Origin of the sequence: Denitrificimonas halotolerans, assembly GCF_034259425.1 — a bacterium.
GTDB lineage: Bacteria > Pseudomonadota > Gammaproteobacteria > Pseudomonadales > Pseudomonadaceae > Denitrificimonas > Denitrificimonas halotolerans.
On the sequence record NZ_JAXIVU010000018.1, the window covers coordinates 1 to 48,556 of the forward strand.

General features: G+C 45.5%; 47 protein-coding genes. 18 read left to right on the forward strand and 29 right to left on the reverse strand.

The features are described 5' to 3' along the window. The first annotated feature begins 218 nt into the window (after positions 1 to 218). Positions 219 to 485: a GNAT family N-acetyltransferase gene (locus tag TOI97_RS10980; protein WP_321554173.1), complete on the forward strand. Its 267-nt coding sequence runs from the start codon at positions 219 to 221 to the stop codon at positions 483 to 485. Between the two features lie 68 nt (positions 486 to 553). On the opposite strand, the gene TOI97_RS10985 is transcribed toward TOI97_RS10980, so the two are convergent. From TOI97_RS10985 to minC, 11 genes are all read right to left on the reverse strand, one after another. Next, positions 554 to 1,630 (reverse strand): 3-deoxy-7-phosphoheptulonate synthase, encoded by a 1,077-nt coding sequence (locus tag TOI97_RS10985; RefSeq protein ID WP_321554174.1) that lies wholly within the window; start codon positions 1,628 to 1,630, stop codon positions 554 to 556. A gap of 160 nt (positions 1,631 to 1,790) precedes the next feature. Continuing rightward, positions 1,791 to 3,443, reverse strand: a complete 1,653-nt coding sequence (locus TOI97_RS10990; RefSeq protein ID WP_321554175.1) for a BatD family protein — start codon at positions 3,441 to 3,443, stop codon at positions 1,791 to 1,793. Beyond that, complete coding sequence (locus tag TOI97_RS10995; protein ID WP_321554176.1) at positions 3,440 to 5,143, reverse strand: VWA domain-containing protein; 1,704 nt, start codon at positions 5,141 to 5,143, stop codon at positions 3,440 to 3,442. The genes TOI97_RS10990 and TOI97_RS10995 overlap by 4 nt, the downstream gene beginning before the upstream one ends. Next, positions 5,143 to 6,153, reverse strand: coding sequence for a VWA domain-containing protein (locus TOI97_RS11000; protein WP_321554177.1), 1,011 nt, complete (start codon positions 6,151 to 6,153; stop codon positions 5,143 to 5,145). Before TOI97_RS11000 ends, TOI97_RS10995 begins: the two co-directional genes overlap by 1 nt. Beyond that, positions 6,146 to 6,628, reverse strand: a complete 483-nt coding sequence (locus TOI97_RS11005) for a DUF4381 domain-containing protein (RefSeq protein WP_321554178.1) — start codon at positions 6,626 to 6,628, stop codon at positions 6,146 to 6,148. The genes TOI97_RS11000 and TOI97_RS11005 overlap by 8 nt, the downstream gene beginning before the upstream one ends. Further along, positions 6,625 to 7,566: a DUF58 domain-containing protein gene (locus tag TOI97_RS11010; protein WP_321554179.1), complete on the reverse strand. Its 942-nt coding sequence runs from the start codon at positions 7,564 to 7,566 to the stop codon at positions 6,625 to 6,627. Before TOI97_RS11010 ends, TOI97_RS11005 begins: the two co-directional genes overlap by 4 nt. Further along, complete coding sequence (locus TOI97_RS11015; protein ID WP_321554215.1) at positions 7,566 to 8,525, reverse strand: AAA family ATPase; 960 nt, start codon at positions 8,523 to 8,525, stop codon at positions 7,566 to 7,568. Before TOI97_RS11015 ends, TOI97_RS11010 begins: the two co-directional genes overlap by 1 nt. A 91-nt stretch (positions 8,526 to 8,616) precedes the next feature. After that, positions 8,617 to 9,252 (reverse strand): RluA family pseudouridine synthase, encoded by a 636-nt coding sequence (locus TOI97_RS11020; protein ID WP_321554180.1) that lies wholly within the window; start codon positions 9,250 to 9,252, stop codon positions 8,617 to 8,619. Between the two features lie 74 nt (positions 9,253 to 9,326). Next, on the reverse strand, positions 9,327 to 9,581 hold the full coding sequence (gene minE, locus TOI97_RS11025; RefSeq protein ID WP_321554181.1) for a cell division topological specificity factor MinE: 255 nt from the start codon (positions 9,579 to 9,581) through the stop codon (positions 9,327 to 9,329). Then, positions 9,578 to 10,393 carry a septum site-determining protein MinD gene (gene minD / locus TOI97_RS11030; protein WP_321554182.1) on the reverse strand — a complete coding sequence of 272 codons (816 nt, stop codon included), beginning with the start codon at positions 10,391 to 10,393 and terminating at the stop codon, positions 9,578 to 9,580. Before minD ends, minE begins: the two co-directional genes overlap by 4 nt. Positions 10,394 to 10,471: 78 nt before the next feature. Then, a complete protein-coding gene (minC, locus tag TOI97_RS11035) occupies positions 10,472 to 11,206 on the reverse strand; it encodes a septum site-determining protein MinC (RefSeq protein ID WP_321554183.1) in 735 nt (244 codons plus the stop codon). Between the two features lie 114 nt (positions 11,207 to 11,320). On the opposite strand from minC, the gene TOI97_RS11040 reads away from it, so the two are divergent. Both TOI97_RS11040 and TOI97_RS11045 read left to right on the forward strand, forming a co-directional pair. Then, positions 11,321 to 12,241 carry a lipid A biosynthesis lauroyl acyltransferase gene (locus tag TOI97_RS11040; RefSeq protein ID WP_321554184.1) on the forward strand — a complete coding sequence of 307 codons (921 nt, stop codon included), beginning with the start codon at positions 11,321 to 11,323 and terminating at the stop codon, positions 12,239 to 12,241. Then, positions 12,238 to 13,428, forward strand: coding sequence for a patatin-like phospholipase family protein (locus tag TOI97_RS11045; RefSeq protein ID WP_321554185.1), 1,191 nt, complete (start codon positions 12,238 to 12,240; stop codon positions 13,426 to 13,428). Before TOI97_RS11040 ends, TOI97_RS11045 begins: the two co-directional genes overlap by 4 nt. 51 nt (positions 13,429 to 13,479) lie before the next feature. On the opposite strand, the gene TOI97_RS11050 is transcribed toward TOI97_RS11045, so the two are convergent. Then, a complete protein-coding gene (locus TOI97_RS11050) occupies positions 13,480 to 14,199 on the reverse strand; it encodes a murein L,D-transpeptidase catalytic domain family protein (protein ID WP_321554186.1) in 720 nt (239 codons plus the stop codon). A 178-nt stretch (positions 14,200 to 14,377) separates the two neighbouring features. On the opposite strand from TOI97_RS11050, the gene TOI97_RS11055 reads away from it, so the two are divergent. After that, entirely contained in the window at positions 14,378 to 16,030 is a 1,653-nt protein-coding gene (locus TOI97_RS11055) for a L,D-transpeptidase family protein (protein ID WP_321554187.1), read from the forward strand. A gap of 79 nt (positions 16,031 to 16,109) precedes the next feature. Here the strand turns inward: TOI97_RS11055 and cydX are convergent, their stop codons facing one another. The 15 genes from cydX to ccoN all read right to left on the reverse strand — a co-directional run bounded on the left by cydX (position 16,110) and on the right by ccoN (position 30,904). Then, positions 16,110 to 16,217: a cytochrome bd-I oxidase subunit CydX gene (gene cydX, locus TOI97_RS11060; RefSeq protein ID WP_321554188.1), complete on the reverse strand. Its 108-nt coding sequence runs from the start codon at positions 16,215 to 16,217 to the stop codon at positions 16,110 to 16,112. Positions 16,218 to 16,348: 131 nt separating this feature from the next. Continuing rightward, a complete protein-coding gene (cydB, locus tag TOI97_RS11065) occupies positions 16,349 to 17,488 on the reverse strand; it encodes a cytochrome d ubiquinol oxidase subunit II (RefSeq protein ID WP_321554189.1) in 1,140 nt (379 codons plus the stop codon). A gap of 11 nt (positions 17,489 to 17,499) precedes the next feature. Then, on the reverse strand, positions 17,500 to 19,065 hold the full coding sequence (locus TOI97_RS11070; protein WP_321554190.1) for a cytochrome ubiquinol oxidase subunit I: 1,566 nt from the start codon (positions 19,063 to 19,065) through the stop codon (positions 17,500 to 17,502). 322 nt (positions 19,066 to 19,387) lie between these two features. Beyond that, entirely contained in the window at positions 19,388 to 19,936 is a 549-nt protein-coding gene (locus tag TOI97_RS11075; RefSeq protein WP_321554191.1) for an adenine phosphoribosyltransferase, read from the reverse strand. A gap of 23 nt (positions 19,937 to 19,959) precedes the next feature. Next, positions 19,960 to 20,694 carry a fumarate/nitrate reduction transcriptional regulator Fnr gene (gene fnr, locus TOI97_RS11080; protein ID WP_321554192.1) on the reverse strand — a complete coding sequence of 245 codons (735 nt, stop codon included), beginning with the start codon at positions 20,692 to 20,694 and terminating at the stop codon, positions 19,960 to 19,962. A 157-nt stretch (positions 20,695 to 20,851) separates the two neighbouring features. Then, complete coding sequence (gene hemN / locus TOI97_RS11085; protein WP_321554216.1) at positions 20,852 to 22,231, reverse strand: oxygen-independent coproporphyrinogen III oxidase; 1,380 nt, start codon at positions 22,229 to 22,231, stop codon at positions 20,852 to 20,854. 95 nt (positions 22,232 to 22,326) lie between these two features. Continuing rightward, positions 22,327 to 23,010: a sulfite exporter TauE/SafE family protein gene (locus TOI97_RS11090; protein ID WP_321554193.1), complete on the reverse strand. Its 684-nt coding sequence runs from the start codon at positions 23,008 to 23,010 to the stop codon at positions 22,327 to 22,329. Continuing rightward, positions 23,003 to 23,197: a cbb3-type cytochrome oxidase assembly protein CcoS gene (ccoS, locus tag TOI97_RS11095; protein ID WP_321554194.1), complete on the reverse strand. Its 195-nt coding sequence runs from the start codon at positions 23,195 to 23,197 to the stop codon at positions 23,003 to 23,005. Before ccoS ends, TOI97_RS11090 begins: the two co-directional genes overlap by 8 nt. Before the next feature lie 21 nt (positions 23,198 to 23,218). After that, positions 23,219 to 25,630, reverse strand: coding sequence for a heavy metal translocating P-type ATPase (locus TOI97_RS11100; protein WP_321554195.1), 2,412 nt, complete (start codon positions 25,628 to 25,630; stop codon positions 23,219 to 23,221). 66 nt (positions 25,631 to 25,696) lie between these two features. Continuing rightward, the gene (locus tag TOI97_RS11105) at positions 25,697 to 26,197 is read right to left on the reverse strand and encodes a FixH family protein (protein ID WP_321554196.1); all 501 of its coding nucleotides are present in this window, start codon (positions 26,195 to 26,197) and stop codon (positions 25,697 to 25,699) included. A 15-nt stretch (positions 26,198 to 26,212) separates the two neighbouring features. Then, on the reverse strand, positions 26,213 to 27,616 hold the full coding sequence (gene ccoG / locus TOI97_RS11110; protein WP_321554197.1) for a cytochrome c oxidase accessory protein CcoG: 1,404 nt from the start codon (positions 27,614 to 27,616) through the stop codon (positions 26,213 to 26,215). Positions 27,617 to 27,745: 129 nt separating this feature from the next. Then, the gene (gene ccoP, locus TOI97_RS11115; protein ID WP_321554198.1) at positions 27,746 to 28,660 is read right to left on the reverse strand and encodes a cytochrome-c oxidase, cbb3-type subunit III; all 915 of its coding nucleotides are present in this window, start codon (positions 28,658 to 28,660) and stop codon (positions 27,746 to 27,748) included. Further along, the gene (locus TOI97_RS11120) at positions 28,657 to 28,845 is read right to left on the reverse strand and encodes a cbb3-type cytochrome oxidase subunit 3 (RefSeq protein WP_321554199.1); all 189 of its coding nucleotides are present in this window, start codon (positions 28,843 to 28,845) and stop codon (positions 28,657 to 28,659) included. The genes ccoP and TOI97_RS11120 overlap by 4 nt, the downstream gene beginning before the upstream one ends. Before the next feature lie 5 nt (positions 28,846 to 28,850). Next, on the reverse strand, positions 28,851 to 29,462 hold the full coding sequence (ccoO, locus tag TOI97_RS11125; RefSeq protein ID WP_321554200.1) for a cytochrome-c oxidase, cbb3-type subunit II: 612 nt from the start codon (positions 29,460 to 29,462) through the stop codon (positions 28,851 to 28,853). After that, positions 29,462 to 30,904 (reverse strand): cytochrome-c oxidase, cbb3-type subunit I, encoded by a 1,443-nt coding sequence (gene ccoN / locus TOI97_RS11130; protein ID WP_321554201.1) that lies wholly within the window; start codon positions 30,902 to 30,904, stop codon positions 29,462 to 29,464. Before ccoN ends, ccoO begins: the two co-directional genes overlap by 1 nt. Positions 30,905 to 31,424: 520 nt before the next feature. On the opposite strand from ccoN, the gene TOI97_RS11135 reads away from it, so the two are divergent. The 3 genes from TOI97_RS11135 (at position 31,425) to TOI97_RS11145 (ending at position 33,967) form a co-directional block, all read left to right on the forward strand. Next, a complete protein-coding gene (locus tag TOI97_RS11135; RefSeq protein WP_321554202.1) occupies positions 31,425 to 32,051 on the forward strand; it encodes an alpha/beta family hydrolase in 627 nt (208 codons plus the stop codon). 755 nt (positions 32,052 to 32,806) lie between these two features. Continuing rightward, entirely contained in the window at positions 32,807 to 33,679 is an 873-nt protein-coding gene (locus TOI97_RS11140) for an NAD(P)-dependent oxidoreductase (RefSeq protein WP_321554203.1), read from the forward strand. A 36-nt stretch (positions 33,680 to 33,715) separates the two neighbouring features. Beyond that, a complete protein-coding gene (locus tag TOI97_RS11145) occupies positions 33,716 to 33,967 on the forward strand; it encodes a YkgJ family cysteine cluster protein (RefSeq protein WP_321554204.1) in 252 nt (83 codons plus the stop codon). An 81-nt stretch (positions 33,968 to 34,048) separates the two neighbouring features. Here TOI97_RS11145 and gltA read toward each other — a convergent pair whose 3' ends face one another. Next, positions 34,049 to 35,332 carry a citrate synthase gene (gltA, locus tag TOI97_RS11150; protein ID WP_321554205.1) on the reverse strand — a complete coding sequence of 428 codons (1,284 nt, stop codon included), beginning with the start codon at positions 35,330 to 35,332 and terminating at the stop codon, positions 34,049 to 34,051. A 368-nt stretch (positions 35,333 to 35,700) separates the two neighbouring features. Here gltA and sdhC point away from each other — a divergent pair, with 368 nt between their 5' ends. The 9 genes from sdhC (at position 35,701) to sucD (ending at position 47,382) form a co-directional block, all read left to right on the forward strand. After that, on the forward strand, positions 35,701 to 36,075 hold the full coding sequence (gene sdhC, locus TOI97_RS11155; protein ID WP_321554206.1) for a succinate dehydrogenase, cytochrome b556 subunit: 375 nt from the start codon (positions 35,701 to 35,703) through the stop codon (positions 36,073 to 36,075). Further along, the gene (gene sdhD, locus TOI97_RS11160) at positions 36,069 to 36,437 is read left to right on the forward strand and encodes a succinate dehydrogenase, hydrophobic membrane anchor protein (protein ID WP_321554207.1); all 369 of its coding nucleotides are present in this window, start codon (positions 36,069 to 36,071) and stop codon (positions 36,435 to 36,437) included. The genes sdhC and sdhD overlap by 7 nt, the downstream gene beginning before the upstream one ends. A 3-nt stretch (positions 36,438 to 36,440) precedes the next feature. Then, complete coding sequence (gene sdhA / locus TOI97_RS11165) at positions 36,441 to 38,228, forward strand: succinate dehydrogenase flavoprotein subunit (protein ID WP_321554208.1); 1,788 nt, start codon at positions 36,441 to 36,443, stop codon at positions 38,226 to 38,228. A 26-nt stretch (positions 38,229 to 38,254) separates the two neighbouring features. Further along, positions 38,255 to 38,959: a succinate dehydrogenase iron-sulfur subunit gene (locus tag TOI97_RS11170; protein ID WP_321554217.1), complete on the forward strand. Its 705-nt coding sequence runs from the start codon at positions 38,255 to 38,257 to the stop codon at positions 38,957 to 38,959. Positions 38,960 to 39,213: 254 nt separating this feature from the next. After that, positions 39,214 to 42,045 carry a 2-oxoglutarate dehydrogenase E1 component gene (locus tag TOI97_RS11175; RefSeq protein WP_321554209.1) on the forward strand — a complete coding sequence of 944 codons (2,832 nt, stop codon included), beginning with the start codon at positions 39,214 to 39,216 and terminating at the stop codon, positions 42,043 to 42,045. Between the two features lie 72 nt (positions 42,046 to 42,117). Continuing rightward, on the forward strand, positions 42,118 to 43,320 hold the full coding sequence (sucB, locus tag TOI97_RS11180; RefSeq protein WP_321554210.1) for a dihydrolipoyllysine-residue succinyltransferase: 1,203 nt from the start codon (positions 42,118 to 42,120) through the stop codon (positions 43,318 to 43,320). A gap of 70 nt (positions 43,321 to 43,390) precedes the next feature. Continuing rightward, the gene (gene lpdA / locus TOI97_RS11185) at positions 43,391 to 44,827 is read left to right on the forward strand and encodes a dihydrolipoyl dehydrogenase (protein WP_321554211.1); all 1,437 of its coding nucleotides are present in this window, start codon (positions 43,391 to 43,393) and stop codon (positions 44,825 to 44,827) included. Positions 44,828 to 45,331: 504 nt separating this feature from the next. Beyond that, positions 45,332 to 46,498 carry an ADP-forming succinate--CoA ligase subunit beta gene (gene sucC / locus TOI97_RS11190; RefSeq protein ID WP_321554212.1) on the forward strand — a complete coding sequence of 389 codons (1,167 nt, stop codon included), beginning with the start codon at positions 45,332 to 45,334 and terminating at the stop codon, positions 46,496 to 46,498. Positions 46,499 to 46,500: 2 nt separating this feature from the next. After that, positions 46,501 to 47,382 carry a succinate--CoA ligase subunit alpha gene (sucD, locus tag TOI97_RS11195; protein ID WP_321554213.1) on the forward strand — a complete coding sequence of 294 codons (882 nt, stop codon included), beginning with the start codon at positions 46,501 to 46,503 and terminating at the stop codon, positions 47,380 to 47,382. Between the two features lie 327 nt (positions 47,383 to 47,709). On the opposite strand, the gene TOI97_RS11200 is transcribed toward sucD, so the two are convergent. Then, positions 47,710 to 48,039 carry an RNA-guided endonuclease InsQ/TnpB family protein gene (locus TOI97_RS11200; protein WP_321554214.1) on the reverse strand — a complete coding sequence of 110 codons (330 nt, stop codon included), beginning with the start codon at positions 48,037 to 48,039 and terminating at the stop codon, positions 47,710 to 47,712. Between the two features lie 22 nt (positions 48,040 to 48,061). Between TOI97_RS11200 and TOI97_RS11205 the strand changes: the two genes are divergently transcribed. After that, complete coding sequence (locus TOI97_RS11205; protein WP_321554218.1) at positions 48,062 to 48,238, forward strand: DUF805 domain-containing protein; 177 nt, start codon at positions 48,062 to 48,064, stop codon at positions 48,236 to 48,238. A 152-nt stretch (positions 48,239 to 48,390) separates the two neighbouring features. Continuing rightward, positions 48,391 to 48,556, forward strand: a 166-nt coding sequence (locus TOI97_RS11210; protein WP_321554012.1) for a transposase, incomplete at its 3' end; no start/stop codon positions are given.

Below are 48,556 nucleotides of genomic sequence, written 5' to 3' on the forward strand. Positions count from 1 at the left end.
CATGCTGTATACAATACCAGTACCAATCTATACTGCAAAGACTTCAGCAACCTGTTAAGAGGTTAAGAGGCTACTTACACAGCCCTGGCTATCCATCCCCGCACTAAAAGTACGAGGTCTTACGCGATTTTGATAAGTTACTGCTGACTATTAACCAACATATTTAATAGATGGTGTATGCTGCATTGACTGTTTAATGGTTGAGTTTGGAGATTGAAATGAGCGAGTCAACTCAGGTTGTGCATCATGCTGAACGACAGTGTTTTTTGGCAGATATTGATGGTTATGAGGCTGTACTAGAATATCGCTTAGTCGGTGAGGATGCGATTGATATCCACCATACTTTTGTACCTAATGAACTGCGTGGTAAGGGGATTGCAGGTTTATTAGCTAAAGCAGCGTTAGATTACGCAAAAGCGCAGCAGTTGAGTGTGATTCCGAGCTGTTCTTATATTGAAGTCTACTTACAGCGTCATCCACAATAAATTACTTGGTTTAAAGCATATTTTAAGCTAGTGCGCCCAGTAATGCTGGGCGCACTTGTTAAACTGCATCAGCTGCGTTTGCGTGTAGGCAAAACATCTTTGAGTTTATCACGCATTTGAAGAATACTCTTTTCAGTGGTTTCCCAGTCAATACAAGCATCTGTAATGGATACACCGTATTGTAACTGGCTGAGATCATCTCCAACAGGTTGATTACCCCAACCTAAATGGCTTTCGACCATTAAACTGCTAATGGATTGGTTACCGTCAACAATTTGATTGGTAATATTTTCCAAGACTAAAGGTTGGAGGGCTGGGTCTTTATTGGAGTTGGCATGGCTGCAGTCGATCATAATGTTTTGTTTGATCTTAGCTTTATTCAGCTCTTGTTCACATAATGCGACACTGACAGAGTCATAGTTAGGCTTGCCATTTCCTCCGCGTAAGACCACGTGGCCATAGCTATTCCCCTTAGTAGTTACGATAGAAACACCACCTTGCTGGTTAATACCTAAGAAACGGTGCGGGTTAGACACAGATTGTAGGGCATTAATGGCTACGGTTAAGCCACCATCGGTACCGTTTTTAAAACCAACAGCAGAAGATAAACCAGAAGCCATTTCACGGTGAGTTTGCGACTCGGTAGTACGTGCACCAATGGCGGACCAGCTGATCAGGTCTTGAAGGTATTGAGGTGAAATAGGGTCCAGTGCTTCGGTTGCCGTTGGCAAACCTTTTTCAGCAAGGTCAAGTAAGAGTTGACGTCCAATGTGTAGGCCATCTTCAATTTTGAAAGAATCATCGAGGTAAGGGTCGTTAATCAAACCTTTCCAACCTACTGTAGTACGCGGTTTTTCAAAGTACACACGCATGACTAAAAACAAGGTGTCGGATACTTTTTCTGCTAAAGCTTTTAGACGGTCAGCATATTCGTGCGCAGCTTTAACATCGTGAATTGAGCAAGGCCCAATTACTACAAATAAGCGATGATCTTTACCGTCTAAAATATCGCGAACAACTTGGCGACCTTGGGCAACGGTATTCTGCGCACGCTCGCTCAGCGGCATTTTTTCTTTGAGCTGCTCTGGAGTGATTAAAGTCACGTTAGAAGCAATATTTAAATCATCGATCGGTAAATCAGCCATCGTTGTTGGTATCTCACTCACGGATTAGAAAAAAATGCTGAGCGGTACTGCTCAGCGCAATAAATTTAGCATAAAAGCTATAAACCATACCGCTTTACCAGCAGTAACGAAAGACTCATGTCAGCATAAGTATATGCTACAGCGCTTTGATACGGGTGCTTTAGGGAGGATAAAGCGGTGGTAGTTGTTCGTTATCATCGGTTTGAGAAGATTGAGCAAAGGATAATTGCAAAATGGCTTGCCACAGATCTTTACCCTGCCATGGAACGGTACTTTCACTGTAGAGTGCACTGTTTAATTGTTCTAGGGCTGTACTCAGGTTGGTATCACGGGCAGCCATATCAGCCAGTGTTTCAGTATGTTGGCGAGCCCAAGCATCCAGTGCTTGACGGGTGCTGTGTGGGTCATTGGCTAAGCATGCGCGTTTTAAGTCTTCCTGTAAGCTACGAGCACTTGGGGCATTGTGACTAACAGGCGCAATAACAGCAGGTTGGTGTCGCGCTCGCCACCATAGCGCCAAAGCAAATACACTAAGCAGCATAAAGCATAGACTGAGCAATTGCCAAAAGAGGAGCTGCTGAGGATGAAGTAAAGCCCGGTTGTAATAAAGAGGGGAGGTGTCATTTGTTAAGGGGGCGGCTCTTGGAGCATCACTTTGAGCTGTAATGGAGAGATTCAAAGCATCAAGTTGAGCATACTCTAATTGGTCTGTAATAGTGTTCCACCAAGGAAGCTTAACCGCTGCAATTTTTTGCTGGCCGGATTGATGAAATACCAGTGCATGTCGTTCGCTGCGGCTACTGAATAAGCCATTTTCAGAAAATTTATGACTTAATAAAGGCTGATCAATATAAGTCTTGTAGTTATGGGTAGGGTTAGGGGCAAGAGAGGGTAACTGCGAGCTAGGTAGACCTTGAGCAGTTAGGGTTAGCAAGCGTGTTGCAGCGCTCCCTGTGGTAAGGATTGTGTCGAGTGAGGGCGTCCATTGTTGCTTGAGATCTAGTTGTTGTGCAGGTAACCAGACAGCATCTTTAGGGTAGATGTCGGGAATGGGTTTAACCTGCAGTGGAATTTGTGCAGACTTTACTGTAATGCGTTGACCCGCTTGGGAGGCGAAGGGAGCTGTGGTGTTTGATCCAGATCCAGCAAAGGAAGCTGAGAATGTCTGAGATGGAATAGTAAAATCACCACTTTGCTGCGGGAAAATAGCATAGTTAAATTCAATAACACCATGACGCACTCCGTTGATATGTTGCTCAAAAGCATGGGGTTTGCCCAGTTGTTCAACTCGGGCGTTATCAATCAGTAACGGTGTGAGATTACCATCAGCAAATAAAGGAACAGCATGGTAGACCCTTAAAGTGAGTAACAGTTGTGCTTGGACATAAACTGATTCATGTTGAAGCTGTGAGTCAATATATACGGGTTCTAGGGTAGGCAAACCTGCGTCTTTAGCCTCTCGGATGGTTAAGTTGATCGGAGCGCTATTAAGTTCACCTAAACTGATTGGTGGAATGACGACAAAACCGGTTTGTTTGGGCAGTAGGGTTAAGATCCATTGAGTAACAGGGGGTTGTGGATCGGTAAAGCGGTTTACTTGTTTGCTAGATAATAAAGTAAAGTGAGATTGTAAAGGGGTGAGATCCGGAGTTAAAAATTGTGCAGTATCATCTGACTCTAAAACTAGCTCAAAGCTTTCGCCAGCGTTGAGTTGAGTGCGGTCAACGCTGGCGGTAAAGCTTGCAGCATATACCGACGAGGCGCTTATAAAAAAAAGCAACAAGATATAAATATAGCTGCAACGTGGGATCAAGGCGCATTCTCCTGCAAGCTTTGTTCGTACCAGAACTTGCGTTTTAATAACTCACTAGGATTGTCTGGGATTTGTTCAAGCCAACGTTCTAAGTGTAATTGAGATGGTGCTGATTCTGATTCGTTTGGGCTGTTTTTAATGTGTGGCACTGGCGTAGGACTACCCAAGGAATCAGTAACGCTATTCTGTGTAGGGGTAGAATTTTTATGGTCCATGGCCTGTGATGTGGTAGGGGCTGTTATGCTGCCTGCTGCATTTTCAGTAGGTAAACTAGGATTAGTGGCGGTTTTCTCGTTCTTGGTTTGTCTTTTCTGTGCTTTTAAGTGTTTATCAACCAAATTCAAATTGTATTGCGCAGCAAGTAACTCAGGGTTTTGTCGAAGTGCCTGTTCGTAGGCGATGGCAGCTTCTTGTAGCAAACCGGCTAAAGCTAAGGCGTTGCCGCGGTTATAATGAGCTTGCGGGGTGTTGATTTGTTCATATAAATTTGCGGCAGCTATATAGTCTTCAGCTAAGTAGAGTGCTGTAGCGCGCCATTGTAGATCGTTAAAATATTCTGCAGCCTGCTTAGGGGTATGTTCAAGCAGTTTGGCAGCTTGTTGGTCTGATCGTAACCAGAGTTCATTTAGGCTTAAAGCAAAGACTTGCGTTGGCGGTGCAAAGCAGAGCAGCAGTACCAGTAAGCTCCCACGACGGGCAAATAGTAGGGTAAGTAACAATACAGGCAGGACTAGCCAATATCCTTGATCTTGCAGGGTTGGTTTTTGTTCTTTTAAGGTAGTGGTAAAGTTGTTTTGAGTCGAGTTAAATAATCCCAACTCATTAAGGTCACTGGCATCATATCTAAGTTGGGTGTAAGGACTATTTGTCCGCTGGCTAAGTAGCTGTAAAGAAACTTCATTGAGACGACTGAGGACAATTGCCCCGTCATTATCAGTCATGAAATGCCCCTGCTGTGCATTAGAAGTGGAATCAGGCTCAATGATAGGTGCACCTGCAGTACTGCCCACGCCTATAATTTTCAATGCGATGGGCTGACGTTTAAGTAACTTTTCTATGGTATTTAGTTCGAGAGAAGTAATCCCAGTACTGAACAGTAACACTTGTCCCTTGCCTTGAGCGCCATGCCGTAATAGTTCGATCGCCCGCTGAATAGCAAGGTCTGCGCGTTGGCCTGGCTTAGGCATTAGGTCGGGACGTAGTGCCTGTAAGAGGTTCTGGCTGGTAACTAGGTCATTACTCAGTGGAACTAAAGTGTGAGGGCTACCAGCATAAACGACAATACTGCTATAGGCGCTCTGTCGCAGCCGGAGTAGTTCCATAACCTTGCTTTGTACATGATGCAAACGGCTAGGAGGTAAGTCATTGGCGAGCAGATCTGGGGTGAGCTGAATTACTATGATGAGTGGTGCAAAGTATTGCTCTTGTGAAGTTTGTTTAGTGTATGTATGCCAGTTTGGGCCTAATAGAGCCAAGAGACTTATAAACCAAGCAGTGCCTAATAACCAGTAACGGCGTTTACTTTTTTTTTCATTGTATTGAGTGAGTAAGGCCGAATGGAAGGCCTTAGGTAGAAAAAAATGCCAGTTGCTCTGAATTTTATGTGCTTTGTAGAACGCGATAATCAAGAGGAGTATTACGGGAAAACCCGCAAGCCAATATAAACGTGTCCACTGAGGCCAGTAATCAAATAATTCCATTATGATTGCTCCTGCGGACCACGTTGAGTGCGTAGTGTATGTAAAATATGTAACAGGACCAAGATCATACTTAATATCAAGGCTATCGCTAAAGGCCAATGGTAAAGCTCAAGCGTGTTATGTTGAGTGGAGTGAGTGTAAGTGTGAGGTTCTAATTGACTGAGTTTAAATTGTAAATCAGTAAAGTCCTCGCTACTGGTGATATGAAAATATTGTCCTGCAGTATGCAGAGCAATATTTTTTAAGGTTTTCTCGTCGAGCTCTAAACTCGAACTGTTCATGAGGGGGTCTAGACTGCTGTCGTATCGACTGCCGATGCCTACGGTATAAATTTTAATTTGATAATCAGCAGCTAGTTGTGCTGCCGCATTTGGAGACATCACCCCGCTGTTGTTGGCACCGTCAGTAATCAGCAATAAGACGCGTTGATCGGCAGGGTGTTGGCGCAAGCGTTTAATGGCCAAACCGAGAGCATCTCCAATGGCTGTAGTGTTACCAGCAATGCCAGCTTGTGCTTCTTGTATCCAAGTGAGTAAGCTCTGATGGTCATAGGTGAGCGGCGCTTGTAAGTAGGCTTGGCTACCAAACAAAATTAAGCCTAAGCGGTCACCATCGCGTTGTTGAATAAAGTTTTTCAGCCATTGTTTGACAAAATCTATACGAGAAATACTGTGGCCATTTAAGGTTAAATCGCTGTAGAGCATGGAGTTTGAAACGTCCATTGCAATCAGTAAATCACGTCCAGAAGTAGGGCGCGACTCGTGTTCATCGTTCCACTGCGGACGCGCAGCTGCACTGATCAGTAATAACCAAAGAACTAGATAAATAATGTTAGAGGTTTTTAAATGTGCGAATTTGTTGCGCTTATTGCTACGCTGTAAAAGTTCTAATTCATTATAAAAGGGCACATGCAAAGCGGTACTTTGTTGCGGTACTGGCGGTGTGAAGGTGCGGATGAACCAAGGTAATGGTAGTAGTAAAAATAACCAAGGCCAAGCAAACTCAAACATACTTACGAATCCAGGTTTCGATGGCCTGTTGCAGTTGAGTGATAGATTTATCGTCCAAGCGGCAATCAGGTTGATACGCACCGTGCACTAAAATCATCCAGCGAGTGAGTCCTGCCGCAGGGCAGCGGCTGTCTAAAAAAGCAAGCCACTCACGACCACTTAAAGTGTGACTGGCATAGTCGGGGTAGTGTGTAGCGCAAATGCGTTTTAATAGTTGGTTCAGTTGCTGCAACCAAGGACCTGCTTGTTGGCCGCCGAAGGGCTTATCAAGGGCATAGAGTTCTTGCAACGCGCTGGCACGTAGGGGGTCGATCAAATTGCCTTGACATTTCAATGTGCGTCGACGTAACAGATAATGCCAACCAATTAAGAGGGCAACCAAGAGCAGGGTGAGTAACCACCAGCCGATAGCAGGTGGCCACCAACTCACAGGGGGCGGCAGTATAATAGGCTGTAACTGCTCAAGAGTAATCATGACGTATTCCTCGCAGGAGGCGTAGGTACTGTGCTGAAAGTTTGTAGCTGTTTAAGTAGCGGGTACTGTGTACTCAAAGGGAGTAAAGGTGAGTTTAGTTGTAAGGCTAGTTCTTGCCAAACAGCTTGGTAGTGTGCACCTATTGCTTGCCATTTATGACGTAATTCAGGATTTTCTGTGCGCATATTTAGGCTGCGCACTCCCATTGCGAAGCGGCTTTGCCGCAACTCGGGCAGGGCGTGCTCGAGAGGATCGGACAGAGGGAGTAGAATAAGTTCAGCATGTTTTGCAAGGCGTTTCAATAACTGTGCAGTATCTTCATTTAAATGTCGTTCATTGCAAATTAATATAATCAACCCGCCAGGTCGAGTGAGCCGTTGAGCCTGTTGTAAAGCATGCGGTAACGGGTTATTCAATTGTTTTACCATGGGTTGCTGCAAAGCTTGGTTGGCTTCGCTTATAGCTTGCAATAAATGCAAAACACTTTGCCGGCTTCGTTGTGGGGGGATATGTTGTACGTTATTTTCATCGAAGACTAAGCCGCCAACGCGATCATTGTTCTTTAAGCTGGCCCAAGCAAATAAAGCAGCTACTTGTGCTGCTAAAACAGACTTAAAACAACCAGTGCTGGCAAAAAAAAGGTGTAAGCTTTGTTCGACCAAAATATAGGTTGGACGCTCTCGTTCCTCATGAAACACCTTGGTATGCACTTCACCTGTGCGTGCGGTGACACGCCAGTCAATACTGCGGGCGTCATCACCTGTTTGGTAGGCACGAACCTGGTCAAAATCCATACCGCGACCACGTAAGCGTGAGCGGTGTATGCCTAGTAGTGCACTATGTTGTAAAGGCGGATTGAAAATCGCGATTTTATCTAAATAATGTCGCACCTCCAACAAGTGTTGTAGGTTAATATGGATACGCCCTTGCACGTCCATTAAGCAACCGCAACTACATTTAACAAATGTTGTAGCACTTGATCTTGGTCCATGCCGGATGCTTCTGCTTCAAAAGATAAAATAATGCGGTGGCGTAAGCAGTCAAAGAGCACCGCTTGTATATCCTCAGGGCTTACAAAATCTCGTCCTGCTAGCCAAGCATGTGCACGGGCACAGGTATCAATGGCAATGGAGCCGCGAGGACTGGCTCCAAAACGTATCCATTTGGCTAGGTCGACATCAAATTTGGCTGGAGTACGGGTGGCAATGACTAATTGGACTAAGTACTCTTCCATTGCATCGGCCATATATAAGTTAAGGATTTCTGTTCGGGCGGCGTTGATAGCTTCTTGACTAAGCTTGTCTGGCGGTTGTGGTGTACCCTGTAATGCTGTACCGCGTGCTTGTTGTAGAATTTTACGTTCGATGTGTGCGTCAGGAAAACCGATTTTAATATGCATTAAAAAACGATCGAGTTGAGCTTCAGGTAAGGGGTATGTGCCTTCTTGCTCGATTGGATTTTGTGTTGCCATCACTAAAAATAAATCAGGTAGATTATAGGTATGGTTGCCTATGCTGACCTGGTGTTCAGCCATGGCTTCCAGTAGTGCTGATTGTACTTTGGCGGGCGCGCGGTTGATTTCATCGGCTAAAATTAAATTATGAAAAACCGGTCCTTGCTGAAACTCAAATAAACCGCTTTCGGGACGGTAAATATCAGTTCCTGTGATATCTGAAGGCAGTAAGTCAGGGGTGAATTGAATGCGCTGAAAGCTGGCTTCTAACCCTTCGGCTAGGTGTTTAATGGCTTTGGTTTTAGCCAGACCGGGCGCACCTTCTACCAAAAGATGGCCGTCTGCCAGTAGAGCAATAAGTAAGCGATCCACTAAGCGTTCTTGGCCAAGGACTTGGCTAGTCAAATAATTACGCAAAGCAAGTAAGGCTTTATGAGCTGACATAGGTTGCCGTTCCATACAGAATTCTAGTATGCAGTGTAATGCATATGTTTAATTTTTGGGTATGTACTTATGCATTGACTCATGCGTCAGGTTAAAAGGTTGCAGGGCATTTAAAATTTAAGCGTCGTTTGTTAGTAGGGTGAGTAATGCTGAGCTCACTGGCATGCAAACAGAGACGAGGGGCAGCAGTGAAGGCTAGCCTATGCGCGTACAGCGGGTCACCTAGTAAAGGGTGTCCGATAGCTTGCATGTGCACGCGTAGCTGATGGGAGCGCCCAGTGTAGGGCATGAGTTTGATGCGGCTGTAGGTTGGGTGACACTCTAACTTCTCCCAGTAAGTGAGAGCGTATTTACCTTGTATGTGGTCAATAATTTGTCGTGGTTTATTGGGTGGATCGTAACGCATTGGGAGTTCGATTTGCCCCTTATTAGCGCTGGGCTCTCCCCAACATAAGGCCGTGTAACCTTTTTTTACTTCACGGTCTTGAAATTGGCGGGATAATTCACGATGGGCCTCAGGGTTTCTAGCAAGTATCATGAGCCCTGTAGTTTCCCAATCTAAGCGATGTACAATTAAAGCGTCAGGGTAGCCATTTTCTTGTAAGCGGGTGATGAGGCAGTCTTTATTGTCTTCAGCTCTGCCTGGAACTGAGAGTAATAAAGTGGGCTTATTGACCACCAGGATTTGTGAATCTATATAGATAATTTCAATGCTGGACAGCGGCATAATTAATCCTGTGAATCAATTCGGCGGCCCGAAAGCCGCCAAATATGAACTGCAATATTGAGCCTGTAGATTGGTTAACGATCAGGAAGGGTGATGTTTAGCTCTAAAATAGAGCAGCTTCCTTGACTGTCCAGTGCAACTTGAACTTGCTCTTGGTCGATATTTACATATTTACGAATAACGTCGACCAGCTCTTTTTGCAAGGCTGGTAAGTAGTCGGGTTCATCACGTTGACCGCGTTCGTGGGCAACAATGATTTGTAATCGCTCTTTGGCAACAGATGCGGTTGGGGCTTTTTTGCGGGCTCTGAAAAAATCTATAATGCTCACTCTTTACCTCCGAACATGCGCTTTAGGAAGCCTTTTTTGGGGACATCTAAAAAGCGGTGTGGGACGTCCTTGCCTAAAAGGCGCTCAACAGCATCACTGTACGCTTGCCCCGCATCACTGTCTTCATCCAGAATAACAGGGACACCTTGGTTAGAGGCTTTAAGTACAGCTTGAGACTCTGGGATGACTCCGATCATTTGAATAGACAGAATTTCTTCAACGTCTTCAACGCTTAGCATTTCGCCCCGCTCAACACGTTCAGGACTATAACGAGTTAAAAGCAAGTGTTCTGTAATAGGTTCACGGCCTTCTTCGGCACGTTTAGATTTGCTGGATAAGAGGCCAAGCATGCGGTCAGAGTCGCGCACAGAAGAGACTTCAGGGTTTGTGACAACAATGGCCGCATCGGCCAAGTACATGGCTAAGTGAGCGCCTTTTTCGATACCAGCAGGTGAGTCACAAATGACGTACTCAAATTGCTCAGCAAGTTCAGTCAGAACTTTTTCTACACCTTCTTGGGTCAGTGCATCTTTGTCACGTGTTTGGCTGGCGGCTAGAATATAAAGATTTTCTAAGCGCTTATCTTTAATCAGCGCTTGGTTGAGCGTGGCGTCACCATTGATGACGTTGACAAAGTCATAAACGACACGGCGCTCACAACCCATAATTAAATCAAGATTACGCAAACCCACATCAAAGTCGACAATAACAGTACGATGTCCGCGTAATGCGAGGCCTGTGCCAATGGCTGCGCTGGTGGTGGTTTTGCCAACACCGCCTTTACCTGAAGTTACAACAAGAATCTTAGACAAACGGGTCACCTTATAAATATAGAGTAAAGGGTTGTTGATGAATTGATTATAAAGTGTTCATCAGCACAAAGGTATAGCTTAAAGAGCAGAGAGTTCTAACTGTTCTTTAACTAAGCATATTTGTGTCGCTTTCCCCCATAAAGGATCGCGACGTAAGTCTTCAGCAACTTTGTAATGCCCTGCGATAGAGAGCATTTCTGCTCCCATATATTGGCAAAATATACGGGCTTCAGTGTTGCCATTAATGCCGGCTAACGCGCGGCCGCGCAAAGGGCCATATACATGGATATGGCCATCAGCTAATAGTTCCGCACCTGCGCTGACGGCAGCCATAACAATTAAATCTGTACCTTTAGCATAAATTTGCTGACCGCTACGAATGGGGTGGGTGATGATTTTAGCAGGTATATAACTAGGCTCAGCTGCAGGTGGCGGCACTACTGTATCCTTTGGATGTAAGGCTACAGGACGCTCGCGAGCGCCGGTTGGTGGAATTACGGCTAAATCTAAGGCTTTTGCAGCCTGAATATGTTCTGGACTTACAGCGCGTAAAGCAAGCGGTAACATGCCATGTTTACGGCAGATGCTTAATAGACGTTGCAAGTCGAGAGGATTGTCATTTTCAGCGCATTTGTCGATGGCTAAAATAATTGGAGCGTCTTGAAAAAACTGTGGGGCTTGCTCAACTTTATCAGCCAGTTGAATATCTAAATGTTCAAGGTCAATGGTTGTAAGCTCTAAAATGGTTAAGGCGAGCATGCTGCCTTTAAGTTGAAAAACAGGTGCTTGCTCAAGATTATTTACTTGATTCATTGATAGCTCTATGTGTAGTTAACAATAAAAATGAGTTATAGCGACAAGCATGGCAGGCTCTAATTCAATAAGCCATGTAGAATACGCACTTTTACGCTATTTGGTATATAGAGTATGAAGCATTCTGGGTTTGATATCGCCTTTTTGCATCCACGCTATTGGTTGTTATGGTTGGGGTTGGGGCTTTTATGGTTATTAACGCAGCTACCTTATCGAGCGCTCTTAGTGTTGGGCCGAGCTTTAGGTTTGCTTATGTTTTGTGGTGCTGCGAAGCGTCGTCATATTGTGACGCGGAATTTAGAATTGTGTTTTCCTGAGCTGACTTCAGCTCAGCGTAAAGCATTGGTACGCGACAACTTTATATCAATGGGTATTGCTTTCTTTGAAATGGCAATGAGTTGGTGGTGGCCTCAAAAACGCTTACGTCGTTTGCTTAAGGTTAAGGGGTTAGAGCATTTACAGGCTGCTCAAGAGCAAGGGCAAGGCGTGATTTTAATGGCGATTCATTTTACTACATTAGAAATAGGAGCAGCTTTGCTAGGGCAGCGCCATACGATTGATGGGATGTATAGAGCTCATAAAAACCCAGTATTTGACTATGTACAGCGTCGTGGTCGTGAGCGTCATAATACTGACTCCCAAGCGATTGAACGAGAGGATGTGCGTGGTATGTTGAAAGTACTGCGTCAAGGTCGCGCCATCTGGTACGCGCCTGATCAAGACTATGGTCCTAAATTGAGCCTCTTTGTGCCCTTATTTGGTATACCAGCTGCTACAGTAACGGCTACTAGTAAATTTGCTAAATTAGGTCGTGCGCAGGTTATACCGATGAAGCAAACGCGTTTACCCAAAGGACAAGGCTATTTAATTGAGTTGGAGCCACCCTTGATCGATTTTCCTGGTGAGTCTGATGAAGCAGACTGTTTGCGCCTCAATCAATGGATTGAGCAAGCGATTCGTGAACAGCCTGAGCAATACTTATGGGCACATCGTCGTTTTAAAACGCGGCCAGAAGGCGAGGCAAAGCTGTATTGAAAACACAGGAACAAGTTGATGTGGTTGATAGAGGGGCAAGCATCCAACACGATTCAATTACAGGTTTGATTTTGTCGGGGGGTGGTGCGCGAGCTGCTTATCAAGTGGGCGTATTGTCGGCTATTGCAGATTTATTGCCAGATGCATCAGACAACCCGTTTGAAGTGATTGTTGGAACCTCCGCGGGTGCTATTAATGCGGTTAGCTTGGCATGTGGTGCGCTAGACTTTCAGCAATCGATTCAAAAGCTTAGCGCAGTATGGCGAAGCTTTCGAACAGAGCTAGTCTACCGTACTGATTGGATCGGGGTGTTGCGCCAGGCCAGTCGATTTATGGTGCAAAATGTCTTAGGTTTTGGCCGGGGTGCGGTCCCTGTTGCTTTGCTTGATAACTCGCCTTTACGTCAGTTATTACTTAAAGAGTTGGACTTTTCAGGAATTAATTTAGCAGTGGCACGCCGTAAGTTGCGTGCAGTTGCTGTGACAGCCTTTGCTTATCAATCAGGGCAGGCTGTGACCTTTTATCAAGGTCGATCTAAGATAGAACCTTGGACTCGGCATCGGCGTAACGGGCTGCCTGCACGGTTACGCATTGAGCACTTGATGGCCAGCTCGGCGATTCCTTTAGTATTTCCACCTGAGCGTTTAAACAATGAATACTTCGGTGATGGTGCAGTGCGTCAAGCTGCGCCTATCAGTCCAGCATTGCACTTAGGGGCTAACCGTATTCTTGTGATTGGGGTGAGTACTCATGAGCAAGAAGAGCAGGGTGTGACTATGACTGCACGACCACCGAGCCTAGCGCAAATTGGTGGGCACTTACTTAATAGTACTTTTACCGATAATTTAGAGTCCGATCTCGAGTTGTTGAAACGTTTAAATGAGCTAGGGGCTATGCTCCCAGAGCGAGAGCGTCAAAAGGACGTAGGCTTGTCTCCGGTAGAGGTATTAGTGATTTCGCCCAGCAAAAAAATTGATGATATTGCTGCTCGCCACCGGCACCAGTTACCTGCGTCGTTGCGTTTATTTTTACGTGGACCTGGGGCAATGCGTGCCAGTGGTGGCGGCGTGTTAAGTTACTTACTATTTGAGCGTAGTTATTGTAATGAGCTGATTGAATTAGGTTATCAAGATGCAATGAGCAAAAAAGCGGAACTGTTATCCTTTTTTGGTCTCATACCCGCTTAATTGTCACAGGTCGGTAGCTGTAGGAGCCTCTGTCTGTTAGGGCGAGAGGGTTTAAATGTTTTTCAGACCACGGATAGAAGCTGTGCCGGCTACTTGTTGAGTACGGCAGTTTAAATAGATAGAGCTCTGTAACCACTCTTGGTCAGGGTACCAAGAAAACATAAACTGACCACCTTTTAGATTATCCACAACAGTGCGGCCAATTTCCGGGCGTACTGCAGGGCAACCTTGACTTCGACCAATACGTCCCTGAGTTTGAATCCAGTCAGGGTTCACATAGTTGGCTGAATGAATAACAATGGCTCGTTCGCGAGCTCGATCATTAAAACCAGGTTCTAAACCGTCCATACGTAATGAGTAACCATGTTTACCATGGTAACTTTCGGCTGTGCGGAATAAGCCTATACTGGATTGGTGACTGCCATAAGTGTTAGAGAAGCGAGTAGCAAAGTTATTGCCTGAACGGTTACCGTGGGCGACAAAGTCATGTAATACCAACTCTTTATTTTCCAAATCGAAAATCCACATACGTTTTTTGCTAGAAGGCAGAGAGTAGTCAATGACAGCTAAGCGTTCAGCTGGGTCGGCACCATGATTTAAGGCGCACTGCATTGCGCTCAGAGCGCTAGATAAAACTTTATTATTTAAATTGGGGGCCGCTAATGATAGTTCGGCTACCAACTGTTGAGGAATAGTAGCGGCATGAGCGCCAAAAGCAAAAAGACTTGATACAGTTACGAATAAGGAGCGAATTAAAAAAGGACGAATCATACGAGTGCTCTCGTGTATGGCACAAATAGTGCTCTGTGAAAATAGGGCCGATGTTTTTAAGTTGCGCGAGTGTCGATGCTCTCTAAATGTGTGATACATCGATCCGAACAGGCGTCTTATCAATACAGTGCGCACGTAAGCGCCATATATTAACAGCTCATTGAAGGGATCCAAACCTATGCTTAAAAAATATACATGGTTAGCATTAGTAATAGGAATGTCCCATGGTGCAGTTGGCTGGGCTCAACAATCTGGCGAGCCTGCGTCAGTGTTGGCAGAGACACTGAGTTCATGGTCAAAAAACTGTGCAGTGACAAGCAATCACCGTTTGTCGGATCAGTCATTAAAGCAGCTAAATATACTGTATCAGGCTGTGGACTATAGGTCGCTGTGGCGTGATGTCACTCTGCGCCAGCAACTTGCAGATGCGCTCAAGGAAACGCGATATGACGGTTTAGAGCCGAGTATGTATCAACTGGATCGCTTGCTTGCTTTACAAGAAAATCCTGTTCAGTCGATGAGTGCTTGTGATGAAGTTTTGTTAACTCAAGGATATTTGCAGGCATTAACACATTTGCGCGATGGTGTGCTTAACCCAGAAAAAGTAGAACCTTACTGGTTTGAGGAGGTAATTAAGCCAAGTGCGCCAACTTCTATAGTGCCAGACGCTCTTGCTGGTTTGGATAATTTGCCGAATATTTTTGCTCAAGTGCGGCCACAGCAAGCTGCTTATAGAAAGCTGCGCGAAGTATTGAAAACTACGTATTTATTAGAGCAAACTGACTGGGGTATTGTGCCAGCGGGTAAAGTATTACGTAAGGGTTCGCTTGATGTTCGTGTGCCACGATTAAAAGAGCGACTTATGCTAGCAGGTTATGAGATTGAGAAAGATCTTGCAGCACAAAAATTGCTTTTTATTGACGATACGGTAGTGCCTGCAGAAACGGTTAATCCAGAGCTTTATACGCCAGAGTTGGCAGCTGCGGTCAAAGCTTTTCAGCGTGATCATTATCTCGAGAGTGATGGCGTTGTAGGACCGGCTACATTGCGTGAGCTAAATATCAGCCCAGAGCAACGTTTAATGCAAGTTAAAGTCAATTTGGAGCGCTTGCGCTGGTTAGAAAAGTGGTATGAGCCTACGATGCTTGTGGTTGATATTGCGGGTGCTCGTTTGCTGTATTTCCGCGATGGTGACGTTGTGTGGCGTACACGGACTCAAGTGGGTACCCAGAGACGACAAACACCATTGTTGAAGTCACGTATAACGCATTTGACTATAAACCCTACTTGGACGGTTCCACCAACTATTTTACGTGAAGATAAATTACCGGCTATCCGACGTGATATTGGTTACTTGGCGCGCAGCAATATGCAAGTGCTCGATTATCAAGGTAATGTTTTAAATCCTTATCATGTTAATTGGCAGTCCCCAGCTGGCATTATGTTACGTCAAGGGCCTGGGCCAAATAATGCGTTAGGATTGGTTGCTATACGTTTTGCTAACCCTTTCACTGTGTATTTGCACGACACCCCAAGTAAACATATATTTGGCCGTGCTACGCGGACTGTGAGTTCAGGTTGCGTACGAGTAGAGGATGCTGACAAACTCGTGGATCATTTATTGTTTACTGCGGCAGCCAGTGAACGTCAGCGTATCGAACGGATTCAAGCGAGCGGTAGAACACGTAATGTGAATCTGCCAGAGCCTATTCCTGTGTTGTTGGCGTACTGGACCGTTGAGGTGGATATGGATAACCGACTACGCTTTCGCAGTGATAGTTATAATCATGATGAAAAAGTGATTGCGGCCTTAAAAGCAGCGCAGCGTTAAAGCTTTGCAAGGACGAATACAGCCACAAAAAAGCCGTTACAGTGATGTAACGGCTTTTTTGTTATGGTTAGTAATTGCTTTATTCGTCTTTGGCATCCATATCATATGATCTTTCTAACCATAGAGCGTTAATAATAGCCATGCTGCAAGCTAACAGCACACCTAGAATCCAAGTGAAATACCACATATAAAACCTCTCCAGTCATTTTGCAGCCTTGCACTGCTTCCGTTGAGCCGTGTTACGTATATTGTTTGCTTAGGCTGAGTAGTGTTGCAGCTGCTCGGTCATGTGCTGTAGCAGCTGCATTGGTTTTTTATTTAGTATAAGCCGTGCGGGTCACTGTCAATGTCTGTAACTTTCACGGTGCCCCACATTTTAATATAGCTCCAGAGTGTATAAGTCAAAATAATAGGGACAAAGATGATTGCTGCAATAAACATAATGCCTAAAGTTTTATGGCTAGACACAGCATCCCACATGGTGAGGCTTGATGATAAGTCAATGCTTGATGGCATGAGGAATGGAAACAATGCAAAACCAGCAGTGCAAATGCTACCAGCAATCATTAGTGATGAGCCAAGGAAGGCAAAACCTGAGCGGTTCGAGCTTGCTGCTACAAAAGTAATAATACCACCGAGAATACCAATCACGGGAGCACTTAACATTACAGGGTGCAGCGCATAGTTTGCTAACCAGCCTGGATTGTTTTGTTCAACGGTTTTACTTAATGGATCGATTGCAGCGTTCGGGTCAATAATGGAGGTCACACTATAACCATCAATGCCTAACCATAACCAGATACCGGCACCAATAAAGGTCACCAAGTAAGCAATAGCGAAGTTCTTGGCTGCTGTACGTGAGCGATGGAACACTTGTTCATCAGTGCGCATCATCAGCCATGCCGCGCCGTGTGTTGTGAGCATCGTTACACTGACCAGTCCAACTAAAATGCCAAAAGGATTTAGTAGGCCCCAAAAGCTACCTGTGTAGCTGATCCGCATGGTTTCATCTAGCGTGAAGGGCACGCCAAGGAATAGATTACCAAAGGCAACACCGAAGACTAAGGACGGCACAAAACTGCCCACCCACATGGCCCAATCCCAGCGTACACGCCAGTTTGGGTTTTCTAGCTTACTACGGTAATCAAAACCTAGAGGGCGAGTAAACAAGGCAAAGAGTACCAATAGCATGGCCCAGTAAAAGCCAGAGAAAGAGGCAGCATATACAACAGGCCAAGCAGCGAATAGAGCACCGGCAGCTGTAACTAGCCAAACTTGGTTACCCTCCCAGTGTGGACCAATGGTATTTAATACAACACGGCGCTCACTATCTGTTTTGCCTACAAAAGGCATCAGAATTACAGCACCTAAGTCAAAACCATCGGTTAAAGCAAAGCCAATCAGTAAAATACCGACTAATACCCACCAGATCAGTTTTAGAGTTTCGTAATCAAACATTTCGCCACTCCTTATAGGTTCTTAATACTGTTTTGTTCAAAGTGGTAGCGGCCTGTTTTCAAACTGCTTGGACCTTTGCGAGCAAAACGAATCATTAAGTACATTTCAATCGAAATTAACACGATATAAATTACGGCGATGGTAATGATTGAGGCCATTACATCGCTAATAGACAAGGATGAGACGGAATAGAAAGTGGGTAATACCTCGCCAATGGACCAAGGTTGACGCCCCATTTCCGCAACATACCAACCAGTTTGTACGCCAATCCAAGGCAATGGAAGGCTGAATAAGGCAAAGCGTAATAGCCAAGGTTTGTGCTCTTGATTATGTCGGGTTGAAGCCCAGAATGACAAAGCAAATAGTAAGAGCATTAAGAAACCTGCTGCCACCATAAGGCGAAATGCCCAGAAGAGACTCGGTACGTGAGGGATTGTATCGATAACTGCTTGCTGAATTTGTTCTTCGGTTGCTTCAGCGATGTTTTCTGTATAACGCTTTAACAATAAACCATAGCCGAGATCGGCTTTCACCTCGTCAAATGCTGCAATGTTTTCTTCAGAGCGGTCACCGTTACGTAAGACTTGCAAACGTTCATAGGCAATCATACCGTTGCGGATACGTGCTTCGTGTTGTTTGCTGAGGTCTTGAATGCCAGTGACTTCTTTATCTAAAGAGCGTGTTGCAATGATACCCATAGCGTATGGGATTTTTATGGCATAGTCGGTTGTATGTGTTTCCATATTAGGCAAGCCGAATAGAGTAAAAGCGGCTGGCGCTTTTTCTGTATGCCATTCTGCCTCAATAGCGGCGAGTTTGGTTTTCTGTACGTCCCCCAATTCGTAGCCTGACTCGTCACCTAAAACGATGACGGAAAGGATGGAGGCCATACCAAAAGCAGAAGCAATAGCGAATGAGCGGCGCGCAAACCCAAGATCGCGCTTCTTCAATAAGTACCAACTTGAAATTGCTAAAACGAAGATTGAACCTGTTACATAGCCAGCTGCTACAGTGTGAACAAACTTTACCTGTGCCACAGGGTTAAAAATTAAGGCAGCAAAGTCGACCACTTCCATGCGCATGGTTTCATAATTAAATTCTGCCCCTACTGGATTTTGCATCCAACCGTTAGCGACCAGAATCCACAGAGCTGATAAGTTTGAACCAATAGCAACCAACCAGGTCACAGCCAAGTGCTGACGCTTGCTTAGTCGCTCCCAACCAAAGAAGAATAAACCAATAAAAGTCGATTCTAAGAAGAAGGCCATTAAGCCTTCAATGGCTAAGGGCGCACCAAAGACGTCACCAACATAATGGCTGTAGTAGGACCAGTTGGTACCAAATTGGAATTCCATAGTGAGACCGGTAGCAACCCCAATGGCAAAGTTAATACCAAAGAGCTTACCCCAGAATTTCACCATGTCTTTGTAGACCTCTTTGCCGGTTAAGACATATACCGACTCCATAATGGCTAACAAAAATGCAAGCCCCATGGTGAGTGGAACAAAGATGAAGTGATACATTGCCGTCATCGCAAACTGGAGGCGAGACAGGTCAACAAGTGTTTCCGAGATCATAGTGCATACTCCCCGGGAGTGAGTGTTACTGATAGTGCACTTTCTAGATATGTATTGGGTAAAGCCATTACATACTGCAAAGTACAGGGACAATAAAAATTGCAAAGCATTGTTACAGCTCTTTCTACATATACGGCATTTGTATTGTGTCACCAAGTATATAGGTAAAAGCAAGAAAACAGTGGTGACCTGTTGTCGCACTGTTAAGGTGCCGGTATTTGATTTATACGTAGGGACGTCACAGGACGTATGTAAGTGTAGGTTGGATAAGGGTTAGGGGAAAAACCCGCAGAATAGAAGTTTTCTGCGGGTGGAATGGAGTTTAATGTTCGTTATGAGTAAATGCAGTTAAAGTAAAGGTCGGAATGCCGATGTCTTGCATTAAGCGTGAGCCGTTTAAATCAGGTAGGTCAATAATAGCGGCCACTTCGTAGATGCTTGCTCCCATGCGCTTAATTAAGCGTGCAGCAGCGATGAAAGTTCCACCACTGGCAATGATGTCATCTATGAGCAAAACTTTATCGCCTTCCTTAAGGCTATCTTCATGCACTTCAAGCATAGACTGTTCGTAGTCAGTATCGTAGGGCTCGCTTAATACATTGGCGGGTAATTTACCTTGCTTTCGGAACAAGACTAAAGGTTTATTGAGCTCGTAGGCAATGGTTGAGCCGATCAAGAAACCTCGAGAATCGATAGCACCAACGTGAGTAAAATCACTACCGACATAGCGTTGAACGAAGCTGTCAATGACCATGCGCATGGCGCGTGGTGATTGATACAGTGGGGTAATATCGCGGAAAATACATCCTTTTTTCGGAAAGTCAGGAATAGGGCGTATTAAAGACTTAATTGCGAACTCATCAAAAATCATATGTTAGTCCCCTTATTAAGAGATCAATTGTCCAAGTTGCCGCCAGCCAATGCGCAGAGCTCAATTAGATTGATCAAATTGATTTCTTTGCCCTCTGCTGTGAGCAGCTCATTGTGCTGAAAGCGAGTAAACACCCGTGACACTGTTTCTACAGCAAGGCCTAAGTAGTTGCCAATTTCATTACGTGACATGGCCAAGCGAAATTGGTGTGGTGAATAACCGCGTGCACGAAAGCGTGCCGACAGGTTCACTAGAAAAGTAGCAATGCGTTCGTCTGCTGTTTTTTTTGATAATAGCATCATCATTTGCTGATCATCTCGAATTTCGCGACTCATAATGCGCATCAATTGACGTCGCAGCTGCGGCATGACTGCACTGAGCTCATCAAGCTTTTCAAAGGGGATTTCACACACAGAAGTGGTTTCTAGTGCAATAGCTGATACAGGGTACAGTTCAGTATCCATGCCGGACAGTCCCACAAACTCACTAGGCAGATGAAAGCCAGTAATTTGTTCTTCTCCTGTATCGGTCAAGCTAAAAGTTTTAAGGGTGCCTGAACGTACTGCATAGACAGAAGAGAAGTTATCACCTTGACGAAACAGGAACTCGCCTTTCTTTAATGGACGACCACGCTTTACTATTTCGTCCAACGTATCAAGGTCTTGCATATCTAAAGACAAAGGCAAGCAAAGTGTAGCCAAGCTGCAGTCTTTACAGTGCGCTTGATGAGGGTTGCGAACACGCGTTATTTCTGGCATTCCATGATTCCTGAACGAGAGTCGATTCGATATCTACACTAAGATACCTTAGCCCACACAAAGCTGCCACTTTGTTAGCTAGCTTTGTTAGGCTGAGTAATAGCAAAATACGCTTATTTAAAGAGACAGGTGTGGGGCTAAGGTGAGACTAAGCAAGCTAGAAGGTTGCGGCTTTGAGCGTTGTATCTTGTTCAATAGAGTCATTGAACAGCTGGCAAACAGCAGCAGTAAATAAGCGTCCTTGTTCAGTTATTGTTAAGTTATGCTCGCTAAGCGTTAGTAAACCGTCTGCGTGCATTTGTTCAAGCTGAGGCCATTGTGCTTGAAAAAGTGTTTTGCAATTCACCTGGTAGAACTGCTCGATACATGTGAAATTTACAGAAAATTGACAAGCTAACGCTTGAGTGATGTATCGTTTAACTTGATCAATAATGTTGAAACACAAGCTTTTAGCTGGAGAGAGCTGTTGTTGTGAGCATGCTGCTTGATAGTCAAAAAGGTCATGGGTATTTTGATAATACAATGAGCCAAATTGACTAATAGCCGACACGCCAAAGCCTAAGGTGTTGCAGTTCGGGCTTGTTGTATAACCGTTCAAACCATAGTGTAAACTGCCATCTTCTTGTGCTGATGTGAGCTCGTCATGGGTTAAAGCAAAGAGGCCCATGCCAATATATTGGTAGCCTGCACGCGTAAATTGCTGCAGGGCATGGTTAAGCATGTACTCAATACAGCGGGGGCTAGGAAGCTCATTTGCTTTGATATGTTTTTGTCGTGGATATCTGTTTGGTTGGTGTTTATAGCCATGCAGTATAACTCGCTCAGGTGACAGTTGTATCACTTGCGAAATTGCTTTACTAAAAGAAGCGAAGGTTTGTTTAGGCAGCCCATATGTGAGACTGATACTGATGTTGCGAAATTGTAGTGTACGAGCAGCATCGACAATAGTTTGTGTTTGCTCAATGCTCTGTAAGCGATTAATCGCATGCTGTACATCTGGATCTAATCCTTGAACCTCAATATTCACTTGGTTGAAGCCAATATCACGTAATACACCCATTGTTGACCAGTCGGCCTCCCGAGGGTCGATATCAATCGTATATTGTGTGAAGTGATTGCTGTGAATATTAAAGTGGTTTTTTAAACAGTCCATTAGCCGCTTCAATTCGTTAGGCTTGAGAAATGTTGGTGTACCACCACCAAAGTGTAGCTGTTTTACGGGTTGTGAACTGTTGAGATGACGTGCGACTAAACGGATTTCTTGCTCAAGACAATGAATGTAGCTTGCACCTAGGCTACGGTCTTTGGTGACCGTGCTGTTAGAGCTGCAGTAGTAGCAAGCATTAGAGCAGAAGGGAATATTAACGTTAATGGCTAAAGGTTTTAATGTCTTACGCTGATCACGCAGCACTCTAAAGCGCTCAAAATTACTAATTGAGTGTTGGAAGAGAGTCGGAGCTGGATATAGATTGTATTGTTTTTCTAAGCGGTGGTACTCACTAAAGAGTTTAGAGCTCCAAGCCGTATTGTCTTTCATCACAGCAGATTTCCTGATCACAAACAGTAGCTGTGAGTATAGAGTGCGTTGTGATGTAGTCTGTTGACCTGTATCAAGCCCCATTCTGTGCTTGTTTAATGACCCATTAACCAGTGCTGGTGAGGGCCAGGTAATGTCCAAAGTCCGTATAGGATCACCAATGTACCAGCTGTATAGCGTACATTTTTTTTGCGTAAAAATGCTGTCATTTTTTCAGCGGCGAAACCAGAAGCAAGAAGTACTGGCCAGGTACCTAACCCAAAAGTGAACATCAGTAAGGCACTGGTAGAAGCATTACCTTGGCTAGCAGTCCAGAATAGTGTGCTGTAAACCAAGCCGCAAGGTAACCAACCCCAAAGTGCACCTAGTAATACAGCATGGGGCATGCTTTTAACTGGTAGTAAACGACTTGCAATGGGTTGTATATATGTCCATAAATGGCGTCCAATATTTTCGATGCGCGTGAGTCCGTGCCACCAACCTGCTAAATAAAGCCCCAAACTGATTAGTAAGAGGCCCGCTATAACACGCATTGCCATGGCTGCGGGTGTTTGTTCAACGGCCCAACCCAATAAGCCAAACAAGAAGCCTGCTATAGCATAGCTGCATACACGCCCAAGGTTATAACCAATAATAATTCGTGAGCGTTTGTGTCGCTGTGCTTCAGGGATGCTGAGAGTAAGCGCCCCCATCAAACCACCGCACATGCCTAAACAGTGTCCAGCACCTAGTAAGCCGAGTGTAAAGGCAGAAGCCAACAGCGGAATCATGTCAGTCATTATCTGGCTCTTTGGTTTCTTTTTGTTGCGCAGCAGTGTGTTTTGGGTCTTCGTCGTCAAACAAAATGCTGTGTGCTGGACCGTCGAGATCTTCATATTGACCGTTGTCTACGGCCCAGAAAAAAAGTCGAATTGCTAAGGCTACAAGTAAGAGTGCAGCTGGAATCATGACATATAAAGCAGCCATTGTTAGCCTCATATAATAGAGTTAAGCGGACTCACTAAAGCGAGTTAAGCGCAGTGCATTTAAGACTACGAGCAGTGAGCTTACAGACATACCAAGGGCAGCCCAGCCTGGTGTAACCCAGCCAATAGCAGCAAAAGGTATAATTAAGCCATTATACAGAGTTGCCCAACTGAGGTTTTCAATAATTACGCGACGGGTCTTTTTAGCAACGCTAAGAGCGCTGACTAAACTACTTAAGCGGTTGGACAGTAAAATTGCGTCAGCTGTAGTTTTGGCTAAGTCGGTAGCGCTGCCCATTGCGATGCTGATATCAGCTGCAGCCAGAACTGGTACATCATTCACTCCGTCGCCAAGCATTAGGACATGCCGACCCTGTATATGTAACTGTTTCAATACTTGCAGCTTATCATCAGGTGTCATGCCACCGCGAGCATCTTTGATCTTAAGGGTTTGAGCGATCTGCTGCACCATTGGAGAACTATCACCTGAGAGTAATAGGATATTCCAACCGCGAGTACGACAGGCTTGCAATAAGGCCGGGGCGTCAGGGCGCAATTGGTCATCAAGTGCAAACCAAGCTAAAGGTTGTTCGGTATTACCAAGCAGCAACCACTGGCCTTGCTCACTGGGCATTGTTGGGGTGGGGTAATGACCGAGTGCGCTAACATAATCAGGGCGCCCAATACGTAGCAACTGTCCGTTGACTGTGCCCTCTAAGCCTAAGCCAGGTGCGCTAGAAACATTGGAGGCTTTGGTTGTGGTTCGACCAAAAGCGCGGGCGATGGGGTGCTCGGAATGGCTTTCGAGCGCAGCTGCCAACTCAAGGCTTTCTTGCTCGCTGAGTTGTGTGATTGGCTGAATGCGACTGAGAGTTAATTTGCCCTCAGTAAGTGTACCAGTTTTATCAAAGATAACGGTGTCGATTTTTTGAAAGCTTTCTAGTACGTGCCCTTTAGTAATGAGCAGACCTAGTTTATGCAAGGTGCCTGTGGCGGCTGTTAGAGCTGTTGGAGTAGCTAACGATAGAGCGCAAGGGCAGGTGGCGACGAGCAGTGATAAAACAATCCAGAAAGCTCTGGAAGGGTCAATTTGCAACCAGATAAAACCGACAATGGCTGCCACCAGTAAAACGCTGATTAGGAACCATTGAGCGACTGTGTCAGCCAGTTCCGCAAGGCGTGGTTTAAGTGATTGTGCGCGTTCTAAAAGGCGGACAATAGCCGAGAGTCGGGTTGCTTCACCTAAGGCTATGACCTTGATTGTGAGTGGGCCTTCTATATTTAAAGTACCTGCTGCTACGGTATCTCCAGGCTTTTTGGTCAGTGGCAAGTATTCACCAGTAAGCAATGATTCATCGATGCTCGAGTGGCCCGTTAAGATGGTACCATCAGCTGGGATTAAGTGTCCTGGAGGAACCAGAATATTATCTTCTTGCTGTAGTTCGCTGAGTAGGATGCGTTTGCTAGTACCCTCGGCATTTAAACGCAAACAAGAGGCAGGAAGTAAATTGACGAGTTGACTGGTTGCTGCTGAAGTGCGTTCACGTGCACGCCGCTCAAGGTATCGCCCAGAGAGTAAAAAGAGGGCGAACATGCCTGCCGCATCAAAGTATAGATCTCCCTGGCCGGTGAAGGTGGACCAAATGCCAGCAATATAAGCACCGGCAATAGCTAAAGAAACTGACACGTCCATCGTTAAGTGACGAGTTCGCAAATCGCGCAGCGCACCGGTGAAAAACTCGGTGCTGCAATAAAAAATAATAGGTGTAGTGAGGATGAGGCTGACCCAGCGTAACAAACGGTCCATACCCTGAGATAAATCAAGGTTGAACTCGGGCCAAGTGGCCATTGAGGCCATCATCACTTGCATCCAGAGTAATCCGGCAACACCAAGCTTGCGTAATGCTCGACGGTTATCGGCTTGTATTTGTTGGCTGACAGCATCAGGCTGCCAAGGATGGGCAGCGTAGCCAATATGACGGATGGTCTGTAATAAGTCAGATAGATTGGCTTGCTCAGCATCCCAGCGGATTGCTAGGCGGTGATTGCTCAGATTGAGAGTTGTTTCAAATACTCCAGGTAGCTGCTTGAGATGTTTTTCAATCAGCCAGCCGCAAGCCGCACAAGTGATACCTTCGATTAAAAGTTGGGTTTCACTGATGTTGTCAGATGTTGTAACAAAGGGTTTTTGGATATCTTCGCGGTCAAGCAGCAGCAATTCATCTGGCACAACCCCAGGTAATGCCTCAGGGTTTGAAGAGGGTTCGGTTCGGTGCAGGTAATAGTTTTCTAAACCTGAGGTGATAATGGTTTGGGCAACAGCTTGGCAGCCAGGGCAACAAAATACGCGAGACTCTTCAAGCACTACTGCACTGTATGCATTACCGGTTTGAACAGGTAAGCCACAGTGAAAACAGGATAAAGGCGCAACCATAATAGTCAGCTATCTATAATTAAAACAGTTTCCACTGGAGCTGCATAAACAGACAAGTGGCTAGGCTTACTCGCCTAAAGTGATGGGTTGATTATTCATCAAAGTATGCTCTTCAAATAAACGCCATTGCTCAGTTTTCTCATCACCGAGTATTTCAACAAAACGGCGGCCGACAATTTCTTCTGGCAAGGAGCCACGATATACATCACTGCTAATAGGTTGCAGTACAATGCGGCGGTCACGTTCTGGCTGTGTTGGTGAAATGAGGTTTAAGACTAAGTGCGGTGGCCTACTTTGACCTTTAAGCACAAATTCAATTTGCCCCGTTGTGTTATCCAAATAGAGTGAGCCGGTGACTGCTAGCTGTTCGGCAAGCTTTTCCCGCTCCAAGGATGTGTTAATGCCTTTACCGGCATCATAGTAGTTATCGACTACTAAGCTGTCAGCGTTACGGATGGCTATTGTTAGTAATGACAGCCCGAGTACCACAGAGAAGCTGAGCATACCAATGATAAACCAAGGCCAGAATTCTTTATACCAGGGTAAAGCATTGTTTTCGGGCTGCATACAATATCCTTCTAATTAACGAACGGTTGGGCCAAGAAAGCGGCTTTCTGCTGAGCGAGCGATGTTTTCATCATCCTCAGAGTACACTCTGAACTCAATTTTGTTGGCACTTGAAGGAATGTCTTCAATATCAACTGAAACAGAGACAGGAATTGATAACACTTCACCTGCTGCAGCAGTAATTTTGTTTTTACCTGCAAGAGTTAAGCCATTAAGACCATCAGCTTCAATCACAAAAATATGATCTTGTTGGTCTTTATTGGTGACCTTGAGTGTATATACGTTTTCAATACGGCCTTCGAGATTTTCACGGTAAGGTGTACGATCTTTAATGACGTTCAGCTCAACAAGAGTACGATTGAAGACAGTGTAAGCGAATAAACTGCTCATGACGAGTAAAGCTACAGCGTAACCGATGAGGCGAGGTCGTAGCAGTTTAGTCTGCTGTCCGGATAGGTTGTGCTCAGTGGTATAGCGAATCAAGCCTTTAGGGTAGCCTACTTTGAGCATGACATCATCACAGGCGTCAATACAAGCTGCGCAACTGATACAGGCGATTTGTAAACCGTCGCGAATATCAATACCGGTAGGGCAAACATGTACGCAAAGTTTACAATCAATACAGTCCCCTAAGCCTTGAGCTTTGTAGTCACTGCCTTTCTTACGAGCACCACGTTTCTCACCACGAGCCTCATCGTAGGATACGATTAAAGTGTCTTTATCAAACATTACGCTTTGGAAGCGAGAGTAGGGGCACATGTAAATGCACACTTGCTCACGTAACCAGCCTGCGTTTAGATAAGTCATTAGGGTGAAAAAGCCAACCCAGAAATACGACCAACCGTGAGCTTGTCCTGTGATCAGGTCAAGTGGGAGCTCACGGATGGGCGTAAAATAACCAACAAATGTTAGGCCGGTGATAAAACCAATACTGATCCAAAGGAAATGCTTTGCCGTTTTGCGTAGGAACTTGTTCACAGACATGGGAGCTTTATCAAGTTTCATACGGGCGTTGCGGTCACCTTCAGTGACTTTCTCGCACCACATGAAAATCCAAGTCCAAACACTTTGTGGGCAGGTATATCCACACCACACACGTCCAGCAAATACAGTAATAAAAAATAAACCAAAGGCACAGATAATTAAAAGCCAAGACAGGAGCATAAAGTCTTGTGGCCAGAACGTTGCGCCAAAGATATAGAATTTACGTTCAGGTAAGTTCCACCAGACAGCTTGACGATCACCCCATTGCAGCCAAGCTGTGCCTAAAAATAGGATAAATAGAAAAATACCTGAAACGATACGAATATTACGGAAGAGACCTTTGAAAGAGCGAGTGTAAATCGCCTCGCGCTTAGCGTAGAGGTCTGGGCCATTATCTTTAGGAGTTACATTTTTAACGGGAATTTTTTCGGTCATCAGAATGTACCACTGCGGCTTTTAAAATATCCGGCCAGCGAGGTGCTGGCCGGATTAAACTTATAACTGCTTTCTATGGTACGCCTGCTGGCGTTCCAGCAGAGAGTGACAGCATGTCGCAGGGATTAATTACTGCTCTTGCGTGTCATTCGAGAGACTGTATACATAAGCAGCTAATAAGTGAACTTTATCATGCCCCAAGAAATCTTCTTGCGCTGGCATGTGGCCGTTACGGCCATGGCGAACCGTTTGTTGTACTTGATTAAAGCTTGAACCATAAAGCCATACGCGGTCAGTTAGGTTCGGAGCACCAAGCATTTGGTTGCCAGTAGCGTCAGGGCCATGACAAGCGACGCAGGTTGTAGCATAGGCTTGTTTACCTGCATCGAGGTCGATACCCTCAGGGTTTTTTAGGCCTGATAAGTTACGCACATAACCTGTAACGTTCTTTACGCCTTCTTCACCTAAGATATCGCCCCATGGTGGCATAGAAGCTCTGCGGCCTTTCATGATTGTGGTTTTAATGGTTTCTGGCTCACCACCCCAAATCCACTCATTGTCAGCAAGGTTAGGGAAGCCGTAGGCACCTTTAGCGTCCGAGCCATGACAAACTGAGCAGTGTGAAGCAAAGAGGCGACCGCCCATCTTCAGTGCTAATTCGTCTTGGGCTACTTCAGTAATTGGCATCGCTGCGTATTTAGCAAAAATTGGACCGTACTTTTCGTCCGCTTTTGCCATTTCACGCTCCCACTGTTTAGCGGAAGTCCAACCGCCATCATAGCCAGGTAAGATACCTTTCCAGTTACCCATACCAGGGTATAGAACAAGGTAGCCCACTGCGAAAATCAGAGTACCGACAAACAGCATAAACCACCAACGTGGCAGCGGGTTGTCATATTCTGCAATGCCATCATAAATATGGCCTACTGTTTCTTCAGTAGAGCCACTGCGTTGCCCTTTACGTGTGGCAAAAATGAGCCATACGAGGGCCAATAATGTACCACTCGTAAGGATTACGATGTACCAACTCCAGAAAGAAGTCATTGGTTATTGCTCCTGGATGTGTCTTTGTTCTGCTCGCTAGAAAGCGGCTCTTCGTCGGCAAAGGGTAGCTGTGCAGCTTCATCAAAGCTTGCTTTGCGTTTACTGTTATAGGCCCAGAAGAGTAGGCCTGTAAAAGCTACAAATATAAGTAATGTACCTAAGCCGCGAAGAGTTCCGATATCCATGAGCGTTACCGTTTGTTCTGAATAGATGTACCAAGAACCTGAAGGTAGGCGATTACGGCCTCCATTTCGGTCTTGCCCTTAACTGCTGCAACTGCACCTTCGATGTCCTCATCCGTGTAAGGAACACCTAACCAGCGCATGGCCTTGATTTTAGCCACAGTATCTTTGCCGTCTAAGGTGTTTTCTACTAACCATGGGTAAGCAGGCATTTTTGACTCAGGTACAACGTTACGAGGGTTGTATAGGTGGGCGCGGTGCCAATCATCGGAGTAGCGACCACCAACACGAGCAAGGTCTGGACCTGTACGCTTAGATCCCCATAAAAATGGGTGCTCGTAAACGCTTTCACCAGCGACAGAGTAGTGGCCATAGCGCTCGGTTTCTGCACGGAACGGACGAATCATCTGCGAGTGGCACTGAACGCAGCCCTCGCGGATATAAATGTCACGACCTTCTAACTGCAGCGCAGTGTAAGGCTTTAGACCTTCAACGGGCTCGTTCACTAAGTCTTGGAAAAACAGAGGAACGATTTGTACAAGGCCACCAATACTTACTGCAATCACCATAAAGAGCGCGAGTAAACCAATGTTTTTTTCTACGCGTTCATGCTGTTTCATTAGTGTGCCTCTCCAACAGTAAAGCGTGCAGCGGCATTCGCTTTTTCAGAATCTGACGCGCGTACTGTGCGCCATGTGTTGTATGCCATTAAGAGCATACCGGTTAAGAAGAATGCACCACCGATTGTGCGGACTAAGTAGCCGTAGTGGCCTGCTTCTAAAGCCTCAACAAACGAATAGGTCAGGGTGCCATCTTGGTTAATTGCACGCCACATCAGGCCTTGCATAATACCGTTGACCCACATGGATGCGATGTATAAGACGGTACCGATTGTTGCTAACCAGAAGTGAGCATTGATCAGGCCAATGCTGTGCATTTCGTCACGACCGAAGATGCGTGGAATTAAGTGGTATAGAGAACCGATAGAAATCATCGCAACCCAACCTAAAGCACCAGCGTGTACGTGGCCAACAGTCCAGTCGGTGTAGTGCGATAGTGCGTTAACGGTTTTAATCGCCATCATCGGGCCTTCAAAGGTAGACATACCATAGAAAGCGAGAGATACAACGAGGAATCGCAAAATTGGATCTGTACGTAGTTTATGCCATGCGCCAGATAGGGTCATCATACCGTTGATCATACCGCCCCATGAAGGAGCTAGAAGGATCAAGGACATAGCCATGCCTAAAGATTGAGCCCAGTCAGGCAGTGCTGTGTAGTGCAAGTGGTGCGGGCCAGCCCAGATGTATAAGGTGATCAATGCCCAGAAGTGCACAATTGATAGGCGGTATGAATAAATTGGGCGCTCAGCTTGTTTAGGGACGAAGTAGTACATCATACCTAAGAAACCAGTGGTTAAAAAGAAGCCAACAGCGTTGTGACCGTACCACCATTGAACCATAGCGTCAGTCGCACCAGAATAAATGGAGTAAGACTTAAGCAGGGTTACAGGGATTGAAATGTGGTTAACGATGTGCAACATCGCAGTTACGATAATGAATGCACCATAGAACCAGTTACCAACGTAAATGTGTGAGGTATTGCGCTTAGCGATAGTTCCGAAGAAAACAAACGCATAAGTTACCCACACAACGCCTAGTAGAATAGCGATTGGCCACTCTAGTTCAGCGTATTCTTTAGTGGTTGTGTAGCCTAGTGGTAATGTAATTGCTGCTAGCACAATCACCAACTGCCAACCCCAGAAGGTAAAGGCTGCTAATTTATCTGAGATCAGACGTGTTTGTGAGGTGCGCTGCACCACATAATAAGATGTGGCGAATAGTGCACTACCACCAAAAGCAAAAATCACTGCGTTGGTGTGTAGAGGGCGGAGCCGGCCGAAGCTGGTCCATGGTAGGTTGAAGTTTAATTCTGGCCAGACTAATTGCGCTGCAATTAGAACGCCAATGCTCATACCTACAATACCCCAGACCACCGTCATTATGGCGAACTGGCGTACAACCTTGTAGTTATAAGCATTCTCTTGGATTGCTGTGCTCATGCTAAGACTTCCACGGGTAATGGATTTTCGGAGTTATATCGGCAACAAGTATGGGCAATGCACTATGTCATTGCAATCAGTTCGCTATTTGTCGCGCCAGAGCAATGCTGTGAGTGCAACGCCAGTCATCATGCTTAATTAAAAAATGTGCTTTAAATTAAGCATGCCTAAGGCATGAATTGATGACTGTTGTGAGCTGCCTACTTGTTGACGGAGGCTATCTTAGCGCAAATGTGAATAAAATTAACACTGACTCGCATCAATATGAGTGTATATAGTTTGAGAATCGCAGAAATTACCCGTGAGTTTTTGCATATTGAGTGTGTTTTTACAGTTAACTAAGTCCTTTTTGCATGAATTAGAGCTGGTTGTTGTACTTTGTAGGTGTGTAAGAGTCGTTACTTAATAAGCTTCAGTGCGTAGATTTTGACTGTTTAGAGAGCGATTAGTTCAGGTGTGTGTGAGAAAATTATGTTTTATTGTGAAGTGATATAGCGGGTTTGCTTTGTTGGAGGTGGTGATGGCAGTTTTGTATTCTGAGGCATCTGACTCTTTCTGTACATTGATTTTGGCGCATGGGGCTGGAGCTCCAATGGATAGTGAGTTTATGGAGGCAGTGACAGGTTTTTTTGTAAGCCAAGGGGTGAGCGTGGTGCGTTTTGAGTTTCCATATATGACTCAGCGGCGTATCGATGGGATACGTCGACCACCGAATAAGATGAATGTGCTGCAAGATACGTGGCGGTGTGTGTATGAGCAGGTGCGAGAGGTTACGGTTGGTCCTATAGTGCTTGCAGGTAAGTCGATGGGCGCGCGGGTAGCGAGTATGTTGGTGGATGAATTGCAAGTCAGTGCATTAGTCTGTTTTGGCTATCCTTTTTATCCGGCGAAAAAGCCTGAAAAACCACGTATAGCACACTTGTTGAATTTAAAAACGCCAACACTGATTGTTCAAGGTGAGCGAGATGCTTTAGGTGGGTGTGAAGTGGTTGCCGGATATGAGCTTTCAGCAAGTATAGATATTTTTTGGTTACCTTTTGCTGATCATGATTTGAAACCGTTAAAACGCTCGGGGTTTACGCATGAGGCGTATTTGCAGAGTGCTGTTTTTAGGGCTGTGAGTTTTATCAAAGAGTCATTGGGATGATAGAGGTTGTTGTGCTATGAAGTTAGAGCTGATTGGGCATGCTGAGCAGTTGTTCGTGCATCTAGCGATTGGCAGAGCCTTGAACAGTATTAGCATGCCAAAATAAATGGCTTTCAATTAGGGGTTGTAATGGGGGCTAAGCTATGCAGTTGAAGTTCTGTAGCAAAGCGGGCAGGAGCAGTGATGATTAAGTCCGTGCTTTGTAAAACTTTTCGAGCTATCAAGTACTGTTGTGAGCGTAATACTATCATTGCGCTGAAGTCCTAATTTACCTGGCGCTAAACCAGCAGGGTTTAGGCCGCTACCGCTAGATGAGATATGTATGTGTTGTGCATTCAGGTATTGCTGTAAAAAAAATGGATTTGTGGCTAGATAAAGGGTGATCTTGACGCATGACGCAGATGAAGTGGTTCTCGAGTAGCTTCGTATGTAAAAGCTTTGGGTGGGTGCTAAGAAGTGCTTGATCGTAAAGTCGAGAGCGCCCGAGGCTAGACTTTGGCTGTTTCACGGTGGCAGGTAAGTAGGCTTTCAATACTTATTTTTGGGCGACTTGACTCAGTCGCTGAGAGCTTGGGGGGTAAAATGCCCTTAATGAGGTTGGTCATTCTGATGCGGAAGGTTTTAAAGTTGTTTTATAGGCTTGGTAAGTTGAGTGGGAGCGACTTTAGAGTAAAGAGTGGTTGGGCTATGTCCTAGAGAAGTCATTCAGCGTGGATAGAAATGTTGATCTAAGTATATAAAAAAGGGAGATAGATATGGCGCGTATTGCTTTTATTGGGCTGGGAGCTATGGGGTATCCTATGGCTGGACACTTGGCGAGTAGCGGACACGAGGTGACGGTATACAATCGAACTCAGGCTACGGCTGAAAAGTGGGTGCAGGAGTATTCTGGGCGTTTTGCTACCGCGCCAGCTGCTGCGGTGGAGCAGGCAGAGTTTGTGATGTGTTGCGTTGGCAATGATGATGATTTGCGTGCTGTGACTTTGGGTCCTGAAGGTGCCTTTGCTGCTATGGTGAAGGATAGTGTTTTTGTTGATCACACGACAGCTTCTGCGCAGATTGCTCGAGAGTTGGCAGAGGAAGCTTCGCGACGAGGGTTTGCTTTTCTTGATGCGCCGGTTTCTGGAGGGCAGGCAGGTGCGCAGAATGGTGTTCTAACCATTATGGTTGGCGGTGAACCTGATGTGTATGCGCGTGTTGGGCCGGTTTTACAAAGTTATGCCCAGATGCATCGCTTAATGGGTGGGGTTGGTAGTGGCCAGTTGACGAAAATGGTCAATCAAATTTGTATAGGTGGCTTATTGCAGGGGGTGTCCGAGGCTTTGCACTTTGCACAAAGTGCGGGGTTGGATGCAGAGGCTGCGATGAGTGTTATTAGTAAGGGAGCTGCGCAGTCTTGGCAGTTAGAAAACCGCTATAAAACGATGCTGGCCGGTGAGTTTGATTTTGGTTTTGCAGTTGAGTGGATGCGTAAAGACTTTTCTATTGTATTTGATGAAGCCCGGCGCAATGGTGCAGTTTTGCCGGTCACAGCATTGGTGGACCAGTTTTATGCGGAGGTTGAGGTGATGGGTGGTAAGCGTTGGGATACTTCTAGCTTGATTGCTAGGTTGCCAGTAAAAAAATAGTCGCTCAATAGGGGCAGTCGAAGGAAAGGAGGGGGGATGGAGTGTCGTGCAGGATGTGGGGCTTGCTGTATAGCTCCTTCGATTTATACGCCGATGCCTAATATGCCGCATGGTAAGAAAGCGGGGGAGCGTTGCTTGAATTTAACAGATGATAATTTCTGTAGCCTGTTTGGTTTGCCTGAGCGGCCTAGTTTTTGTAGCGCTTTTGTAGCCGAAGAAGCAGTTTGTGGTAACAATCAAATTGAAGCTATACGCTTAATTGGGTGGTTGGAAGGGGTGACTTGCTGAGGGTTGAGTGGAGTCTCAGTTTGCGTAACAAAAAAGGGCTGCTCTGTGGAGGGCAGCCCTTTTTATTATCTAAAGAAAAGATTAACGCTTATCTTCAGGGATGTAGTCGCGCTTTTCGTGACCTGTGTATAGCTGGCGGGGGCGATTGATTTTGTATGGATTTGAAAGCATTTCAGTCCAGTGAGAAATCCAACCGGCTGTACGTGACATAGCGAAAATCACAGTAAACATACTGGTAGGGATGCCGATTGCTTTTAGGATGATGCCTGAGTAAAAGTCTACGTTTGGATAGAGATTACGCTCTTTAAAGTAAGGATCGTTCAGTGCGTATTCTTCAAGCTTCATTGCGAGATCAAGCTTAGGGTCAGTGACACCTAGTTCTGCTAGAACTTCGTCGCAGGTTTGCTTCATTACCTGTGCACGAGGGTCAAAGTTTTTGTAAACGCGGTGACCAAAGCCCATGAGTTTGAATGGGTCATTTTTGTCTTTGGCTTTAGCAATGAATTTTTCAATATTAGACGCGTCGCCAATTTCGTCCAGCATGGTTAATACTGCTTCGTTAGCGCCACCGTGAGCAGGTCCCCAGAGAGCAGCGATACCAGATGCGATACATGCAAATGGATTTGCGCCTGTCGAGCCCGCTAAGCGAACTGTTGAGGTAGAAGCGTTTTGCTCATGGTCTGCATGTAAGATAAAGATGCGATCCATTGCTTTGATAAGCGCAGGGCTGAATCGTTTTACCTCGGCTGGTGTGTTGAACATCATGTGCAAGAAGTTTTCTGCATAGCAGAGATCGTTGCGAGGATACATGATGGGTTGGCCAATCGAGTATTTGTATGCCATGGCTGCGATGGTTGGCATTTTCGCAATTAAGCGGTGCGCGGAAATTTCACGGTGCTTCGGATCGTTATTATCCAGAGAGTCGTGATAGAAGGCTGATAGAGCGCCTACGATGCCGCACATGATAGCCATAGGGTGAGCGTCGCGGCGGAAGCCATTGAGGAATGACTTCAGCTGTTCGTTGACCATTGTGTGGCGGGTAATTGTGTCAACGAATTCTTTTTTCTGCTCAGGGTTTGGTAATTCGCCGTGCAGTAACAGGTAGCAGGTTTCTAAATAGTCAGATTTATCTGCAAGCTGCTCAATTGGGTAGCCGCGGTGTAATAAAATACCTTTATCGCCATCGATATAGGTGATTTTAGAGTCACATGCCGCTGTCGACATAAAGCCTGGGTCATAAGTGAAGTGACCGCTAGCGATTAAGTTGCGTACGTCAATTACATCCGGACCAATAGTACCAGTAAGTACAGGCAGCTCTACGGGGGCAACGCCCTCGATGATTAACTGCGCTTTTTTGTCAGCCATTGTGGCCTCCTAGTTATGCTTGGAATCATCACAGCCCCCCACGCAGGGCCCGCGATATAATAGTGAGATAATAGCTAATGTCAATTTCAACCGCGTGGTAGTGTAACTGTCACAAGTAAAATTATCTCGATCTAAATTATCAGGTACAGATATTTACGCTAAATGTCAAAGCTGGGCAATGCTCAATTAGGCGAATGTTTTTGCGTTGTCATTGTTCTGTATTTTGCACTATACTCGACAGTTGACCGACTTGGGCATTTGCCGTTATAAGACGGTCGTCACTCCGATGGTGACGGGTACTTATTTTGTTAAGTGCCTTCCCGACAACTAGCCCTGCAGTAAAGGGGCTCTCTAAGTGTGAATACGCCGTGAATAGCCAACGACCTGTAAACCTAGATCTTAGGACTATAAAACTCCCAATCACTGCTTACTCTTCCATTCTGCACAGAATTACGGGTGTGATCCTGTTTTTTGGTATTGCTGTGCTGTTATGGGGACTCGACAAATCACTCGCCTCAGAGCAAGGGTTTGCTGAAGTTAAAGAGTGCTTGTCCAGCCCGCTGGCCAAGTTAGTCATTTGGGGTCTTCTCTCTGGACTGATGTACCACTTAACAGCTGGTATCCGCCATTTAATTATGGACTTGGGTATTGGTGAGACGCTGGAAGGCGGACGACAAGGTGCGAAATTAGTCTTTATTATTTCAGCTGTACTGATTGTGTTGATGGGAGTCTGGATATGGTAACCAACGTAACAAACTTCTCTCGGTCTGGTCTGTACGACTGGATGGCACAGCGTGTATCAGCGGTAGTTTTAGCTGCATACACTTTATTTTTATTGGGTTATTTGTTAGCTAACCCTGGTATGAGTTATGCCGAATGGCAGGGCCTGTTTGCGCAAAACTGGATGCGCATTTTCAGTCTACTAAGTCTTGTTGCTCTGGGCGCGCATGCCTGGATTGGACTTTGGGCTGTTACCACTGACTACTTGACGCCAATGTCATTAGGTAAGTGGGCAACAGGTGTACGATTTTTAGTCCAAGCGCTGTGCGGCATTATGATGTTCGTACTGTTCGTCTGGGGCGTACAGATTTTGTGGGGAATTTGATTCATGGCCAGTATTCGTACTATCTCTTATGATGCCATTATTGTTGGTGGCGGCGGCGCTGGTATGCGCGCGTCACTGCAGTTAGCCCAAGGTGGGCATAAAACTGCCGTAGTAACTAAAGTGTTTCCTACGCGCTCGCACACTGTATCAGCTCAAGGTGGTATCACCTGCGCAATCGCATCAGAAGACCCGAATGATGATTGGCGCTGGCACATGTACGATACCGTTAAAGGTTCCGACTATATCGGTGACCAAGACGCTATCGAGTACATGTGTTCAGTTGGCCCAGAAGCTGTTTATGAGCTTGAGCACATGGGTTTACCTTTCTCTCGTACAGAGAAAGGGCGTATTTATCAGCGTCCTTTTGGTGGTCAGTCGAAAGACTTTGGCCGTGGTGGGCAGGCTGCGCGTACATGTGCTGCAGCGGACCGAACAGGTCACGCATTGTTGCATACCTTGTATCAGGCTAACCTTAAGCACGGTACCTCGTTCTTAAATGAGTGGTATGCCGTTGATTTGGTTAAAAATCAAGATGGTGCTGTAGTTGGTGTTGTTGCAATCTGCATCGAGACTGGTGAAGTTGTACATATCCGCTCAAAGGCTGTTGTTTTAGCAACAGGTGGTGCGGGTCGTATTTACGCTTCAACTACGAACGCGTTGATCAATACTGGTGATGGTGTTGGTATGGCGCTGCGTGCAGGTGTTCCAGTCCAAGATATGGAAATGTGGCAGTTCCACCCGACCGGTATTCATGGCGCTGGTACCTTGGTTACTGAAGGCTGTCGTGGTGAAGGTGGTTACTTAATCAACAAGCATGGTGAGCGCTTCATGGAGCGTTATGCTCCGAACGCTAAGGACCTTGCTGGGCGTGACGTTGTTGCACGTTCTATGGTTAAGGAAATTTTAGCTGGCAATGGTTGTGGTCCGGATGGCGACCATGTATTGCTGAAACTTGACCACTTGGGTGAAGAAGTACTGCATAGTCGCTTGCCAGGTATTTGTGAGCTGTCGAAGACTTTTGCTCATATTGACCCTGTTGTTGCTCCAATTCCTGTGGTTCCAACTTGTCACTATATGATGGGCGGTATTGCGACTAATATCCATGGACAAGCTATTGCACAGGATGCGCAAGGTAACGACAAGATCGTTGAAGGTTTGTTTGCTGTAGGTGAAGTCACTTCTGTATCTGTACACGGTGCAAACCGTCTGGGTGGTAACTCGCTACTTGACCTGGTTGTATTTGGTCGTGCAGCAGGTTTACACCTAGAAAAGAGCTTGCGTGAAGGTGTTGATACCCGTGATGCTAGCGAAAGCGATATTGAAAGCTCCATGGCCCGTTTGTCTGCACTGAACGAGCGTACAACTGGAGAGGACGTTGCTCCGCTGCGTAAAGAATTGCAGAACTGCATGCAGAATAACTTTGGTGTATTCCGTACTGGTGAATACATGCAGAAAGGTATTCAAGAGCTGGCAGATATGCGTGAGCGTATTGCTAACGTTAAGATTAACGATAAGAGCAGTGCCTTTAACACCGCACGTATTGAGGCGCTTGAGCTACAAAACCTATTTGAGGTTGCAGAAGCGACGGCTATTGCTGCAGAAGCACGTAAAGAGTCCCGCGGTGCTCACGCCCGTGAAGACTACGAAGATCGTGATGATGAGAACTGGTTGTGCCATAGCATGTACTTCCCAGGAGAGAAGCGTGTTGGTAAGCGTGCCGTTAACTTCTCAGTCTCAGAAGCAGTTGCAAAAGATGCTGAGCACTTTAAACCTCAAGAACGTAAATATTAAGGGTTATCACGATGACGTTGCCTAAAATATTGCAAGTTAGCGTTTACCGCTATAATCCAGATGTTGACCCAGCACCATTTATGCAGGACTTCAATGTAGATATTGATGGCCGTGATATGATGGTGTTAGACGTTCTAGCTCTGATTAAAGAGCAGGATGAAAGTATGTCTTACCGTCGCTCATGCCGTGAAGGCGTGTGCGGTTCAGATGGTATGAATATCTCTGGTAAAAACGGTCTAGCTTGCATTACACCACTATCAAGCGTGGTCAAAGATGGTAAGTTGGTACTACGGCCACTGCCGGGCTTGCCTATTATTCGTGACTTGGTTGTAGATATGAGCATCTTCTACAAGCAGTACGAAAAGGTTCAGCCGTATTTACAGAATGATACACCTGCGCCAGGTATGGAGCGCTTACAGTCACCAGAAGATCGTGAAAAGATTGATGGCCTGTATGAGTGTATTTTATGTGCTTGCTGCTCAACCAGCTGCCCATCATTCTGGTGGAATCCAGATAAGTTCCTCGGCCCAGCAGCTTTATTGCAAGCTTACCGTTTCTTAGCGGACTCACGTGATACGCAAACCCAAGAGCGCTTGGCGCGTTTGGATGACCCATTCAGTGTATTCCGTTGTCACAACATTATGAACTGTGTCAATGTGTGCCCTAAGGGTTTGAACCCAACGCGGGCAATTGGCCATATTCGCAGCATGTTGTTACAAAGTGGTACTTAATTTATAACAGTAAATGTTGTAAATACTCTAACCACTTACATGAGCACCTTCATGTAAGTGGTGTTTAACGAAAAAAGCAGCCCAAAAAGCTGTTTTAAACAAATTTGAAGACCAGCAGGGGCATCCGGGCTGGTGCCCGGACTATCTGCGGGGAATCTGTAGTGGCTTTATCCAAGTCGCTGTTCGTGACTTTGTGACTAAATGCCGTTAAGTTTCCATGCCGGTAGTGTCCCCCTTATCAAGGGTGACCTAGCATGCAAGAAAGCGAAATGCAGCGCATGTGGAGCAGTGCCCACCTATCCGGTGGGAATGCTGCCTATGTGGAAGAGCTATATGAACTCTACCTGCACGATCCGAACTCCGTTCCGGAAGAGTGGCGTACTTATTTCCAAAAACTGCCTACGCAAGGCGGTTCGAGTACTGATGTCTCACACTCAACAGTTCGTGATCAATTTGTCTTATTGGCTAAAAACCAAAGACGAGCCCAGCCTGTATCGGCTGGTAGCGTAAGCACTCAGCATGAGAAAAAACAGGTTGAGGTGTTACGCTTAATTCAAGCCTATCGTATGCGTGGCCATCAGGCCTCTCAACTTGACCCGCTCGGTTTGTGGGTACGCCCAATGCAGGCAGACCTAACCGTACAGCATTACGGGTTGACTGATGCTGACCTCGATAGCGTGTTTCATACTGGTGATTTAAATATCGGTAAAGAAGAAGCAACGTTACGTGAGATTCAGCAGGCGTTACAAGATACATATTGCGGCACCATTGGTGCTGAGTTTACGCATATTGTTGACTCAGAGCAGCGTCGCTGGTTTCAGCAGCGTCTAGAGAGTGTGCGTAGTCGTCCAAGTTTTACACCTGAAGTACGCAAGCATATTCTTGAGCGTCTCACGGCAGGTGAAGGCTTAGAAAAATATTTAGGTACTAAGTACCCAGGCACTAAGCGTTTTGGCCTTGAAGGTGGAGAAAGCTTGATTCCATTAATGGATGAGCTTATTCAGCGTTCAGGCTCTTATGGTGCAAAAGAAATTGTTGTAGGTATGGCACACCGTGGACGACTCAATGTCCTTGTGAATACTTACGGTAAAAATCCGCGTGATTTATTTGATGAGTTTGATGGTAAGCGTGTTGAAGGCTTAACCTCAGGCGACGTTAAATACCACCAAGGTTTTTCCTCTAACGTTATGACGCCCGGCGGCGAGGTGCATTTGGCACTGAATTTTAACCCTTCACACTTGGAAATCGTTTCTCCGGTGGTTGAGGGTTCTGTGCGTGCACGTCAGGATCGCCGTAACGATACCAGTGGCGATAAAGTTGTTCCAATTACCATCCATGGTGATTCTGCGTTTGCAGGGCAGGGTGTGGTAATGGAAACCTTCCAGATGTCACAGACCCGTGGTTATAAAACGGGTGGTACAGTTCGTATTGTAATCAACAACCAAGTTGGTTTTACAACGAGCAAACCTGAGGATACGCGCTCTACAGAATATGCAACAGACGTTGCTAAAATGATTCAGGCGCCTATTTTGCATGTGAATGGTGATGATCCTGAAGCAGTGCTGTTTGTTACCCAGCTGGCATTAGATTACCGCATGCACTTTAAGCGTGACGTGGTTATTGATTTAGTTTGTTACCGCCGTCGTGGTCACAATGAGGCGGATGAACCAAGCGGAACGCAACCGCTTATGTATAAGTTGATCAGCAAACAACGTACGACTCGTGAGTTGTATGCAGAAGCGCTCGTTAAAGAAGGTGTGGTAAGCACTGAAGAGGTTGAAGAGCTGGTTAATGAGTATCGCACAGCACTCGATAATGGGTTGCATGTGGTACAAAGTCTAGTTAAAGAGCCAAACAAAGAACTGTTTGTTGACTGGCGTCCATACCTTGGACATAAGTGGACTCCACGTTTTGACACAACATTTGATCTGAAAACCTTGCAGGATCTCACACTTAAGTTGCAAGAAACGCCAGACGGTTTCGTCGTGCAGCGTCAAGTGTCGAAGATTCTTGAGGATCGTCAGAAAATGGCGGCTGGTGGCTTGCCAATTAACTGGGGCTTTGCTGAAACTGCCGCTTATGCCAGCCTGTTATTTGAAGGTTACCCAATTCGAATTACAGGCCAGGACGTGGGGCGTGGTACTTTCTCTCACCGTCATGCGGTTTTACATAACCAGAAAGATGGTGAAACCTATATAGGGTTACAGAACCTGTACAAAGATCAGCCACGCTTCGATTTATACGATTCCTTCCTATCTGAAGAAGCGGTGCTTGCATTTGAATATGGTTATGCTAGCACGATGCCGAATGCATTGGTGATTTGGGAAGCTCAGTTTGGTGACTTTGCCAACGGAGCACAGGTTGTGATTGACCAGTTTATTACCAGTGCTGAAACAAAGTGGGGTCGTTTGTCGGGTTTAACTATGTTGTTACCGCACGGCTATGAAGGTCAAGGTCCTGAGCACTCATCGGCACGTCTGGAACGCTACTTGCAGTTGTGTGCTGAGCACAATATCCAAGTCTGCATTCCAACGACACCTGCTCAGGTTTACCATATGTTGCGTCGTCAGACGATTCGTCCGTTGCGTAAGCCGTTAATTGCTTTAACACCGAAATCTTTGTTACGTCATAAGTTGGCCACTTCCACTTTAGAAGATCTAGCACAGGGCACTTTCCATAATGTCATCGGCGAGATTGATGCGTTAGATGCAGATAAGGTGGAGCGTCTGATTCTGTGTAGCGGTAAGGTTTACTACGACTTGTTAGAAAAGCGTCGTACTGAAGGCTTAGAGAATACTGCAATTGTGCGTATTGAGCAGTTGTATCCGTTCCCAGAGGATGATTTGGCTGCGGAGCTGGCTAAATACAAGAACTTAAAACACATCGTGTGGTGTCAAGAAGAGCCAATGAACCAAGGTGCTTGGTATCCAAGTCAGCATCACATGCGTCGTGTGGCTTATGCTTATGACAATACTTTAGAATTGAAGTATGCAGGCCGTATTGCATCTGCTTCTCCTGCATGTGGTTACCCATCCATGCACGCAGAGCAGCAAGCGCAATTACTGCAAGATGCGTTTGTAGTTTAAATCAGCGAAAGAGCCGCATTGTTATCAATGCGGCTTTTGCGTAACAACCGAAGAATAGGAATTTATTTTATTATGGCTATTGAAATTAAAGCCCCAGCTTTTCCAGAGTCAGTCGCTGATGGCACCGTTGCTACATGGCACAAGCAAGTCGGTGAAGCAGTAAAGCGTGATGAGCTCATCGTTGATATCGAAACTGATAAGGTTGTTATGGAGGTTTTGGCAGAAGCTGATGGCGTAATCACTGAAATAGTTGCAGAAGAAGGTGCAACTGTTTTAAGTGGTGAGCTATTGGGTAAACTGGATACTGAAGCCGTTGCGACAGCTCCTGCCGCTCCTGCAGCTGAAGTAGCAGTATCTGAGCCTGCTGCTGCGGCGACTGCAGGCGAGCCTGTACTGTCACCTGCAGCGCGTAAAATTGCTGCAGAAAACGCGTTGGATCCAGCTGCAATTTCAGGCACTGGTAAAGATGGGCGTGTAACGAAAGAAGATGCCGTCGCAGCAGCAGCGAATAAGCCAGCAGCAGTGGCAAAAGCTCCAGCAGCGGCTGTTGAGCCTTTGGCAGCAGCAGGTGATCGCATTGAGAAGCGTGTACCTATGACACGTTTACGCGCAAGAGTTGCCGAACGTTTGGTTGAGGCTCAGTCTAATATGGCTATGCTTACAACCTTTAATGAAGTCAACATGAAGCCGATCATGGATCTGCGTAACAAGTATAAGGACTTGTTTGAAAAGACTCATAACGGTGTTCGTTTAGGCTTTATGTCCTTCTTTGTTAAAGCAGCAACCGAAGCGCTGAAGCGTCAGCCAGGCGTGAATGCTTCCATTGATGGTAACGATATTGTTTATCATGGTTATCAAGACATTGGTGTTGCGGTATCCAGTGATCGCGGCTTGGTCGTACCTGTATTGCGTAATGCAGAGTTTATGAGCCTTGCAGAAATCGAAGGTAATATTCGTGACTTAGGCTTGAAAGCTCGTGATGGTAAGTTAACCATCGAAGAGATGACAGGTGGTACTTTCACGATTTCTAATGGTGGTGTATTTGGTTCATTGCTGTCTACGCCGATTGTTAATCCACCACAGACAGCAATTTTAGGAATGCATAAGATCCAAGAACGTCCTATGGCTGTAGATGGTGAAGTTGTGATTTTGCCAATGATGTACTTAGCATTGTCATATGATCACCGCTTAATTGATGGTAAAGAGGCCGTAACCTTCTTAGTTACCATGAAAGATTTGTTAGAAGACCCAGCACGTTTACTACTGGATATCTAATACAATACCACGGCTACTTGAATAGTGGCCGTGGTGCGTGGCCATAGATGCCGCATAATGAGGAAACCTAATGAGTCAGAAATTTGATGTAATTGTCATTGGTGCAGGCCCTGGCGGATATGTTGCAGCCATTAAAGCTGCACAGCTCGGTCTAAAGACTGCGTGTATCGAAAAGTACAAAGGTAAAGATGGTAAGTTAGCATTGGGTGGTACTTGCCTAAACGTAGGCTGCATGCCTTCTAAGTCTTTGCTAGATAGCTCCTGGAAATACCATGAAGCTAAAGAAGGCTTTAAAGTTCATGGTATCGGTGTTTCCGATGTAACTATGGATGTGCCTACGATGATCGGTCGTAAAGACACAATCGTAAAAAACCTAATTGGTGGTATTGCAGGCTTATTTAAAGCCAATGGTGTGACCACTATCGAAGGGCACGGTAAGTTACTGGCTAACAAGCAGGTTGAAGTAACTGCTGAAGACGGTTCTGTTCAAGTTTATGAAGCAGACAACGTAATTATTGCTGCAGGTTCACAGCCAATTGATATCCCACCTGCACCTGTTGATCAAGATGTTATTGTTGATTCAACTGGGGCATTGGATTTTCAAGCAGTACCTAAGCGTCTTGGCGTAATCGGTGCTGGTGTGATTGGTCTTGAGCTGGGTTCAGTTTGGGCGCGACTTGGTGCTGAAGTGACTGTTATTGAAGCGCAAGATAAATTCTTGTCAGCGGTTGATGAGCAGGTTTCTAAAGAAGCGTTGAAGATTTTTGCAAAACAAAAATTAGATATTCGCTTAGGAGCACGCCTAACAGGATCTGAGGTTAAAGACGGTGAAGTCACTGTTACCTTTACAGATGCTAAAGGTGAGCAGCAAATGACATTTGATAAGTTAATTGTTGCTGTGGGTCGTCGTCCGGTAACCAATAATGTGTTATCAGCTGATAGTGGTATTGATATTGATGAGCGTGGTTTCATTTATGTCGATGATACTTGTGCAACAAGTGTACCTGGTGTGTATGCGGTAGGTGATGTTGTACGTGGTCCAATGTTAGCGCACAAAGCTTCTGAAGAAGGTGTGATGGTTGCTGAACGCATTGCTGGCAAGCAAGCTCAGGTTAACTATGATTTAATTCCGAGTGTTATTTATACTCACCCTGAAATTGCAGGTGTTGGTCAGACCGAGCAGCAGTTGAAAGGTGATGGTGTTGCGATCAATGTTGGGGTCTTCCCATTTGCAGCAAGCGGTCGTGCAATGGCTGCGAATGACACAGCCGGTTTTGTAAAAATCATTGCTGATGCGGAAACAGATCGTGTGCTAGGTGTACATGTGATTGGCCCAAGCGCAGCAGAGCTCGTGCAGCAAGGTGCGATCGCAATGGAATTTGGTACTAGTGCAGAAGACTTGGGATTGATGGTGTTCTCGCACCCAACCTTGTCTGAAGCAGTTCATGAAGCGGCGCTTGCCGTGAATGGGCAAGCGATTCATATCGCAAATCGCAAAAAGCGTTAATCGAATAGACCGCCCCTTTTTAGGGGCGGTTTTCGTTCTACTCCAAGTGAAGGTGGTCAACATCGTTCACGACTTGGGATACTCATACCATAATAATAAAATCGTAATTATTAAAGTTGCGGAAAGCCACATTTTTAATGGGATTGGCGAAGTAACCCGCTAGAAGTGGCTAAAATCCTTGCGGTAAATAGTCCTAGAATATAAGTGGTTTGCTCCTGTCTTGTTCTTAAGTAAGTGAATAAGGTGTGCACTACCCAAGCATGTTTGAGTTGAGTTACTGTGCATTGTCCGATTTGAACTTGGAAAAGTGTTGCAGGACTTAGAATAAGATCATGGATGTGTAGTGGCTATGTTCTCGTCTGTAACTGCACTATAAATACGGCTAAGAGTGTTTTCGCGGTTAGGCATCGCTCTAGCAGTAGGCATTCAGCGTCTTTAAGGCAATGAGGATGTCAAACTTTATAAAGGGCGGATCACACACTCAGAATTTAAAGGTGGGGCAGTATGAATCTTCATGAATACCAAGCAAAACAACTGTTCGCTGAATATGGCTTGCCAGTTTCGTCAGGTATTGCTGTCGAAAGTGCTGCGGCTGCTGCTCAAGCATGCCACGATATCGGTGGTGAGCGTTGGGTTGTAAAAGCACAAGTGCATGCCGGTGGACGGGGTAAAGCTGGCGGTGTCAAGCTGGTCACGAGCCCTGAAGATGCTCAAGATTTTGCTGCGCAATGGTTAGGTAAGCGCCTAATTACTTACCAAACAGATGAGAAAGGCCAGCCAGTTAGTTGTATTTTGGTTGAGGCCTGCACAGACTTTTGTAAAGAACTGTATTTGGGTGCTGTGGTTGATCGAGCAACACGCCGTGTAGTCTTTATGGCCTCTACTGAGGGAGGGGTTGATATTGAGAAAGTTGCTGCTGAAACACCAGAAAAAATTCTGCAAGTTTCTATTGATCCAACAATTGGTGCTCAGCCTTTCCAGGGGCGTTATTTGGCCTATCAGTTAGGACTCAGTAATGAGCAGGTTAAGCAGTTTACTAAGATTTTTTTAAGTTTAGCTCAACTCTTTGTAATTTATGATATTGCGTTATTGGAAGTGAACCCCCTAGTAATCAAAAATGATGGCTATTTGCACTGCTTGGATGCCAAGCTGGTGATAGATAGCAATGCCTTATACCGTCAGCCTAAATTACGTTCGATGCAAGACCTTGCTCAAGACGATCCGCGTGAAACACATGCAGCAAAATTTGAATTGAACTATGTTGCCTTAGAGGGCGATATTGGATGTATGGTCAACGGAGCAGGACTGGCTATGGGGACTATGGATATTGTCAGTCATCATGGTGGGAAGCCTGCTAACTTTCTTGATGTGGGAGGTGGGGCCACTAAGGAACGAGTTTCGGAAGCGTTCAAGATTATTCTTTCTGATAATAATGTAAAAGCCGTATTGATTAATATTTTTGGTGGGATTGTCCGTTGTGACATGATCGCAGAGGGTGTAATAGGGGCGGTTAAAGAAGTGGGTGTGCAGGTTCCTGTGGTGGTGCGTTTGGAAGGTAATAATGCTGAGTTGGGCAGCAAAGTTCTTGCAGAAAGTGGATTAAATATTATTGCTGCAACCAGTTTAAGTGATGCTGCCATTAGGGTTGTTGCTGCTGCCAAAGGAGAGTAAGTGTGAGTATTTTAATTAATAAAGATACTAAAGTTATTTGCCAAGGGTTTACTGGCGCACAAGGCACTTTCCATTCAGAGCAAGCGATCGCATACGGGACTCAAATGGTCGGTGGTGTCACACCGGGTAAGGGGGGAACGGTGCATCTTGGTTTACCTGTATTTGATACGGTTTTGGAGGCCGTAGATGCTACAGGCGCAGATGCATCTGTGATTTATGTGCCAGCTCCTTTTTGTAAAGATTCAATTTTAGAAGCAGCTTTTGCTGGTATTAAGTTGATTGTTTGCATTACGGAAGGCATTCCTACATTAGATATGTTAGATGTGAAAATTAAGTGTGATGAATTGGGCGTGCGTTTAATTGGACCGAATTGCCCAGGTATCATTACCCCTGGTGAGTGCAAAATTGGTATTCAACCGGGCTTTATTCATATGCCTGGTAAAGTGGGTGTGGTTTCACGTTCAGGCACTTTAACCTATGAGGCGGTTAAACAAACAACCGATGCAGGCTTTGGGCAATCCACTTGTGTTGGCATTGGTGGCGACCCGATTCCCGGTTCAAGTTTTATTGATATTTTGAAAATGTTTCAAGCAGACCCGCAAACTGAAGCCATTGTAATGATTGGGGAAATTGGCGGTAGTGCGGAAGAGGAGGCAGCAGCTTTTATTAAGGCGCATGTAACTAAGCCGGTTGTAGCTTATATAGCCGGTGTGACAGCACCGCCAGGCAAGCGCATGGGGCATGCGGGAGCTATTATTTCCGGCGGGAAAGGCACTGCTGCGGAAAAATATGCCGCCTTAGACAATGCTGGTGTACGCACAGTTCGATCTCTGACAGATATTGGCCACGCGCTGGCAGAGGTGACAGGTTGGATGCATAAATAATCTACTTGTTTTGTTAGTGGGAAGTTGTAGATAACCCCTGAAAATATCTTTATTTTTAGGGGTATGAAGTGGTTTCTTTAATTGACGAGTAAAGTTTTTAACGAGCTCTTAATTTTATTGTATATAGTATTATCAAATCTAATTGCGCTGTAGTTTGTTTTTTATATTTCGTATTGTTTTAGAGTGTTTGTTTTGAGCTAATGTAATCATCCGATTTTAGGCTAGTGGATACACAAAGTGTAGAGAATTTATTTGTAATAAAAGCATATTGTTAAATCATGGGGTGAGTATGAACTGGTATATAGAAGTTTTGACATCCTCCCCGACCTAAAGGACGGGGATTTCTACTGCTAGACGACCATGCCCGGCCGCGAGAATGTTACGTGCCGCGTTGATATCGCGATCATGGGTGACACCACACCCACTGCACGTCCATTCTCTTATTCCAAGTCCTGCGATACCTTTCGGCTTCGATTCGGGCAAGCTGCCGCAACTCGAACAGGTTTGGGTGGTGTATGCCTCGTCAATTTCCTTAAAAACAATGCCTGCGTGAGCGCATTTATAGTCCAGCATTGTTTTTAATTGACCCCAGCCAGCGTCTAGCACTGACTTGGCCATCGTGGTTTTAACGAGCTTTAAACTACTGGCGTTGCCCACATAGATTTCACCACAGCGATTTATATTACTACCTAGTTTTGCGGTATCAGTACGACGCCTTCATGATACTAGTCGCAGCGGTTGGTGGTTGCTGATAGGTTTTTTTCCTATAGTTGGTTTTATTGTGCTGTTGGTATTTATGTTGCAAAACAGTCATTCAGGCTCAAATCAGTATGGTGATGCACCTAAAGAGATTTAGGTTAAATCTGATTGAGCAGTGGTACGTCGACGCTCATTTCCTTTAATTTATATACGTCGCTTTAACTTTTGTATTGGTTTTTAATTATTTGGTGGACTTCCCCTAAAACACTAGACACTCCTTAAGTTAGAATAAACCTTTAGGAGAGCATCATGGCAAAACCACGTTTTACACCTGAATTCAAAGCTGAAGCCATCAAACAAATAACCGAACGCGGTTATTCTGTAAAAGACGTCTCTGAGCGACTGGGCGTTTCAGACCACAGTCTTTACAACTGGCTCAAGCAACACAAGCAAGCGGCCAATCCTGATCCTCTGA

Excerpts from the sequence above, each read along its gene's own strand:
- TOI97_RS10980 (WP_321554173.1), top strand. The coding sequence starts at position 219 with ATGAGCGAGTCAACTCAGGTTGTGCATCATGCTGAACGACAGTGTTTT.
- TOI97_RS10985 (WP_321554174.1), bottom strand. The coding sequence starts at position 1,630 with ATGGCTGATTTACCGATCGATGATTTAAATATTGCTTCTAACGTGACT.
- TOI97_RS10995 (WP_321554176.1), bottom strand. The coding sequence starts at position 5,143 with ATGGAATTATTTGATTACTGGCCTCAGTGGACACGTTTATATTGGCTT.
- TOI97_RS11000 (WP_321554177.1), bottom strand. The coding sequence starts at position 6,153 with ATGTTTGAGTTTGCTTGGCCTTGGTTATTTTTACTACTACCATTACCT.
- TOI97_RS11005 (WP_321554178.1), bottom strand. The coding sequence starts at position 6,628 with ATGATTACTCTTGAGCAGTTACAGCCTATTATACTGCCGCCCCCTGTG.
- TOI97_RS11010 (WP_321554179.1), bottom strand. The coding sequence starts at position 7,566 with ATGGACGTGCAAGGGCGTATCCATATTAACCTACAACACTTGTTGGAG.
- TOI97_RS11015 (WP_321554215.1), bottom strand. The coding sequence starts at position 8,525 with ATGTCAGCTCATAAAGCCTTACTTGCTTTGCGTAATTATTTGACTAGC.
- TOI97_RS11020 (WP_321554180.1), bottom strand. The coding sequence starts at position 9,252 with ATGCCGCTGTCCAGCATTGAAATTATCTATATAGATTCACAAATCCTG.
- minC (WP_321554183.1), bottom strand. The coding sequence starts at position 11,206 with ATGAATCAAGTAAATAATCTTGAGCAAGCACCTGTTTTTCAACTTAAA.
- TOI97_RS11040 (WP_321554184.1), top strand. The coding sequence starts at position 11,321 with ATGAAGCATTCTGGGTTTGATATCGCCTTTTTGCATCCACGCTATTGG.
- TOI97_RS11050 (WP_321554186.1), bottom strand. The coding sequence starts at position 14,199 with ATGATTCGTCCTTTTTTAATTCGCTCCTTATTCGTAACTGTATCAAGT.
- TOI97_RS11055 (WP_321554187.1), top strand. The coding sequence starts at position 14,378 with ATGCTTAAAAAATATACATGGTTAGCATTAGTAATAGGAATGTCCCAT.
- cydX (WP_321554188.1), bottom strand. The coding sequence starts at position 16,217 with ATGTGGTATTTCACTTGGATTCTAGGTGTGCTGTTAGCTTGCAGCATG.
- cydB (WP_321554189.1), bottom strand. The coding sequence starts at position 17,488 with ATGTTTGATTACGAAACTCTAAAACTGATCTGGTGGGTATTAGTCGGT.
- TOI97_RS11070 (WP_321554190.1), bottom strand. The coding sequence starts at position 19,065 with ATGATCTCGGAAACACTTGTTGACCTGTCTCGCCTCCAGTTTGCGATG.
- TOI97_RS11075 (WP_321554191.1), bottom strand. The coding sequence starts at position 19,936 with ATGATTTTTGATGAGTTCGCAATTAAGTCTTTAATACGCCCTATTCCT.
- fnr (WP_321554192.1), bottom strand. The coding sequence starts at position 20,694 with ATGCCAGAAATAACGCGTGTTCGCAACCCTCATCAAGCGCACTGTAAA.
- hemN (WP_321554216.1), bottom strand. The coding sequence starts at position 22,231 with ATGAAAGACAATACGGCTTGGAGCTCTAAACTCTTTAGTGAGTACCAC.
- TOI97_RS11090 (WP_321554193.1), bottom strand. The coding sequence starts at position 23,010 with ATGACTGACATGATTCCGCTGTTGGCTTCTGCCTTTACACTCGGCTTA.
- ccoS (WP_321554194.1), bottom strand. The coding sequence starts at position 23,197 with ATGGCTGCTTTATATGTCATGATTCCAGCTGCACTCTTACTTGTAGCC.
- TOI97_RS11100 (WP_321554195.1), bottom strand. The coding sequence starts at position 25,630 with ATGGTTGCGCCTTTATCCTGTTTTCACTGTGGCTTACCTGTTCAAACC.
- TOI97_RS11105 (WP_321554196.1), bottom strand. The coding sequence starts at position 26,197 with ATGCAGCCCGAAAACAATGCTTTACCCTGGTATAAAGAATTCTGGCCT.
- ccoG (WP_321554197.1), bottom strand. The coding sequence starts at position 27,616 with ATGACCGAAAAAATTCCCGTTAAAAATGTAACTCCTAAAGATAATGGC.
- ccoP (WP_321554198.1), bottom strand. The coding sequence starts at position 28,660 with ATGACTTCTTTCTGGAGTTGGTACATCGTAATCCTTACGAGTGGTACA.
- TOI97_RS11120 (WP_321554199.1), bottom strand. The coding sequence starts at position 28,845 with ATGGATATCGGAACTCTTCGCGGCTTAGGTACATTACTTATATTTGTA.
- ccoO (WP_321554200.1), bottom strand. The coding sequence starts at position 29,462 with ATGAAACAGCATGAACGCGTAGAAAAAAACATTGGTTTACTCGCGCTC.
- ccoN (WP_321554201.1), bottom strand. The coding sequence starts at position 30,904 with ATGAGCACAGCAATCCAAGAGAATGCTTATAACTACAAGGTTGTACGC.
- TOI97_RS11135 (WP_321554202.1), top strand. The coding sequence starts at position 31,425 with ATGGCAGTTTTGTATTCTGAGGCATCTGACTCTTTCTGTACATTGATT.
- TOI97_RS11140 (WP_321554203.1), top strand. The coding sequence starts at position 32,807 with ATGGCGCGTATTGCTTTTATTGGGCTGGGAGCTATGGGGTATCCTATG.
- TOI97_RS11145 (WP_321554204.1), top strand. The coding sequence starts at position 33,716 with ATGGAGTGTCGTGCAGGATGTGGGGCTTGCTGTATAGCTCCTTCGATT.
- gltA (WP_321554205.1), bottom strand. The coding sequence starts at position 35,332 with ATGGCTGACAAAAAAGCGCAGTTAATCATCGAGGGCGTTGCCCCCGTA.
- sdhD (WP_321554207.1), top strand. The coding sequence starts at position 36,069 with ATGGTAACCAACGTAACAAACTTCTCTCGGTCTGGTCTGTACGACTGG.
- sdhA (WP_321554208.1), top strand. The coding sequence starts at position 36,441 with ATGGCCAGTATTCGTACTATCTCTTATGATGCCATTATTGTTGGTGGC.
- TOI97_RS11175 (WP_321554209.1), top strand. The coding sequence starts at position 39,214 with ATGCAAGAAAGCGAAATGCAGCGCATGTGGAGCAGTGCCCACCTATCC.
- sucB (WP_321554210.1), top strand. The coding sequence starts at position 42,118 with ATGGCTATTGAAATTAAAGCCCCAGCTTTTCCAGAGTCAGTCGCTGAT.
- lpdA (WP_321554211.1), top strand. The coding sequence starts at position 43,391 with ATGAGTCAGAAATTTGATGTAATTGTCATTGGTGCAGGCCCTGGCGGA.
- sucC (WP_321554212.1), top strand. The coding sequence starts at position 45,332 with ATGAATCTTCATGAATACCAAGCAAAACAACTGTTCGCTGAATATGGC.